General features: G+C 56.1%; 53 protein-coding genes, 2 tRNA genes and 1 other RNA gene (1 of these 56 running past the window's edge). 35 read left to right on the forward strand and 21 right to left on the reverse strand.

The genetic code is table 11. The features are described from left to right. The 8 genes from RO22_RS22085 to RO22_RS22120 form a co-directional block, all read right to left on the reverse strand. Window positions 1–1,176 (reverse strand): HAD-IC family P-type ATPase (locus RO22_RS22085; protein ID WP_041159449.1); only part of this gene is annotated, 1,176 nt, incomplete at its 3' end. A gap of 186 nt (window positions 1,177–1,362) precedes the next feature. Then, a complete protein-coding gene (locus RO22_RS22090) occupies window positions 1,363–2,127 on the reverse strand; it encodes a copper resistance protein B (protein WP_041159412.1) in 765 nt (254 codons plus the stop codon). Between the two features lie 9 nt (window positions 2,128–2,136). Next, window positions 2,137–4,011 carry a copper resistance system multicopper oxidase gene (locus RO22_RS22095; protein ID WP_041159413.1) on the reverse strand — a complete coding sequence of 625 codons (1,875 nt, stop codon included), beginning with the start codon at window positions 4,009–4,011 and terminating at the stop codon, window positions 2,137–2,139. A gap of 68 nt (window positions 4,012–4,079) precedes the next feature. Further along, window positions 4,080–5,414: an ATP-binding protein gene (locus RO22_RS22100; protein WP_027958227.1), complete on the reverse strand. Its 1,335-nt coding sequence runs from the start codon at window positions 5,412–5,414 to the stop codon at window positions 4,080–4,082. Beyond that, entirely contained in the window at window positions 5,401–6,066 is a 666-nt protein-coding gene (locus RO22_RS22105) for a response regulator transcription factor (RefSeq protein ID WP_041159414.1), read from the reverse strand. The genes RO22_RS22100 and RO22_RS22105 overlap by 14 nt, the downstream gene beginning before the upstream one ends. A 14-nt stretch (window positions 6,067–6,080) precedes the next feature. Then, window positions 6,081–6,578: a plastocyanin/azurin family copper-binding protein gene (locus RO22_RS22110; protein ID WP_027958229.1), complete on the reverse strand. Its 498-nt coding sequence runs from the start codon at window positions 6,576–6,578 to the stop codon at window positions 6,081–6,083. Window positions 6,579–6,838: 260 nt separating this feature from the next. Then, entirely contained in the window at window positions 6,839–7,696 is an 858-nt protein-coding gene (locus RO22_RS22115) for a copper resistance D family protein (protein ID WP_235270542.1), read from the reverse strand. A gap of 51 nt (window positions 7,697–7,747) precedes the next feature. After that, window positions 7,748–8,119 carry a copper resistance protein CopC gene (locus RO22_RS22120; RefSeq protein ID WP_041159416.1) on the reverse strand — a complete coding sequence of 124 codons (372 nt, stop codon included), beginning with the start codon at window positions 8,117–8,119 and terminating at the stop codon, window positions 7,748–7,750. A gap of 445 nt (window positions 8,120–8,564) precedes the next feature. Between RO22_RS22120 and RO22_RS22125 the strand changes: the two genes are divergently transcribed. Both RO22_RS22125 and RO22_RS22130 read left to right on the forward strand, forming a co-directional pair. Then, the gene (locus tag RO22_RS22125; RefSeq protein ID WP_052475747.1) at window positions 8,565–9,116 is read left to right on the forward strand and encodes a Spy/CpxP family protein refolding chaperone; all 552 of its coding nucleotides are present in this window, start codon (window positions 8,565–8,567) and stop codon (window positions 9,114–9,116) included. A gap of 61 nt (window positions 9,117–9,177) precedes the next feature. Further along, on the forward strand, window positions 9,178–9,429 hold the full coding sequence (locus RO22_RS22130; protein ID WP_052475748.1) for a hypothetical protein: 252 nt from the start codon (window positions 9,178–9,180) through the stop codon (window positions 9,427–9,429). 389 nt (window positions 9,430–9,818) lie between these two features. Here RO22_RS22130 and ssrA read toward each other — a convergent pair. Together ssrA and smpB are read right to left on the reverse strand one after the other, a co-directional pair. Continuing rightward, window positions 9,819–10,198: a transfer-messenger RNA gene (gene ssrA, locus RO22_RS24350) on the reverse strand. Between the two features lie 45 nt (window positions 10,199–10,243). Further along, entirely contained in the window at window positions 10,244–10,735 is a 492-nt protein-coding gene (smpB, locus tag RO22_RS22135) for an SsrA-binding protein SmpB (protein WP_008958772.1), read from the reverse strand. A gap of 125 nt (window positions 10,736–10,860) precedes the next feature. Here smpB and RO22_RS22140 point away from each other — a divergent pair, with 125 nt between their 5' ends. Further along, entirely contained in the window at window positions 10,861–11,295 is a 435-nt protein-coding gene (locus tag RO22_RS22140) for a type II toxin-antitoxin system RatA family toxin (protein WP_022520728.1), read from the forward strand. Further along, complete coding sequence (locus RO22_RS22145; RefSeq protein ID WP_022520727.1) at window positions 11,285–11,602, forward strand: RnfH family protein; 318 nt, start codon at window positions 11,285–11,287, stop codon at window positions 11,600–11,602. Before RO22_RS22140 ends, RO22_RS22145 begins: the two co-directional genes overlap by 11 nt. Window positions 11,603–11,608: 6 nt before the next feature. On the opposite strand, the gene bamE is transcribed toward RO22_RS22145, so the two are convergent. Beyond that, on the reverse strand, window positions 11,609–12,067 hold the full coding sequence (bamE, locus tag RO22_RS22150) for an outer membrane protein assembly factor BamE (protein ID WP_027958232.1): 459 nt from the start codon (window positions 12,065–12,067) through the stop codon (window positions 11,609–11,611). Between the two features lie 72 nt (window positions 12,068–12,139). On the opposite strand from bamE, the gene fur reads away from it, so the two are divergent. Next, window positions 12,140–12,592 carry a ferric iron uptake transcriptional regulator gene (gene fur / locus RO22_RS22155; protein WP_007111850.1) on the forward strand — a complete coding sequence of 151 codons (453 nt, stop codon included), beginning with the start codon at window positions 12,140–12,142 and terminating at the stop codon, window positions 12,590–12,592. 206 nt (window positions 12,593–12,798) lie between these two features. Here fur and recN read toward each other — a convergent pair whose 3' ends face one another. After that, window positions 12,799–14,472 carry a DNA repair protein RecN gene (gene recN / locus RO22_RS22160; protein WP_041159417.1) on the reverse strand — a complete coding sequence of 558 codons (1,674 nt, stop codon included), beginning with the start codon at window positions 14,470–14,472 and terminating at the stop codon, window positions 12,799–12,801. 210 nt (window positions 14,473–14,682) lie between these two features. On the opposite strand from recN, the gene grpE reads away from it, so the two are divergent. The 4 genes from grpE (at window position 14,683) to RO22_RS22180 (ending at window position 19,709) form a co-directional block, all read left to right on the forward strand. Then, window positions 14,683–15,324 carry a nucleotide exchange factor GrpE gene (gene grpE, locus RO22_RS22165; protein WP_041159418.1) on the forward strand — a complete coding sequence of 214 codons (642 nt, stop codon included), beginning with the start codon at window positions 14,683–14,685 and terminating at the stop codon, window positions 15,322–15,324. Between the two features lie 158 nt (window positions 15,325–15,482). Continuing rightward, a complete protein-coding gene (gene dnaK / locus RO22_RS22170) occupies window positions 15,483–17,417 on the forward strand; it encodes a molecular chaperone DnaK (RefSeq protein WP_041159419.1) in 1,935 nt (644 codons plus the stop codon). A gap of 164 nt (window positions 17,418–17,581) precedes the next feature. Next, on the forward strand, window positions 17,582–18,724 hold the full coding sequence (gene dnaJ / locus RO22_RS22175; protein WP_039859995.1) for a molecular chaperone DnaJ: 1,143 nt from the start codon (window positions 17,582–17,584) through the stop codon (window positions 18,722–18,724). 88 nt (window positions 18,725–18,812) lie between these two features. Continuing rightward, complete coding sequence (locus tag RO22_RS22180; protein WP_041159420.1) at window positions 18,813–19,709, forward strand: DMT family transporter; 897 nt, start codon at window positions 18,813–18,815, stop codon at window positions 19,707–19,709. Here the strand turns inward: RO22_RS22180 and RO22_RS22185 are convergent. The 3 genes from RO22_RS22185 to RO22_RS22195 are packed head-to-tail and all read right to left on the reverse strand — an operon-like array spanning window position 19,702 to window position 22,653. Further along, window positions 19,702–20,451, reverse strand: coding sequence for an ABC transporter ATP-binding protein (locus tag RO22_RS22185; protein WP_041159421.1), 750 nt, complete (start codon window positions 20,449–20,451; stop codon window positions 19,702–19,704). The genes RO22_RS22180 and RO22_RS22185 overlap by 8 nt on opposite strands. Then, complete coding sequence (locus RO22_RS22190; protein WP_041159422.1) at window positions 20,445–21,530, reverse strand: FecCD family ABC transporter permease; 1,086 nt, start codon at window positions 21,528–21,530, stop codon at window positions 20,445–20,447. The genes RO22_RS22185 and RO22_RS22190 overlap by 7 nt, the downstream gene beginning before the upstream one ends. Further along, the gene (locus RO22_RS22195) at window positions 21,520–22,653 is read right to left on the reverse strand and encodes an ABC transporter substrate-binding protein (RefSeq protein ID WP_041159423.1); all 1,134 of its coding nucleotides are present in this window, start codon (window positions 22,651–22,653) and stop codon (window positions 21,520–21,522) included. Before RO22_RS22195 ends, RO22_RS22190 begins: the two co-directional genes overlap by 11 nt. Before the next feature lie 260 nt (window positions 22,654–22,913). Here RO22_RS22195 and RO22_RS22200 point away from each other — a divergent pair, with 260 nt between their 5' ends. The 5 genes from RO22_RS22200 (at window position 22,914) to greA (ending at window position 29,455) form a co-directional block, all read left to right on the forward strand. Next, window positions 22,914–23,195, forward strand: coding sequence for a DUF2218 domain-containing protein (locus RO22_RS22200; RefSeq protein WP_022520719.1), 282 nt, complete (start codon window positions 22,914–22,916; stop codon window positions 23,193–23,195). Between the two features lie 116 nt (window positions 23,196–23,311). Next, window positions 23,312–24,118, forward strand: coding sequence for a 4-hydroxy-tetrahydrodipicolinate reductase (gene dapB / locus RO22_RS22205; protein ID WP_041159424.1), 807 nt, complete (start codon window positions 23,312–23,314; stop codon window positions 24,116–24,118). A gap of 419 nt (window positions 24,119–24,537) precedes the next feature. Beyond that, complete coding sequence (carA, locus tag RO22_RS22210) at window positions 24,538–25,683, forward strand: glutamine-hydrolyzing carbamoyl-phosphate synthase small subunit (RefSeq protein ID WP_190374854.1); 1,146 nt, start codon at window positions 24,538–24,540, stop codon at window positions 25,681–25,683. 68 nt (window positions 25,684–25,751) lie between these two features. After that, window positions 25,752–28,982: a carbamoyl-phosphate synthase large subunit gene (carB, locus tag RO22_RS22215; protein ID WP_009287919.1), complete on the forward strand. Its 3,231-nt coding sequence runs from the start codon at window positions 25,752–25,754 to the stop codon at window positions 28,980–28,982. Next, on the forward strand, window positions 28,979–29,455 hold the full coding sequence (gene greA / locus RO22_RS22220; RefSeq protein ID WP_009287920.1) for a transcription elongation factor GreA: 477 nt from the start codon (window positions 28,979–28,981) through the stop codon (window positions 29,453–29,455). Before carB ends, greA begins: the two co-directional genes overlap by 4 nt. An 88-nt stretch (window positions 29,456–29,543) precedes the next feature. Here greA and yhbY read toward each other — a convergent pair whose 3' ends face one another. Beyond that, window positions 29,544–29,870, reverse strand: coding sequence for a ribosome assembly RNA-binding protein YhbY (yhbY, locus tag RO22_RS22225; RefSeq protein WP_022520713.1), 327 nt, complete (start codon window positions 29,868–29,870; stop codon window positions 29,544–29,546). Between the two features lie 114 nt (window positions 29,871–29,984). Here yhbY and rlmE point away from each other — a divergent pair, with 114 nt between their 5' ends. The 16 genes from rlmE (at window position 29,985) to RO22_RS22305 (ending at window position 47,376) form a co-directional block, all read left to right on the forward strand. Then, window positions 29,985–30,632, forward strand: coding sequence for a 23S rRNA (uridine(2552)-2'-O)-methyltransferase RlmE (gene rlmE / locus RO22_RS22230; protein WP_027958245.1), 648 nt, complete (start codon window positions 29,985–29,987; stop codon window positions 30,630–30,632). Between the two features lie 255 nt (window positions 30,633–30,887). After that, the gene (ftsH, locus tag RO22_RS22235) at window positions 30,888–32,903 is read left to right on the forward strand and encodes an ATP-dependent zinc metalloprotease FtsH (protein ID WP_009287922.1); all 2,016 of its coding nucleotides are present in this window, start codon (window positions 30,888–30,890) and stop codon (window positions 32,901–32,903) included. 102 nt (window positions 32,904–33,005) lie between these two features. Further along, window positions 33,006–33,920, forward strand: coding sequence for a dihydropteroate synthase (gene folP / locus RO22_RS22240; RefSeq protein ID WP_041159426.1), 915 nt, complete (start codon window positions 33,006–33,008; stop codon window positions 33,918–33,920). After that, the gene (glmM, locus tag RO22_RS22245) at window positions 33,917–35,266 is read left to right on the forward strand and encodes a phosphoglucosamine mutase (protein ID WP_041159427.1); all 1,350 of its coding nucleotides are present in this window, start codon (window positions 33,917–33,919) and stop codon (window positions 35,264–35,266) included. The genes folP and glmM overlap by 4 nt, the downstream gene beginning before the upstream one ends. 121 nt (window positions 35,267–35,387) lie before the next feature. Then, window positions 35,388–36,137, forward strand: coding sequence for a triose-phosphate isomerase (tpiA, locus tag RO22_RS22250; RefSeq protein WP_009287925.1), 750 nt, complete (start codon window positions 35,388–35,390; stop codon window positions 36,135–36,137). A gap of 4 nt (window positions 36,138–36,141) precedes the next feature. Continuing rightward, window positions 36,142–36,501, forward strand: coding sequence for a preprotein translocase subunit SecG (gene secG, locus RO22_RS22255; protein ID WP_022520708.1), 360 nt, complete (start codon window positions 36,142–36,144; stop codon window positions 36,499–36,501). Between the two features lie 29 nt (window positions 36,502–36,530). Further along, window positions 36,531–36,617, forward strand: a tRNA-Leu gene (locus RO22_RS22260). Between the two features lie 160 nt (window positions 36,618–36,777). Further along, window positions 36,778–36,854: transfer RNA gene (locus tag RO22_RS22265), tRNA-Met, on the forward strand. Between the two features lie 376 nt (window positions 36,855–37,230). Continuing rightward, window positions 37,231–37,692, forward strand: a complete 462-nt coding sequence (rimP, locus tag RO22_RS22270) for a ribosome maturation factor RimP (protein WP_022520707.1) — start codon at window positions 37,231–37,233, stop codon at window positions 37,690–37,692. A gap of 72 nt (window positions 37,693–37,764) precedes the next feature. After that, the gene (nusA, locus tag RO22_RS22275; RefSeq protein WP_009287927.1) at window positions 37,765–39,279 is read left to right on the forward strand and encodes a transcription termination factor NusA; all 1,515 of its coding nucleotides are present in this window, start codon (window positions 37,765–37,767) and stop codon (window positions 39,277–39,279) included. A 27-nt stretch (window positions 39,280–39,306) separates the two neighbouring features. Next, window positions 39,307–41,925, forward strand: coding sequence for a translation initiation factor IF-2 (infB, locus tag RO22_RS22280; protein WP_041159428.1), 2,619 nt, complete (start codon window positions 39,307–39,309; stop codon window positions 41,923–41,925). 18 nt (window positions 41,926–41,943) lie between these two features. Continuing rightward, window positions 41,944–42,375: a 30S ribosome-binding factor RbfA gene (gene rbfA, locus RO22_RS22285; protein WP_041159429.1), complete on the forward strand. Its 432-nt coding sequence runs from the start codon at window positions 41,944–41,946 to the stop codon at window positions 42,373–42,375. Further along, a complete protein-coding gene (gene truB / locus RO22_RS22290; RefSeq protein ID WP_041159430.1) occupies window positions 42,375–43,295 on the forward strand; it encodes a tRNA pseudouridine(55) synthase TruB in 921 nt (306 codons plus the stop codon). Before rbfA ends, truB begins: the two co-directional genes overlap by 1 nt. A gap of 150 nt (window positions 43,296–43,445) precedes the next feature. Beyond that, on the forward strand, window positions 43,446–43,715 hold the full coding sequence (gene rpsO / locus RO22_RS22295) for a 30S ribosomal protein S15 (protein ID WP_007111823.1): 270 nt from the start codon (window positions 43,446–43,448) through the stop codon (window positions 43,713–43,715). Between the two features lie 164 nt (window positions 43,716–43,879). Further along, complete coding sequence (pnp, locus tag RO22_RS22300; RefSeq protein WP_041159431.1) at window positions 43,880–46,048, forward strand: polyribonucleotide nucleotidyltransferase; 2,169 nt, start codon at window positions 43,880–43,882, stop codon at window positions 46,046–46,048. A gap of 158 nt (window positions 46,049–46,206) precedes the next feature. Then, complete coding sequence (locus RO22_RS22305; RefSeq protein ID WP_041159432.1) at window positions 46,207–47,376, forward strand: MFS transporter; 1,170 nt, start codon at window positions 46,207–46,209, stop codon at window positions 47,374–47,376. A 30-nt stretch (window positions 47,377–47,406) separates the two neighbouring features. On the opposite strand, the gene RO22_RS22310 is transcribed toward RO22_RS22305, so the two are convergent. After that, window positions 47,407–48,282: a LysR substrate-binding domain-containing protein gene (locus RO22_RS22310; protein WP_084625520.1), complete on the reverse strand. Its 876-nt coding sequence runs from the start codon at window positions 48,280–48,282 to the stop codon at window positions 47,407–47,409. A 173-nt stretch (window positions 48,283–48,455) separates the two neighbouring features. Here RO22_RS22310 and RO22_RS22315 point away from each other — a divergent pair, with 173 nt between their 5' ends. The 5 genes from RO22_RS22315 to RO22_RS22335 are packed head-to-tail and all read left to right on the forward strand — an operon-like array spanning window position 48,456 to window position 52,835. Further along, on the forward strand, window positions 48,456–49,379 hold the full coding sequence (locus RO22_RS22315; protein WP_041159433.1) for an aminotransferase class IV: 924 nt from the start codon (window positions 48,456–48,458) through the stop codon (window positions 49,377–49,379). Continuing rightward, complete coding sequence (locus RO22_RS22320) at window positions 49,372–50,328, forward strand: alpha/beta fold hydrolase (RefSeq protein WP_041159434.1); 957 nt, start codon at window positions 49,372–49,374, stop codon at window positions 50,326–50,328. Before RO22_RS22315 ends, RO22_RS22320 begins: the two co-directional genes overlap by 8 nt. Further along, a complete protein-coding gene (locus tag RO22_RS22325; RefSeq protein WP_027958253.1) occupies window positions 50,318–50,887 on the forward strand; it encodes an RBBP9/YdeN family alpha/beta hydrolase in 570 nt (189 codons plus the stop codon). The genes RO22_RS22320 and RO22_RS22325 overlap by 11 nt, the downstream gene beginning before the upstream one ends. Next, a complete protein-coding gene (locus RO22_RS22330; protein WP_041159435.1) occupies window positions 50,884–52,287 on the forward strand; it encodes a CoA transferase in 1,404 nt (467 codons plus the stop codon). The genes RO22_RS22325 and RO22_RS22330 overlap by 4 nt, the downstream gene beginning before the upstream one ends. Next, the gene (locus RO22_RS22335) at window positions 52,284–52,835 is read left to right on the forward strand and encodes a 2'-5' RNA ligase family protein (protein WP_041159436.1); all 552 of its coding nucleotides are present in this window, start codon (window positions 52,284–52,286) and stop codon (window positions 52,833–52,835) included. The genes RO22_RS22330 and RO22_RS22335 overlap by 4 nt, the downstream gene beginning before the upstream one ends. Before the next feature lie 132 nt (window positions 52,836–52,967). On the opposite strand, the gene RO22_RS22340 is transcribed toward RO22_RS22335, so the two are convergent. From RO22_RS22340 to panB, 4 genes are all read right to left on the reverse strand, one after another. Continuing rightward, on the reverse strand, window positions 52,968–54,146 hold the full coding sequence (locus RO22_RS22340) for an acetyl-CoA C-acetyltransferase (protein ID WP_022520696.1): 1,179 nt from the start codon (window positions 54,144–54,146) through the stop codon (window positions 52,968–52,970). A 219-nt stretch (window positions 54,147–54,365) separates the two neighbouring features. After that, the gene (gene panD / locus RO22_RS22345) at window positions 54,366–54,746 is read right to left on the reverse strand and encodes an aspartate 1-decarboxylase (RefSeq protein ID WP_007111819.1); all 381 of its coding nucleotides are present in this window, start codon (window positions 54,744–54,746) and stop codon (window positions 54,366–54,368) included. 29 nt (window positions 54,747–54,775) lie between these two features. After that, window positions 54,776–55,648, reverse strand: a complete 873-nt coding sequence (gene panC / locus RO22_RS22350) for a pantoate--beta-alanine ligase (RefSeq protein ID WP_041159437.1) — start codon at window positions 55,646–55,648, stop codon at window positions 54,776–54,778. A 46-nt stretch (window positions 55,649–55,694) separates the two neighbouring features. After that, on the reverse strand, window positions 55,695–56,240 hold the 3' portion of the coding sequence (gene panB / locus RO22_RS22355; protein ID WP_041159438.1) for a 3-methyl-2-oxobutanoate hydroxymethyltransferase. Its footprint extends 246 nt past the window's final position; only the last 546 of its 792 coding nucleotides appear in the window; its start codon lies beyond the right edge, outside the window; its stop codon occupies window positions 55,695–55,697.

Consider the following 56,240-nt stretch of genomic DNA (forward strand, 5'->3'; position numbering starts at 1 on the left):
CAATGACCAGGCGATGAAAGCCACAACGGCAATGAGAATAACGACGGGTACAAAGATGCTGGCGACTTTGTCGGCAAGCCCTTGAATGGGTGCGCGGCTGCGCTGGGCGCTGGCGACCATTTGCACAATCTGCGACAGCATGGTGTCCTGGCCCACCTTGTCAGCGCGCATGACAAAGGATCCTTGACCATTGATACTGCCGCCAATGACGCCATCGCCGACTTCCTTTTTCACCGCTAGTGGTTCGCCGGTAACCATGGATTCGTCAACGTTGGAGCGACCTTCCATCACTTCGCCATCTAATGGCACCTTATCGCCGGGGCGCACCCGGAGACGGTCCCCTACCTGAACCTGGTCAAGGGAGATATCTTCCTCATTGCCCTGATCATCAAGGCGTCGAGCGGTAGCGGGCGCTAGGTCGAGCAGAGCGCGAATAGCGCCAGAGGTTTTTTCACGAGCGCGTAGCTCTAATACTTGTCCTAGTAAAACTAAAACGACAATCACTGCTGCCGCTTCAAAATAAACGGCCACCGAGCCATCGGCTTGACGAAAGGCATCGGGAAAGATGCCCGGAGTGAGGGTGGCCAGCAAACTGTAGATCAATGCGGTGCCGGTACCTATCGCGATTAGCGTGAACATATTAAGGCTGCGATGCACTAGCGAACGCCATCCGCGTACAAAGAATGGCCAACCTGCCCAGACGACTACCGGCGTTGCCAGCAGCAGTTGAATCCAGTTAGAGGTTTGCTGGGAAATAAAATGCATAAGGCCAAACACGTGGCCACCCATTTCTAGGGCAAACACGGGCAGGGTCAATACTAGGCCGATCCAGAAGCGCCTGGTCATGTCCTTGAGTTCGTCTGAAGGGCCGGTGTCAGCAGAGACGGTCTCAGGTTCCAACGCCATGCCGCAGATTGGGCAGTCGCCTGGCCCTTCTCGTCGAACTTCTGGGTGCATCGGGCAAGTATAAATAGAACCCGAGGGTACTGACGCTTGTGACTGTTTGCTTGGCTCAAGATACGCATCAGGCTTGGCAACAAACTTTTCCTGACACTTTTCTGAGCAGAAGTACCATGTTTTACCCGCGTGATTGGCACGGTGGTGAGTAGCATGGGGATCAACGTCCATGCCACAAACAGGGTCTTTCACTTTTGTCTCGGCATGGTCTTCAGACATCGTTCATTCCCCCGGTTTGGCGAACAAGGCGCACGACCTCGTGCTCTTTTAAGTTCTAATAGCTCTAATAGTCTAGAACTCATGTGCAGCCTTTAAGTCAAATATGTGGCATGGCAGGTGTTTGTATCAGCCTACCAAGAGGTGTTGTGTCTGGCGATTACACGGTGGATGTAGCAAAAATCCCACCTAAAACATTACCCTGACACCCGCAACCACGCCGGTGTCTTCGCTACTAACCCCACTAGCTCGAGTAAGGTCGGCGGTATCGCCATACTCTTTTACCCAGTAAGCGCCCACGTACGGAGCGAAGCGGCGGGTGACCTCGTAGCCGAGACGCATCCCCACACGCACTGAGTTGAGCCCCTCGCCCACACCAAACTCCTCGACTTCACTGGCAGCAACGGCAATTTCAGTACGTGGTTGAAGATAAAGGCGTTGTGTCAGGCGCAGGTCGTATTCGCCCTCAAAGCTGGCGGCTAGATCGCCGTCATCGCTCAGCTGTAGGGCGACATCGGTTTCGATGCCGTAGGGCATCACGCCTTGCAGGCCCACCACAGCATAGGTTCGCTCGGCGTGGTCATCGGAAAATACGCCACCCTGATAACCCACGCCGCCCTGTAACTCCCAAAAGTCGGCAACCAGGCGGCTGTAGAGCAGTTCAAGGGATTCGAACTCGGCATCCTCGCCGTCGCCCTGGACGTTCTCGCCTTCCGACTTAAGGTATACACGATTAATATCACCGCCGTACCAGCCTTGAAAGTCCCAAACAACGGCCTCTTCGCCGTTGTCGGGCACGCTATATTCAAGGCGATCAAAGAGCGCCATCCCCATATTGTGTTCCATCATCGGGGCTGGCCAATCATTCGGCGCGTCGTAACCATCTTCCGCCTGGGCAGCGGTGGTCATGGCAAACGCTAAGCTAATGCCAGTGAAGTAGAACTTGGCTTTCATACTGCCTCCTTAAGAAACCTGAACAACGCGGAACATGCCAGCATCCATGTGATAAAGCAGATGGCAATGGAAGGCCCAACTGCCTTCGGCATCTGCCGTGATCAGCGCCGAAACCCGCTCGCCGGGCTTAACATTCAGGGTGTGTTTACGCGGAATCAGCTCACCCTGACCGTTTTCCAGCTCCATCCACATGCCGTGTAGGTGAATGGGGTGTTCCATCATGGTGTCGTTGATCAGTATTAGGCGCAGCCGCTCGTCTTTCTCGAAGTGAATTGGCCCAGTTACTTCGCTAAACTTCTTGCCGTCGAACGACCACATGTAGCGTTCCATGTTGCCGGTGAGGTGCAGTTCAAGCTCGCGTCTGGGCTCGCGGCGGTCGGGCCATGGCGTGAAGGCCTTCAAGTCTCGGTAAACCAGAACACGACGCTCATCGGGGTCAATGCCTATGCCCACTTGACCATAGCGTGAGCCCGGCTGGGCGTCGCCAGCTGCCAACATACCGCTTGCGAGCATGTTGCGCTGCTCTCCGGCCATGCCATTGGAGTGATCCATGTTGTTCATACCCGACATATCCGAATGGTCTATTCCCTCCATGTTGGAATGATCCATACCCTCCATATTTGACATAGCCGAGTGATCCATTTCTTCCATGCTGGCGTGGTCCATCCCCTGCATGTTCGACATGCCCGAATGGTCCATTCCTTCCATAGTGGAATGATCCATGCTGGTCATGCCGTGGGCACCCATGGCTTCCATACCGCGGTCAGCAATTTGGCGACGGTCCGGAATCTCCGCCTGCATGCCTTCGCGCGGGGCTAAAGTGGCGCGAGCGTAGCCGCTGCGATCCATGGATTCGGCGAAGATGGTGTAGGCCTGATCGTCTTCGGGTGACACCAAAACGTCGTAGGTTTCGGCAACGCCGATTCGGAACTCATCGACAGGTACGGGCTGAACCGGTTGGCCGTCGGCGGCCACTACGGTCATTTTGAGGCCGGGTATACGTACATCAAAGTAGGACATCGCCGAGCCGTTGATCACTCGCAGTCGTACACGTTCGCCCGGCTTGAACAGCGCGCTCCAGTTTTCCTCAGGGGAATGGCCGTTGAGTAGGTAGGTGTAGGTGCTGCCAGTGACATCCGCGATGTCCCGCGAACTCATACGCATTTTGGCCCACATGCCGCGCATCTCGGCGGTGGGGGCCAAGCCGTTTTGCCGTACATCGGCGAAGAAATCGGCAACCGTGCGTTCCTGGAAGTTGTAGTAGCCCTCCATGGTTTTCAGGTTGCGAAACATCGACATGGGGTCTTCAAAGGTCCAGTCGGTGAGCAGTATCACGTGCTCGCGGTCATAGCGGAAGGTTTCGCGCTCGGCGGCGTCGATAATCAGCGGCCCCACGTGGCCTAGCTGCTCCTGCATGCCGGAGTGGCTGTGATACCAGTAGGTGCCATTCTGGCGCACAGGGAAACGGTAGGTGAAGGTTTCACCGGGCGCAATGCCAGCAAAGCTTACCCCTGGTACCCCATCCATTTCCGGGGGCAGAATTAAGCCGTGCCAGTGAATGGAGGTGGACTCATCGAGCAGATTGGTGACGCGCAGCACTGCGTCCTGGCCTTCCTTCAGGCGAATCAACGGGCCGGGGCTGGTGCCGTTGATACTAAAAGTGCTCGCTTCCTGGCCATCAATCGGAATGGATTCACGCCGGATGGCCAGCGATACCACCGGGCCTTCTTCCACGCCTTTGGAATAGACGTTTGTACGCCCCCAGGGGTTGGCCCAGGCGGGGCTTAAGCCTATTGCTGCGGCGGAACCTAACCCTAGCGCCGCGCCGCCTTTCAACACCTGGCGACGTGAGAGTGGGTGGGTGATGATGTTCGAACGCGTCATATAAAGCTCCCATCGCTGATGAATATCATCATCTTGGGGGAGCAAGCTGAATCAACGCTGAAAAACAGTTAAGCGGATGTCACTGCCGTTAATGGGAGCGTGGTGATAACCCGCAGACCACCCAGTGGGCTGCGCTCAAACTGGCAGTGACCGTGATAGCGTTCTACCAGCTGCGTCAAAATAGCAAGCCCCAGGCCGTAACCGGGATGGCGTTCATCCAGCCGAGTGCCACGCTCACCTAAACGAGGTATGTCGCTTTCCGCGACGCCGGGACCGTCATCATCAACAGTTAGCATGAGCGTTTGTGGCGTAACGTTGATATGGCAACAAATCTCTTGTTTGGCCCATTTGCCAGCGTTATCCAGCACAATGCCCAATATTTCGGAGTAATCGTGGGCATCAATAGGGACCTGGTCACGCTGATTAATTGCCTGCGTTAGTTCGAACGCCTGCTGAGGGTAGAGACTACGGAACATGCTCATTAGGCGTTGACTGTCGCGGATGAGGTGGGTCAAACGCCCCGCATGAGGGCCTGCGATACGCGCACGGCGAAGCTCGGCATCCAATTGTACGTTGATATCTTCTAGCCGCATCAGAAGCTTATGGCGGCGGCTGTCGTCAATTGGCCGGCTGCCCCTGAGCACTTGGGTGATCGCCGCCAACGGTGTTTTAAGCGCATGAGAAAGGTTGGCAACTGACTCCCGTGAGCGTTGCAAACGTAGGTCGATGTCATCCATAAAGCGATTGAGCTGCGCGACCAAGCCATCTAGCTCGGCGGGCGCGTTCAGAGAGAGTCGCTGACGCTCGCCTGCTTGCAGGGCTTCAAGCTGATCACGCAACTGCCACAGGGGCTGCAAACCACGGTTAACGGCCAACATGTTGAGCGCGACCAGAACCGAAAGTAAGCCTGCAGCAATACCGCCTACCCACCAGTGCAACGTGGCTAGCCCATTTTCTACCTGAGAAAAATCCTCACCAATCAGCAATACGCCGGTGCTGTCCTGCCACTCGAAATGCTGGCGATACACCAGCAAATGGCGCTTGCCACGCTTGACCTCGATGAGCGCATTACCTTCTTCGTTCAGTAACATTGCGAGCTGTCTCTGCCACTCTGGGTCTGAGGCGCTGGTCTCACCATTGAGACGTAGTACGTAAAGGTGATGAAATACTTGGTAAGTTTTGCTAGTCGAGACGAGCGATATGGGCATTGCCAACCGGTCATTTTCTAACTGTGATACAGCATGTACGGCTTCACGCTTGAGGCGTTCACCAAGAAAATCCTTAGCAAGCTTTTGCAGAAACACGCCGTGCAGCAACCATGTCAAGCCAACAACCAGCAACGCGACGCCGCCCAGCCAAGCTAGTAGACGAAACCGTAAGCTGCGTTTATCAACGTGAAACAAAAATATACCCCTGGCCGCGGCGCGTCTGGATGATCGACTTGCCAAGGTAACGGCGCAGACGCGCCACGTATACCTCAACAAGGTTAGGTGCGGCGGCGTCTTGCTCCAACGCGTAAAGCTGTTCTAGCAGTCGCTCCTTGGAGTGAATGCGATCGGGGTGAAGCATCAGGTAACGCAGTAGCCGAAACTCGGTGGCAGTAAGCGAACGCCATGCTGATTCTTCGCTGCAAACACGTTGGCTCGCTTCATCCAAGGAGACACCGTTGAGAGTGATGACTTGGGATAGCTGGCCAGACCGCCTGCGCAGTAGTGCCTTTAGGCGTGCCATCAGTTCGGCTTCGTGAAAGGGTTTAGTGAGGTAGTCGTCGGCCCCGGTTTCCAAGCCAACTACCTTGTCTTCCCACGTATCGCGCGCGGTGAGTATCAAAACAGGAGTAGTACGTTTTTGTTTACGCCACTGGGTGAGTAGTTCAAGCCCCGAGCCATCGGGTAACCCAATATCTAGGATGACAAGCTCGTACTCTTCGGTTGCCATAAACGACGCAGCCGCCTTGACAGAGGCGGCTACATCGACGAGGTAACCGTTGTCTTTCAGACTTTCAGCTAGGCTCTCGGCTAACAGGTCATCATCTTCCAGAAACAACAGTTTCATAAGCTGATATCGCGTTAAAAGTTAATATCACCATACATTCCTGATTCATAATGACCAGGGATATTGCAGGCGTACTCCAGACTGTCAACATCTGAGGAAGCCGTCCATACCAGCGTTTTGGTTTCACCTCCCCCGATGGTGATAGACGGCATTTGCCCGCCATGCGCACCTTCCGCCATGTCGTGTCCGCCATGACCTTCACCATGACCACCACTCATTTCTTGCATCATCTTACGGTGCTCTTCCTGGGCGGCTTTATCACCTATCACGAACTCATGCTCAAGATTACCGGTGTTGGAAATTTCAAATTTAATGGTCTCACCGGCGGTAACTTGGATATCTTCAGGATCAAACCACATATCGCCTGCTTCAAAGCTAATAGTGCGATCAACATCGGCAGAGCTCGCGTCATTGAGAGAACCATCATGTTCGCCCGCTGCCCAAGAGGTGGACCCCATAACACAGAGTGATATTGTCAGTAGACTGTAGGTCAGGTAGGTCTTGCGCATCATGTTTACCTCTTAGTGGTGTACCTAAGCGTTATAGCGTACCAACCTGAAATGAGCCTGAACCTCATGTCATTGAGTGTTAGTTGCCTTAGGACACCTTCACTACAGCGGTGAGCTCGCTGCGGATTAGTGTCACGTCCATCGCCTCAATGACCTGTCGTGCATCGCTTGCAGCGCGCGGATGGTATCGGCCTTGCCTTCCGGAGAGCGTTGCTTATAGCTATTAAGCTGGACGCTTAACTAACCAGGGGGATGTCCTTTCCTTAACCATTCGGTGATGTGACCCTTGTCAGCACCGCAGTGATCAGCAGTATAACTGCGACCAGTACCATCTCCAGAGCAATACTGCGCTGTAAACGTCGTGGGGCTGTAGCGTCGCCGCTCTCAAAGGCCGGTACAAGTCGGCACTTGTTCGCGGCAGCAAATAACAGTAGCACCGCGACAATCAATACCTTGCCGATCAAGAGCTGTCCATATGCCGTGGTGAGCAGCGGCGTGAGACCGCCCGTAAGCAGCGTGGCCAAAGTGACGCCCGTCAGCACCAACAAGCCAACCCCGCCCATGGCGATTTGCCCGAAACGAGTCAGAATGCGGGCGCTATTGCCCTGGTTGTGACGTCGCCCCACTAAGTGGAACAGCGGCCACAGTGAGGCCACCCAGAATGCCGCTGCCATCAAGTGAAAGATCAGCAAACCAGACAGGACGAGGCGTGGGGTGTTCACTGTATGTCCCACCTGCACGAACGCTAACATCACCAGTAACACGCCTACTAGGCTCAAGCTATTGGCTGTTTTCGAGAGTAGTAAGTTATTGAGCTGAATCGCCTGGACCAGCAGCAAGCCAGTAACGGCCAGTATCAGCCGCGTCCCGGGCGCACCCTCGAACACGATCCCGAGCAGCATCGGGTTGGTTGCAGCAGCCACATTGCCGCCCCCAAGGTATCCGGCTTGCAAAGGCCACTGGAACAGAACCAGGGTAACCCCCGACCAAGCAGCGAAGACACCCATGCGGACAACGCGCCTCCGGTCGTGATCAGGGAGTTGCGGAAACGCTAGGCGAAACAGCACGGCTCCCGTTGCGACTAGGGCGCTAAGATAAACCCCGGCCGCCACGAGGATCATCGTGACGATCCAGACGTCGAGGCTATTTACGGAGAGCCACCAGGCCACGGGTCAGGGCTCGATCGAGAAGTTAAAACCGTCGGACATCATGTGCCCGTCATCCGATAGGCCTCGCCAATGCACCTGATAGTTCCCAGCCGAAAGAACTTCACCGGGCTTTACGAAGTAGCGTTCGACCTGTTCACTACCTGGCTGACCATCAAGGGGAACTGAGCCATTCGGGCCTGTCACCTCAAACTGGGTGATGCGCATCACGTCACCAAACTCAATGCCAATTTTCGCAGGGGAGTCCTGAACGGTGTCACCATCCTTAGGCGAAGTGCTTGTGCGGCCTTCATGGGCGAGTGCCGGGATTGCTAGCGAAATCAACAGTGTTGCTAAGGTAGCGTGAACGATCGGGAGAGATCTCGTCTTCTTTTGCATGCCGATTCCTTATATGTTTTTTCAGGGTTGAATGGATGCCGTTTCTTCATCGCGGAGGCGCTAAAACTGATTCGGTTGAGCCTTCAGAGGCCGTTCATTCGTCCTGTTTGGCGAACAAGGCACATAGCTTCGTGCCCTTTGGGAGCTAAGAGAGCGTCCAGGAACACTTTGGCTTCAGGGGTTTCCGCCTCTTGGGCGGTGAGGTATTTGAGCAGGCATTTGGACGCGCTCTTCTTCATGGAAGTGGCTCAGTTTTATAACGTGCCAACCTGAAACAGGGCTGAAAACGGCGGGAAAAATGACTTGTGACAACATTTAGGTATTGGGATTGGTTTCCCCTTTACCTTTGGGCTACCTATAGGTTGTAGGCTTATAACGTAAGCTAACTCCGCCTTCTTCTGTAGGAAAAGGCGATGTCTCGACCAGCAACATGAGAGGAAATATCATGGTTAAGCACAAGGTGATTTTTGCCCTTGGTCTGGCTGCAAGCCTCAGTGTCACAAGCAGCGTCATCTTCGCTCAAGGTATGAACCAAGGCGCCCAAGGTCAAGGCAATATGATGGGCGGCCAAGGCGGTATGGGTTCGGGCATGATGATGGGCAGTCAAGAAGGCATGTACCCAGGAATGATGATGGGAGGGCAAAGTGGGATGATGCCTTGTCCAATGATGGGAGGTATAGGGACTATGTCCGGCATGGTCGGTATGCTCGACGAGCAGCAGATGAGTACCATGCGTGAGATGCGTCAGGAACACCGCGCGGCCCAATTTGAGCGGATGGGCGAAATGATGAACCTTCGCGACGACATGGTGCAAATCATGCAGGCTGAGCGACCAGAGCCAGAGGAAGTAAAGGCGCTGCATGCCCAAATGGCCAACCTTCATGGCGATATGATGGCTGATAATGTGCGCATGCATAATCAGATGCAGGACTTACTAACCGATGAGCAGCGTGAACAGATGAGGGGAAGCATGCGCAGCTACCATGGCCCGCAATAAGCCTTGGTGATGAAGTGAACTTCACCTCACGCCGGGTGAGGGCACCGAGTACAAACTGACAATGGAAGAAGGCGCTGTCGCGACATTCGCTTGGACCTCCGTTGGTGGGCCACTTAATTTCGACACCCACTGTGACGGAAATGGCAACTCGATCAGCGATGAGAAAGGGCGTGGTTTGCCCAAAGACGAAGGCGCACGTGAAGCTGACTTCACCGGTAACCAAGGTTGGTTCTTTCATAATCGCAATGATAACGACGTGACCGTGGTGTTGCGTGTTAGAGGGGACTATGGGGAGCTGAATAAGGTTTTCTAAAGCAGTGGCCTCTAGCGCTCTCCTGAGGGCTAGAGGTTTTCCTCCCATCAGCGTTGTTAAAATGATGGGTAAGCGTTTACAAAATTAGGTGAGATAGTAATTAATGGGTTATCTGAATTAATAATATTTAGGCTTATATGCGAAAAAACTGAAAGTCTTCTTTTGGCCGAAGCGGGTGCAGCCAGGGCTTAAGCGAATTGGCTTTGGCAGTCTTCCTTCCGAGGACCAACGCCAAACAGTGGGTCGTGACACCCCGTAACGCTACGCATCCGTATTTTTCGTACTGAGATAATAGGAATCCAGCAGGAAGGCACCGGTTTTACTTTGGATGGTATTTGGGATGGGAAAACAAAAAAAGCACCCGTAGGTGCTTGATTTGCATAGTAAGGTGGTGGAGGCGGCGGGAATTGAACCCGCGTCCGCCAGCACGCGCCTATTGGCTCTACATGCTTAGATTTCGTCATTTGATTTAACGCAACTGACTCCGACGATCAGGATTCAGCCACGCGAGTCTTCTAAAGTTTAGCGCTTGGCGAGAAGACACCACCAAACGCGATCCTATCAGCTTTAGCTCGTATCCCCTCAGCGATGAATAGGCACATCACCTTGGGGCCAGACAAGAAGCTAACAGTGTTTAAGCTGCTAGCGCGCCTTGAGCGTAGTTTTCGTCATTTGCGACTATTTTTCGTGATGTGGGATTTACGAGATACATCACGCTCTCGGCATGCACCGCAAGGGTTGTCACCGGCGTCGAAACCATGTCGCCCCCTTATTTCAGTTGAGCATTCTAACGTGCTCACACCTGATTGACCAGTTATGCCTTGTTATGTTCCCGCATAATTCGACCTTTTTGGCGGCTCCAGTCGCGATCTTTTTCTGTTGCGCGTTTGTCATGCAGCTGTTTACCGGTCACTAGCGCCAGCTCGCACTTCACTTTATTGCGTTTCCAGTAAAGCTTGAGGGGCACACAGGTGTGGCCTTTGTCCTGGGTGATCGAAAAGATTTTGGCGATCTCTTTGCGATGCAGCAGCAGTTTGCGGGTGCGCGTCGGGTCAGCAATCTCGTGTGTGCTCGCAGTATTCAGCGGCATGATATGACTACCCAGCAGAAACGCTTCGCCGTTACGAACCAAAATATAGGTATCGGTGAGCTGAGCCTTACCGGCGCGCAGACTCTTCACTTCCCAGCCAGCGAGCGATAGCCCCGCCTCGAAGGTCTCATCGATATGGTACTCAAACCGTGCCTTCTTGTTTTGGGCAATAACGCTGCTACCGGGGCCCTTACTGTTACCTTTCTTAGTGGCCATGGAACCTCATAATTAATCTGTCAGTGGCTTCCCCTTCGTTATTTGGGGAGGCGTGATACCATTTAGGGTCTGAAAAATGTTTCCCATGATACGCTTTGGGCACTGTGAAGTCAGCGGAGAGGTCAATGCCAACCGTCAATCGTTCCGCCTTAGTGCGGCACACCCCCCAGAAAATGTTCGATCTGGTTAACGACTTCGAACGCTACCCGGAGTTTTTGCCAGGCTGCCGCCAGGCGCGTTTGCTCGAACATGATGATGTGCATCTGATCGGCGAAATGACCCTGGGTCGCGCCGGTGTTGAGCAAACCATCACCACGCGCAACGAACTTTTTGCGCCCGAGCGTATTGAACTATCGCTGGTAAAAGGGCCGTTCAAGCGGCTTAAAGGTCGCTGGCTGTTTATCCCCATGGGGGAGGATGCCTGCAAGGTGAGCCTTGAGATGGAGTTTGAGTTCGCCAACCGGCTGCTCAGTATGGCGTTCGGCAAACTCTTTCAGCAAATCGCTGGCCAGCTAGTCGATGCCTTTACCAAGCGCGCAAACGAGCTGTATGGGCGCTGAAGCGCTTGCGGTTGAGGTAGCCTTCGCGTTGCCTTCCAAACAGCGCATAGTGGCTCTGCGCGTGCCTGAGGGCACTACGGCACGTCAGGCCGTTGCCTTGGCCGATTTGCCCACGCTCTTTCCTGATGTGCCCGGCGAAACCTTTGCTCAGGCGCCGCTGGGCATTTTCGGTAAAGCGCTACGTGAACCCGATACCCATCTATTACGCGACGGGGATCGGGTCGAAGTTTACCGGCCGTTGGCGATCGACCCCAAGGCCGCTCGCCTAGAGCGCGCTAAGCGTCAAGCGAGCGACCCGAAGCGTTAACCGCTTTTAAGGCTGTTGAACAGGCTGTGTGCCCTCAGGTGGCCGCGTCTGGGTGCTCTCTGTAGGGAGGGCATCCATTGGATCAACGCCTTCCGTTGCAGGCCCCATGCTGCTATCGCCTTCAAGCGGTAGCTCTTTGGATAGATCCCCTTCTTGCTCAATGTTCACCAGGCGGCCCTGGGGATCGAAGGTGAGCGTTACGCGACGTTGCTCTACATCGCCATACGCTTTATCTAAACGAAACACATAATCCCACTGGCTGGCGTCAAAGGGCGCTTCCAGCAATGGCCTGCCCATTACGTAAGTCACCTGCTCTTGGGTCATGCCTGGCTGAAGCTGGCTGACCATTTCCTGAGTGACTAGGTTGCCTTGGGGAATATCGCGCTTGTACACGCCTACGTAGCTGCAGCCGCTAATGACAGTAAGGGCAACGGAGAGCGTGATGATTTGAGTCAATTTTTGCATTTGGGCCTATTCTTCACTATCGTGGTTTCGGTTGATCATACCCGACCTAACCAGTTACTGCGAAGAGCGACCATGGCCGATCAGAACCATGAATTGCGCAAAGCCGGTCTAAAAGTGACCCTGCCGCGCGTCAAGATACTTCAAATTCTCGAAAATGTTTCGGGTCAGCACCACCTTAGCGCGGAAGAAGTGTACAAAACACTGATTGATGCGGGCGAAGATGTTGGCTTGGCAACCGTATACCGCGTATTGACTCAGTTCGAGTCAGCGGGCTTGGTAATTCGTCATAATTTCGACGGAGGCCATGCGGTATTCGAGATGACCCAAGAGGATCACCATGACCACATGGTGTGCCTTGAAAGCGGCGAAATCATTGAGTTCGTTGATGAAATCATTGAACGCCGTCAGCAAGAAATCGCTGAAGAGCACGGCTACGAACTAGTGGATCATGCTCTGGTGCTCTATGTACGTCCGCGCGGTTCCGACGTGACGCGCCAGGACAGCGGGCCGACGAACAAGAAATAGTGTTCGTAGGTCGCTGTTAGTCGCAGACCGTTAATCGCGGTTCGAAATATAAGCGCCCCTGAGCCATTTGGCCGAATTCCTGGTTAGCAGAAGCTGTTAACTGAATTCGCCAAGTGGATCAGGGGCGTTTGTTTTGCTGTGTGCAGATGTGCTGTATAGCTGTGCGCTATAGAAATGCACAGAAACGGCGCAGGGCGCCCGCTCAATCAGTGCGGCGGGCGTTGGCTGGCGTGCAGCATCTCCCGAGCGTGGGCGAGGGTTTGGTCAGAAAGCGTGACACCGCCCAGCATGCGCGCCAGTTCGCTGATGCGGCCCTGTTCGTCGAGTAGCGCCATCTGGGTCAGCGTTGTATCGCGCTTCGCCTGTTTCTCGATATGCAGGTGCTGGTGCGCCTGTGCTGCCACCTGGGGTAGGTGGGTCACGGTCATGACCTGGCCGTTTTCGCCCAGTTTGCGCAGTAGTTGGCCAACGATCTCTGCGGTGGCCCCCGAGATACCCACATCCACTTCGTCAAACACCAGACTGGGCACGGTTGAGTGCGTCGCCGCGACCACTTGAATCGCCAGGCTAATCCGCGACAATTCACCGCCGGAGGCGACTTTGGTCAATGGGCGAGCGGGCTGGCCAGGGTTGGCGCTAATCAAAAACTGCACGCGATCAAGGCCTTCAGGGGAGGGCGCGTCTTTAGCGGTGACCTCCACTTCAAAACGGGCTTTGCCCATGGCCAAAAAGCCCAGTTGCTGCTGCACCTCTTTACCCAAGCGAAGTGCGGCTTTTTGACGGCTCTCGCTGAGTTTTTTCGCCTCTTGGCGATAGTCTTCGCGTAGCTCGACGACCCGCGCACTGAGTGCCTCCAGGTCATTGCCACCCTCTTCTAACTGCGCGACTTCCCGCTGTAGGTCAGCATGCAGGGCGCATAGCTCATCAGGAGCAACGTGGTGCTTGCGGGCAATCCGATGGACGTCGGTCATACGCTCTTCAACCCAGGCGAGCCGCTCAGGGTCTAATTCGGTGGTGCTGGCGAGGCGATTGAGTTCGCTGGAGGCCTCTTCCACTTGAATGCGCGCATCGCTCAGCATGGCAAGCGTGTTCGCCAGGGTGCCTTTGTCGCTACCTGGCAGGGCGCTTAAGTGGGTGAACGCTTGGTTGAGCAAAGAGAGTGCGCCGCCCTCGTCACTGGCGCAGCAGTCGGCGGCAAACTGGGTTTCGCGCAGGGTCTCTTCCGCGTGAGCCAGGGTGTGCTGCTCTTCCTCTAACGTGGCTAATTCACCTTCCGCTAAACCGAGCTGATCCAGCTCTTCTACTTGGTAACGCAGCAACTGCCGTTTGGCCTCAACTTCACTGCCTTCTTCGCTTAGCTTCTTCAGCTGCCGACGCGCACTGCGCCACTCGCGGAACGTTTCAGCTAATTGAGTGGTGGCATCGTTTAGGCCTGCGTAATCGTCCAGCAGGGCAAGGTGGGTCTCTTCGCGCATCAGCGCATGGTGAGCATGCTGTCCATGAATTTGAATCAGCTGCTCGCCGAGGGATTTTAGATCCGAGATAGTCGCGGGTTGGCCGTTAATCCAGGCTTTGGAACGGCCGTTGGCGGTGACCACACGGCGCAGCAAGCATTCCTCAGCGGGGAGCTCCCGCGCCGTTAGCCACTCGATGGCGGCGGGCAGGTGTTGAATGTCGAAGCGTGCGGAGAGGTCCGTACGCTCGCGGCCGTGACGCACGCTTCCGGCGTCGGCACGCTCGCCCAGGCAGAGCCCAAGGGCGCCTAACAGGATCGATTTGCCCGCGCCGGTTTCCCCGGTAATCGCGGTCATACCGCCGGTCAAGTCGAGTTCTAAGTGATCGACAATGGCGAAATCTTGAATAGCTAGCTGAGTAAGCATGGCGCCTCCTGAGGCGGTACAGCATAGAAGCTGGATACTTATCCAATAGTTGTTGATTTATACAGTAGTTAATAACTCACTTCAATGCACCTCTTGAGATGGAATTTATGGCCCCCATATAGCGTGCATGATCAGTCAAAGCTAGTGACTTAAAGCTTACTTCTTTGCGCGCCGCCCGCGTGGCCGCGCTCTACTTTTTAGGAGCACAACATGGCGAAAGAACCGCAAACACCAATGGACGATGAGCTGGCCCGCCACGAGCAAGACGCCGATGGCGCCGAGCAAGCAGCTGAGAAGGTTGCTGAAGAGCGCTTGATGGAGGGCGAACTGGAAGGATTGATCAATGACGAAGAGGCGCTAGAGGACAGCGTCGACAACCCGGAAGCGGAAATGCTGGCAGCCCAAGTAGGTGAGTTAGAGCAGAGCTTGGCCGAAGCCAAGGATCAAGCCCTTCGCGCCGCCGCTGAAGCGCAAAACGTGCGCCGTCGTGCGGAGCAGGAAGCGGAAAAAGCCCGCAAGTTTGCCCTGGAGAAGTTCGTTAAAGAGCTGCTGCCAGTGGTAGATAGCCTGGAAAAAGCGCTTGAGACCATGGAAGAGGGTGCATCGGAAGTTCATCGTGAAGGTGTTTCCATGACCTTGAAAATGCAGCTGGATGTACTCAACAAGTTCGGCGTTGAAAGCATTGAACCCCATGGTGAACCCTTCGACCCGCAAGTGCACGAAGCCATGACCATGGTGCCTAACTCGGATCTCGAACCGAACACCGTGATGGACGTTATGCAGAAAGGCTATTTACTCAATGGACGCTTGGTGCGCCCAGCGATGGTTGTAGTGAGTAAAAAAGCCGATTAAGCCACTGGCGGCACAGAGTTTGAAAAAAGTGTGTGAAAAAAAGCCCTTGAAATGTCAGCGGCGGCCCCCAAATAAAGGGCAACCCCGCGGGGAAACCCGCAGACAAGCTTTAAAAACTAAATTTTCAGTTTTGTAACAACCGAATTCGAGGTATTGCTATGGGACGTATAATTGGTATCGACCTGGGCACCACTAACTCTTGTGTGGCCGTGCTCGATGGTGACAGCGCTAAAGTTATCGAAAACGCCGAAGGCGGTCGTACGACGCCTTCTATTATCGCCTACACCGATGATGGTGAAACGCTGGTAGGTCAGGCGGCTAAACGTCAGGCCGTTACTAACCCAGAAAACACCCTGTACGCCATCAAGCGTCTCATTGGCCGTCGCTTTAAAGACGACGTCGTCCAGAAAGACATTAAGATGGTGCCGTACAAAATCAGCGAAGCTGATAACGGTGACGCTTGGGTTGAAGTAAAAGGCAAAAAAATGGCACCGCCGCAGGTAAGCGCGGAAGTGCTGAAGAAAATGAAGAAGACTGCCGAAGACTACCTGGGCGAAGCAGTCACCGAAGCGGTCATTACCGTACCGGCCTATTTCAACGACAGCCAGCGTCAGGCGACCAAAGACGCCGGCCGCATTGCCGGTCTGGACGTTAAGCGCATTATTAACGAGCCGACCGCTGCCGCACTGGCCTACGGTATGGACAAATCCCGCGGCGACAAAACCATCGCGGTCTACGACCTGGGTGGCGGCACCTTCGATATCTCGATCATCGAAATTGCCGATGTCGACGGCGAAACCCAGTTTGAAGTGTTGGCCACCAACGGTGACACCTTCCTGGGCGGCGAAGACTTTGACTTGGCGATGATCAACTACCTGGTAGACCAGTTCAAGTCTGACAGCGGCATTGATCTGTCTGGCGACAACCTGGCCATGCAGCGCCTGAAAGAAGCTGCCGAAAAAGCCAAAATTGAGCTGTCTAGCGCTCAGCAGACCGATGTGAACCTGCCTTACATCACCGCCGACAACACTGGCCCGAAACACCTTAACGTTAAGGTGACTCGTGCCAAGCTGGAGTCACTGGTGGAAGAGCTGGTTCAGCGCTCGCTCGAGCCGTGCAAAATGGCCCTGAAAGATGCAGGCCTATCTGCCTCTGAAATCGACGAAGTGATCCTGGTCGGTGGCCAGACACGTATGCCGATGGTGCAGAAGAAAGCCGCTGACTTCTTCGGCAAAGAAGCACGTAAAGACGTTAACCCGGACGAAGCGGTTGCCGTTGGTGCCGCGATTCAGGGCGGCGTACTGGGTGGCGACGTTAAAGACGTTCTGCTGCTCGACGTTACCCCGCTGACCCTGGGTATCGAAACCCTGGGTGGCGTGATGACGCCGCTGATTGAAAAGAACACCACCATCCCGACCAAGAAGACACAAACCTTCTCTACGGCGGATGACAACCAAACGGCGGTGACCATTCACGCCGTGCAGGGTGAGCGCAAGCAAGTGTCGCAGAATAAGTCGCTGGGTCGTTTTGATCTTGCTGACATTCCGCCTGCACCACGCGGCGTGCCGCAGATCGAAGTCGCCTTCGACTTGGATGCCAACGGTATTCTGAACGTATCGGCAAAAGACAAGGCCACTGGCAAAGAGCAGTCGATTGTCATCAAGGCGTCTAGCGGTCTGTCCGAGGAAGAAGTCGAGCAGATGGTACGTGATGCTGAAGCTCACGCCGAAGAGGACAAAAAGTTCGAAGAGCTGGTGCAGCTGCGTAACCAAGCTGACGGTATGATTCACGCTACGCGCAAAACGTTGGAAGAAGCTGGCGACAAAGCAACTGACGACGAGAAGCAGGCGATTGAAACGGCCATCAGCGAGCTGGAAGAAGCGGTTAAAGGTGACGACGTCGATAACATTCAGAAGAAACTGGATGCACTGACCGAAGCCTCTGGCCAGCTAGCCCAGAAGATGTACGCCGAGCAGGCCGAAGCGGCGCAGCAAGAGGGCGGTGAAGGTGCCGAAAACGCGGGCACCAAGCCGGAAGAAGACGTGGTTGACGCCGAGTACGAAGAAGTCAACGACGATCAGAAAAAGCAGTAACATCCTCTTTCTGCCAAGGAAAGCGGTGACGCGGGAGCTTACTCCCGCGTTGCTGTTTCCGCGGCCAAGACGCACGTAGTTAAGTATCACGTAGTTAAATATACAGTTGAATACATAGCTAAATGTGCAGTTGAGTGCGTAGCTAACCAGGAGGCGTAGGGCCTATGTCCAAACGCGATTATTACGAAGTCCTGGGTGTCGAAAAAGGGGCCGATCAGAAAGAGATCAAGAAGGCCTATCGCCGTCTGGCGCAAAAATTCCACCCTGATCGAAACCCGGACGATACCACCTCCGCGGAAAAATTCCGCGAAGTGTCCGAAGCGTATGAAGTGCTTAGCGACGGTGAAAAACGCGCTGCCTATGACCAGTTCGGCCATGCGGGCGTTGATGGCCAAGGTGGCGGCGGTTTCGGCGGTGCTGGCGCTGGTGATTTCAGCGACATTTTCGGCGATGTGTTTGGCGATATTTTTGGCGGAGGTGGCGGTCGCCGCCGTGGCCCCAATGCCCCGGCACGCGGTTCCGACCTGCGTTATAACCTAGAACTGGATCTGGAAAACGCCGTTTCAGGCACCACGGTGGATATTCGTGTGCCGCGGCATATCGAGTGTGACCGTTGTGATGGTGGTGGCGCTGAGCCCGGCTCTTCTAAAGAGACGTGCCCTACCTGTCATGGCCACGGCCAAGTGCGTATGCAGCAAGGCTTCTTTGCCGTGCAGCAGACTTGCCCGACCTGTCATGGCTCTGGCCAGCACATTAAAGTGCCGTGCCATAAGTGTAATGGCGAAGGCCGTGTACGTGAGACACGCACGCTGTCCGTTAAGATTCCGCCCGGTGTGGATACCGGCGACCGTATTCGCTTGAACGGCGAAGGCGAAAGCGGCGTGAACGGTGGCCCGCCAGGGGATCTGTATGTGCAGGTGGCGATCAAGCCGCACCACATCTTCCAGCGTGACGGCAAGCACCTGCAGTGCGATGTGCCGATCAACTTTGTTGATGCAGCGCTAGGTGGCGAGCTTGAAGTGCCGACGCTAGATGGCCGTGTGAAGCTGAAGATTCCGCCGGAAACCCAAACAGGCAAGCTGTTCCGCCTGCGCGGTAAAGGCGTGAAGCCCGTGCGCGGTGGTATGCCCGGCGACCTGCTGTGCAAGGTGGTCGTGGAAACACCGGTGAAGCTTAACGACGAGCAGCGCGATCTGTTGCGCCAGCTGCAACAGAGCTTCGACGACAGCAATAGCCACAACCACTCGCCGAAGAAAACCGGCTTCTTTGATAGCGTGAAAAGCTTCTTTGAAGATATGAAGCCGTAAGTCTGAGATAATAGTAAGCAGTTAGGTGTTTAGTCCAAAAACCCTCGGTTCACCGGGGGTTTTTGCTGTTTAGGAAATACTGCACGCAATGGATCACCTTGAAGAAAGGCCCACCATGGGTATTTTGCTGCGGATACTGTCAGGCGCCCTGTTTACCGGGATGCTGGTGTGTATTAAGGCAGTCAGTGACGAAGTGCCTGTGGGGCAGTCGGTGTTTTTTCGCTCGCTGTTTGCGCTGCTGCCTATTGTTGTTTTCCTTCTGCTGCGGCGTGAGTTTCCCCAGGGGTTGGCTACGCGCCGCCCGCTGGGGCATGCGCTGCGTTCTGGGCTGGGGGCGGCGGCGATGTTTGCCTCTTTTGCGGCGGTGGCGCTGTTGCCAGTGGCCGAGGCAACATTGCTCGCTCAGCTTACCCCGGTCTTTATGGCGATTGGTGGTGTTCTGCTGCTGGGGGAGCGCTGCTCGCTTAATCGCGCGGGTGGTGTGGTGCTGGCGCTTGCCGGGGTGGCCGTGCTGATTTTGCCTGGGCTGAATGCCAGTTCCAGTAATGGCCAAGTGGCCGGGTATGCGCTAGGGGCGTTGGGTGCGCTGCTAACGGCAGGTGCTTTATTAACCGTCAGGCGTATTTCACGCACCGAGACAGCGGCTTCAATCGCCTTCTACTTTATTTTAGTGGCCGCGCTAGCCGGGCTGGCAACGCTTCCACTGGGCTGGGCGGCACTCAATCAGGTAGAGTTTTCGCTGTTGGTGCTCTCGGGCCTGTTTGGCGGTGCTGCGCATATCGCGATGACATTAGCTCTACGCTACGCCGAGGCGTCACGTTTGGCACCTTTTGAATATATTGCCCTGGTGTGGCCCGTCCTCGCCGATTGGGTGCTGTTTGGAATACCGGTCTCCAGCGGCTTCCTGCTAGCGCTACCGCTGATGTTAAGTGGGGTAGCGCTAGCGGCGATGGAAGGGCGGCGGCTTAGGCAAAGGGCTAGATAGCGGCTTCGACGATAAGCTGCGGCTGACCTTTCGAGCAGGGCTCGATACGCGTAGATACCCGATAAACCTGGCGTAGCAACGCAGGGGTAATCACTTCGGCAGTGGAGCCGCAGGCAATCAAGCGGCCATTTTCGAGCATCATGGCGGCATCGGCGAAACGTAGCGCATGCCCCAGGTCATGGAGCGCCACCAGAATCAGCATCTGGCGCTCGTCGGCTAACCGGCGCAGCACCGTCAGCAGGCTGATCTGGCGGTTCAAATCGAGTGCCGAAGTGGGCTCGTCCAGCATCAGAATCTCGGGTTCTTGCACCAGAGCCTGGGCAGCGCTGACCAACTGGCGCTGGCCGCCGCTAAGGTCGCCAATATCCCGTTCGCCAAGGGCCGTAATGCTGAGTTCTTCCAGCGCGCGATCAACCTGCGCTAAATCCTCAGGCTGCACTTTTAATCCACGCCCCTGCATACGTGCCAAAAGCACTGATTCATATACCGTCAGTACGGCCTTGGCACCGGTGTCCTGGGGCATATAGCCCACGGGGCGTTCGGCGCTGGTGCCGCTGATAATCACTTCGCCTTCGCCTTTCAATAGTCCTAACACGCGGCGAAAAAGCGTCGATTTACCTGCTGCGTTGGGCCCTAGCAGAGCGACGACTTGCCCCCCTTGAAAGCAGGGCGTGGTGATCTCTTCCAGAATAGGGCGACGCCCATAGCGGGCGGATACACGGTTCAGTTGTAGGGTTACCATGAGGCCTTCTTGTGGTTAAGCACCAGAAACAGAAAGAAGGGAATGCCCACCAGCGAGGTGATAATGCCAATGGGAATAATGGTGCCAGGAATAATAATCTTGGAGATGACCGAGCCAACGGAGAGGATCAGTGCGCCGCACAGGGCCGAGCCTGGTAGGAAGAAACGCTGATCCTCGCCCAGTAAAATGCGCGCGATATGCGGCCCCACCAAGCCAATAAACCCAATGGTGCCCACGAACGCCACCGCGATGGCGGCAAGTAGTGACACCAGCACCAGCACTTCCAAACGCAGCGCGCGGGGATTGACGCCCATGCTCTCGGCTTTGGCGTCGCCCAGGCGCATGGCCGTCAGCGCCCAACCATGCCGGGCAAGCAGCGGCATGGATAAGGCAAGAATGCTAAGGGCGATCCAGAACTTGGGCCAGGTGGCTTTGGTTAAGCTGCCCATCGTCCAAAACACCACCGCGGAGACCGCTTCCTGGCTGGCAAAGAACTGAATCAGCGCCATCAGCGAGTTGAAGATAAACACCATGGCGATGCCGAGCAGCACAATCGTCTCTACCGTCACGCCGCGCTTAAGGCTTAAAGCATGAATTAAGAACGCGGTGAACATGGCCATCACGAAGGCATTGATGGGCACCACAAACTCAATGGCTGCGGGAACAATGGCGACACCAAAAGCAAGCCCCAACGCGGCGCCAAAACTGGCCCCGGCGGAGATCCCCAGGGTGAATGGGCTGGCTAGCGGGTTGCTCAGAATGGTTTGCATCTGTGCCCCGGCCACCGACAAGCTGGCGCCCACCACTAGCGCCATCAGCGCTACCGGCATGCGGATTTCCCAAAGAATAACCCGGGCCTGCTGGCTGACGCTGTCTGGTGTGAATAGCGCTGCGACCACTTCACCCAGACTATAGCGGGCAGGCCCCAGCGCCAGATCGACGCAGAGGCTAAAAAACAGCGCTAAAACCAGTGCCGCCAGTATCATTTGGCGGCGGAAAACCTGGCTATGGTAGAAGGCGCGCCCCTGTGAAAGGCGTTCTGTTACCGCCGTTTCCGTTATCCTCGTATCAGTCGTCATGGAGTGATATCCAGTAGCCGGTTTCATAGTCGATGGGTAAGAAGCGCTCGTGTAGCTCTTCCATCGTGGCGTTGGGATCCAGGTCTTCAAACAGCTCTGGGTGTAGCCATTTGGCTAGCTGTTGCACGGCCACGAAGTAGTAGGGGCTATTGTAAAACTGGTGCCAAATGGCGTGGAAGTTACCTGATTCCACCGCCTTGATGCCGGTCATCGCGGTGCGCTCGGTCAGTGCTTCAAGCTTAGCGCGAGCGCTTTGCATATCAGACCCAGGGCCTACGCCGACCCAGTTGCCACCCGGCACGTAGGCGTCCCAGTTGCCGCCGGTGACAACCACATGATCAGGGTTGGCAGCAATAATCTGTTCAGGGTTCAGGTTGCCGAAACTGTTAGGAATGATGCCCTCGGCAATATTGCTACCGCCAGCCAGGGTGACATAGTCGCCAAAGTTGGCAGGGCCAAAGCTCATGCAGCACTCGTCGGAGTAGCCACCGGCCCGGTCAATAAACACGCTGGGGCGCTCTGGGTTGGCTTCGGCGATGACATCGGTTACCCGTGCCAACTGTGTCTCGGCAAACTCGATGAACTCTTCCGCCGCTTCTTCATCGTCCATGATCTGGCCGATGATGCGCATGGAGGGAATGGTGTGTTCAATCGGGTCTTCGCGAAAATCCACATAGACGATGGGAATGCCGAGTTGTGCCAGCTTGTCGTCGTAGGCGGCGTCTTCTGTGGCGGCTTTGGCCTCGATATTCATCAGCACTACGTCAGGATTAAGCGAAGCGGCCTGCTCTACGTCAAAAGTGCCGTCTTTAAAGCCGCCAAAGGTGGGGATCGCTTCAATCTCTGGGAAGCGTTCGGCGTAACGGGCATAGTTGTCGGGATCCGCTTGAGAAAAGTCTTCGCGCCAACCGACCACGTGGGCAAAAGGAGCTTCAGGTTCGAGTAAACCGAGCAGATAAATTTGCCGCCCTTCGCCTAAAATAACCCGCTCGGCAGGGCCATCCAGAGTGATTTCGCGGCCAGCGACATCGGTGACGGTGATAGCGTCAGCCATAGCAGTGGCGCCGCAAGCAAACGTGATAAGCGTACCAAGCAGGATTTTTAAGCGCGGAGAATTGAGCATTTTTTAACTCGTTGGTCGATATTGGTTAACAGGGCGGCATCGCTGATGCGCATTAACGGTGATAGCACAGAGATGCAATTGCTATTGTAACTGATTAGCGTTTGGGCGGCATTATTAGGGTGCCGCGCTTAATGGTCAACATGCTACGCTTTACACTGAGCATTTATCCTACGGTGATGGCTTCACATATTTGGCTCTAACGGCTCATTGTTGAAGGATTACTTAGTTTGTAAGTACTTACATTTTTTGGAGAGGCCGCTATGCCTTTATCTCGTGTCGAAGTTGCCACGCCTTCCGCCGAGCGTTTAATTAATCGGCTCTGTAAACACTGGGCGCATAAGCTGGAGGTCGAGCAAAGCGATCAGCAGGCCACCATTACGTTTGCCACTGGCACCTGCTTAATGGTTGCTGAGGCCGATAAATTGGTGGTGGCCCTCGAAACCCTGGAAGAGGAGCATCTGGATGAGTTGGAGGGGGTCGTCGAGCGCCACCTGATGCGTATGGCCGGTGATGAAGAGTTGGCGATTGTGTGGGAGAACTAGATACCGGCTGGTCAGCTATAAACGGAGAGCGTCGAAGGCATCGATGGGTCTGCTATAATCGCGCTGATTTTGAAACATAAGTCTTACGCACTGAAACCTAGAGCTCAGGAGTTCGCATGACCCGAATTGCCATTGTAGGCGTGGCTGGCCGCATGGGCCGTACGTTGGTAAATGCTGTAGAGCAAGATGCTGAGGCGACGCTAGCTGGCGGGATCGTGGAGCCAGGTAGCTCCTTGGCGGGCGCTGATATTGGCGAGCTTGCGGGTGTCGGGAAGCGCGGTGTTGTCGCGGTCGATTCGCTCACGTCGATTGTCGATGAATTTGATGTGCTGATCGACTTCACGGCCCCTCAGGTCACGCTTGGTAATCTGGCGTTCTGCGCAGAGCACGGCAAACGTATCGTGATTGGTACTACTGGCATGAGCGATGATGAGTTGGCTCAGCTCGATAGCTACCGCGACAAGGTAGCCATGGTGTTCGCACCCAATATGAGCGTCGGGGTTAATCTGACCCTGAAACTGCTCGAAACCGCTGCCAAAGCGCTGGGTGATGAAGGCTACGATATTGAAGTGATCGAGTCTCACCACCGTCACAAGGTTGATGCGCCTTCCGGCACCGCGATCAAAATGGGCGAAGTAATTGCCGACAGCCTGGGGCGTAACCTTAAAGAGCACGGCGTGTTTGAGCGAGTCGGGCAGTGCGGTCCGCGCACCGACAAAGAGATCGGCTTTGCCACCGTGCGCGCGGGCGATATCGTGGGTGAGCACACGGTAATGTTTGCCACCGAAGGTGAGCGCATTGAAATCACTCACAAGGCCTCCAGCCGGATGACCTTTGCCAAAGGTGCGGTTCGCGCGGCGCGCTGGGTCGCTGGCAAAGAGAGCGGCCGTTACGACATGCAGGATGTATTGGGGCTAGAGTAAGGGATTGCCTGTCACTGCTTGAGCAGGGCGCTAGAACAGTCCTGCCATCAAGGGGTAGTCTTCGATCAAGAATTCCTGTAACATTTCAAAAATTTTGGCCGGGTGGCCTGGAAATCTTAAACGGCGCGCTTGTTGCGTTGGTCAACCCAAAGCCTGCCTCCTCAGGGTTTGCTGCTATAAAGCGGTGCTGCTGTTAAGCGTAACGCTAGAGGCTAAGCGAATCAGAAAGGCATCGAACAACAAGCGGGATGAAACCGATTCTTTTTATCGGCTTCGTCCCGCTTTTTTACGACCCCAGTTTTACTAGTGATAGTTTTTATTAGCGATAGTGTTACGTCGCGGATAATCAAGAAATTGCTGAGCCTGCGCCCCACAGGCTCCCACCAGCATGGGAGGATCTTGTTTTGAATAACCCCGCATTGAGCAAACCCGCAATATTGGCCCTGGAAGATGGCAGCGTGTTCCACGGCATTGCCGTTGGCGCGGACGGATTAACAAGCGGTGAGGTGGTGTTCAATACGGCCATGACCGGCTATCAAGAAATCCTCACCGACCCTTCCTACACCCGCCAAATCGTTACCCTCACCTATCCCCATATCGGCAATACAGGCATTAACGCTGAAGACATTGAGTCAGCTTCTATTGCCGCAGCAGGTTTGGTGATTCGCGATTTACCGCTAATGGCCAGCAGCTTCCGCTCTGAGCAGTCGCTGTCGGACTACCTGAAAAGCCAGAACGTGCTGGGTATTGCCGATATCGATACCCGCCGTCTAACGCGCATTTTGCGAGATAAAGGTGCGCAGAACGGGGCGATTTTGGCAGGCGTTGATGCGGAAGGCGACGGGGCGGTCACACGGGCGCTGGAAGCCGCCAAGGCTTTCCCAGGCCTGAAGGGGATGGATCTGGCCAAAGAGGTGTCGTGTAAACAAGCCTACGAGTGGTCGGAAGGTGAGTGGACGCTGGGTGAAGGCTACGCTGATGCTTCCAAAAGCGAGCGCCCCTACCATGTGGTGGCGTACGACTACGGTGTGAAATTCAACATCCTGCGCATGCTGGCCGCTCGCGGCTGCCGCCTGACAGTTGTGCCCGCGCAAACGCCTGCTGCTGAGGTGCTGGCGATGAATCCGGATGGCGTGTTTTTAGCCAACGGCCCTGGTGACCCGGAGCCCTGCGATTACGCCATCAAGGCAATTCAGGACGTGCTGGAAACCAATATTCCGGTGTTTGGTATCTGCCTGGGCCACCAACTGCTGGCGCTCGCCGCCGGGGCGAAGACGGTCAAAATGAGCCACGGCCACCACGGTGCCAACCACCCGGTGCAGGATCTGGATAGTGGTACGGTAATGATCACCAGCCAGAATCACGGCTTTGCGGCGGATGAAGCGACCCTGCCCGCTAACGTGCGCGCAACGCACCGTTCGCTGTTCGACGGCACCTTGCAGGGAATCGAACTTACCGACCGACCGGCGTTCAGCTTTCAAGGCCACCCGGAAGCGAGTCCCGGCCCGCGTGATGTGGCGCCGCTGTTTGATCGCTTCGTGGCTATGATGCAGGCACGCCGTTAACGCGTCCCTAGCATCACCGTATCGCCGTCTTTTGTCGCTCATCGTCACCATTTTTTGCGGGAACCGTTATGCCTAAGCGTACCGACATCAACAGTATCTTGATCATTGGCGCTGGCCCGATTGTGATCGGCCAGGCCTGCGAATTCGACTACTCCGGCGCCCAGGCGTGTAAAGCGCTGCGCGAGGAGGGTTACCGGGTTATTTTGGTTAACTCCAACCCCGCCACCATCATGACTGACCCGGCCATGGCCGATGCCACCTACATCGAGCCGATTACCTGGCAGGCGGTGGAGAAGATCATCGAAGCCGAGCGCCCTGATGCCATTCTGCCGACCATGGGTGGTCAGACGGCGCTGAATTGCGCCCTCGAGCTTGAAAAGCATGGCGTGCTGGAGAAGTTCGGCGTGGAGATGATCGGTGCCAACGCCGATGCGATTAACATGGCCGAAGACCGTGATCTGTTCGATCAGGCCATGAAGCGCATTGGCTTGGAGTGCCCGAAAGCGAAAGTCGCCCACACTATGGATGAAGCCTGGGAGATTCAGGCTGAGCTGGGTTTCCCGACCATTATTCGCCCTTCCTACACCATGGGCGGCTCCGGCGGCGGCGTGGCGTACAACAAGGAAGAGTTCGAAGAGATCTGTACCCGTGGTTTTGAGCTTTCCAACAACCACGAGCTGCTCATCGATGAGTCGCTGCTGGGGTGGAAAGAGTACGAGATGGAGGTTGTGCGTGACAAAAACGACAACTGCATCATCGTCTGCGCGATTGAGAACTTTGATCCGATGGGTGTGCACACCGGCGACTCCATCACCGTGGCACCGGCGCAAACGCTGACCGATAAAGAGTATCAGATCATGCGTGACGCCAGCCTCGCGGTATTGCGCGAGATTGGCGTAGAGACCGGTGGGTCTAACGTCCAGTTTGGTATGGATCCCAAAACCGGCCGTTTGGTAGTTATCGAGATGAACCCGCGGGTGTCGCGCTCTTCGGCGCTGGCCTCAAAGGCGACCGGTTTCCCGATTGCTAAAATCGCCGCGAAATTGGCGATTGGCTATACCCTGGACGAGCTGCAGAACGATATTACCGGTGGTCAAACGCCGGCATCGTTCGAGCCGTCTATCGATTACGTGGTCACCAAAATTCCGCGCTTCACCTTCGAGAAATTCCCCCAGGCCAACGATCGCCTAACGACGCAGATGAAGTCGGTGGGTGAGGTGATGGCGATTGGCCGCACCTTCCAAGAGTCGCTGCAGAAAGCCCTGCGTGGCCTGGAAACCGGTAACGATGGTCTTGATCCGATCATTACCGATTTCACGCCGGACAACATGGCGATTATCCAGGGCGAACTGCAGGCCGCCGGTGCCGAGCGTATTTTCTACGTGGCGGACGCCATGCGTTCCGGCATGAGCGTCGATGACGTCTTTGCCCTGACCAATATCGACCCTTGGTTCCTGGTGCAGCTGGAAGATTTGGTGCTGACTGAAAACGCCGTTGCCAAGCGCTCGCTGGCTGACTTCTCGGCTCGTGAGCTCTATCAGCTCAAGCGCAAAGGCTTCGGCGATGCGCGCCTGGCCAAGCTACTGAATGTCAGCGAAAAAGAGTTCCGTCAAACCCGCCAGGCCGCCGGCATTCGCCCGGTTTATAAGCGTGTCGATACCTGTGCCGCGGAGTTTGCCTCTGATACCGCCTATATGTACTCCACTTACGAAGAGGAGTGCGAGGCGGATGTTTCTGACCGTCAGAAGATCATGGTATTGGGCGGTGGCCCTAACCGGATCGGCCAGGGCATCGAGTTTGACTACTGCTGCGTTCACGCCGCCTTCGCCATGCGCGATGATGGTTATGAAACCATCATGGTCAACTGCAACCCAGAAACCGTCTCGACCGATTACGATACCTCTGATCGTCTCTACTTCGAGCCGGTAACGCTGGAAGACGTGCTGGAGATCGCCGACAAAGAGAAGCCGGTGGGTGTGATCGTTCAGTTCGGTGGTCAAACGCCGCTGAAACTGGCCCGTGAGCTAGAAGCTGCCGGTGTGCCGATCATTGGTACCACGCCGGATGCTATCGACCGCGCAGAAGACCGTGAACGCTTCCAGGTGATGATTGATAAGCTGGGCCTGAAGCAGCCGCCCAATGCCACGGCTCGCAGCTTTGCGGAAGCCTTCGATAAAGCCGAAGCGATTGGCTACCCGCTGGTAGTGCGCCCCAGCTACGTGCTGGGTGGTCGGGCCATGGAGATCGTCTACGACGCCTCCGAACTTGAAAATTACATGACCCATGCGGTGAAAGTCTCCAACGACTCACCGGTGCTGCTGGATCACTTTTTGAGTGCCGCGATCGAGATCGATATCGATGCGGTGTCGGATGGTCAACAGGTGGTGATCGGCGGCATCATGCAGCACGTAGAGCAAGCGGGCGTTCACTCCGGTGACTCCGCCTGCGCGCTGCCGCCTTACTCGCTGCCTGCGGATGTGCAGGACGAGATGCGCCATCAGGTGAAGCAGATGGCGGTTGAGCTGGGCGTTAAAGGCTTAATGAACGTGCAGCTGGCCTGGCAGGATGGTGAGATCTATGTGATCGAGGTGAATCCCCGCGCTTCGCGTACGGTGCCCTTTGTGTCCAAGTGCATTGGCACCTCGCTGGCGCAGATCGCAGCGCGCTGCATGGCCGGTAAAACCCTGGCTGAGCAGGGCTTTGAGCAGGAAATCGTACCGCACTTCTATAGTGTTAAAGAGGCGGTCTTCCCGTTCAATAAATTCCCCGGTGTCGACCCGATTCTGTCGCCGGAAATGAAGTCCACCGGCGAAGTGATGGGCTCTGGCGACACCTTTGCAGAAGCCTTCTTCAAGGCGCAACTGGGGGCAGGTGAGGCCATTCCTGGGCTTACCGGTGAGCGCAAGGCATTCCTTTCCGTGCGCGAACCGGACAAGGCGGGGATTATCGAAGTGGGGCGTTCTCTGTTAGCATTAGGCTTTACGCTATGTGCTACACGGGGAACAGCGGCTGCTTTGGAAGCTGCCGGGCTTGCCGTGGAACACGTCAATAAAGTCTACGAAGGCCGTCCCCATATCGTCGATCTGCTTAAGAACGACGAAATCGCCTACATTGTGAACACTACTGAAGGTCGTCAGGCTATTAACGACTCTTCGGTCATTCGCCGTACTGCTCTCTCGCGCAAGGTGCCCTATGCGACCACCTTGGCGGGCGCTAATGCTGTTTGCATGGCGCTTGAGTACGGTAGGGAGATTACGGTGCGGCGCCTTCAGGATCTGCATGCAGGAGCAAGTCAATGAACAAGGTCCCGATGACAGTTGCGGGAGAAAGAAGCCTTCGTGAAGAGCTCGACCACCTTAAAAGCGAAGCTCGTCCGCAGGTGATCGCGGCCATCGCCGAAGCGCGTGAACACGGTGATCTTAAAGAGAATGCCGAGTATCACGCCGCTCGCGAGCAGCAGGGGTTTATCGAAGGGCGGATTCAGGAGATCGAAAGTAAGCTCTCTGTCGCTCAAGTGATTGACGTCACCAAGCTGCCGAAAACTGGCAAAGTGATTTTCGGCGTAACCGTATCGCTAATGAATCTGGATACTGATGCGGAAGTCACTTACCGTATCGTCGGCGAAGATGAGGCGGATATTAAGTCTGGCCGTATCTCGGTTACCTCACCGATTGCCCGTGCCCTGATCGGCAAAGAAGAGGGTGATGTCGTGGTGGTCAAAACACCCGGCGGTGACGTGGAGTACGAAGTAGGTAGCGTCGAACACGTATGACAAAAAACGCCCCTTCGATTGACTCTGGAGTCAGTTGAAGGGGCGCTTTCGTACGGCGACTCTCTATTGCACGCGTTGAATTTAACGCTTAATGGCGGCCGTGGTGGTTCTCAAAGCGGGTAACGTTAGAAAGCTTCGGGTTCACCTGCGGATTTCTGCGATAGAGCAGCGCCATTTTGCCAATGGTTTGCACCAAGTCGGCACGGCTGTTGGCGATCAGTTCGGCTATCATGGCAGCACGATCATCCCGCTCAGGAAGGGCAAGTTTCACTTTGATCAGTTCGTGATCAGTGAGTGCGCGGTTGAGTTCTGCGAGCAAATTTTCGGAGACGCCGTTCTCAGAAACGGTGACCACTGGGTTAAGATGGTGGCCAATGCTACGAAATGCTTTCTTTTGTGCCTGTGACAAGCTCATGGTATCTTGCGGTATCCCGGTTAGCGCTTAACGCTCCATCTTACGGTGAAACGTCACCGAGTGAAAGCGATCGCGTGAATGCGCCCATCTCTTATTCCAGTGTTAGACTCCCACATGCAGCAAAAGCCCCCGAACCGAAAACATTCCGTTAGCAAGACCAGCAATAACTGGAAGAAGGAGCATTTTGACGACCAGTACGTGAAGCAGAGCTGGCAAGATGGCTACCGTTCCCGTGCCAGCTATAAGCTGATTGAGTTGGATGAAAAAGATAAACTGCTGCGTCCCGGTATGACGGTGATTGATCTGGGCGCCGCCCCCGGTGGGTGGAGTCAAATTGCAGCGGAAAGGGTAGGGCCTGAAGGTGTGGTGATTGCCTCTGATATTCTGGAGATGGATGCACTGGCCGGGGTGGATTTTATCCAAGGTGATTTCACTGAAGAGGCGGTGCTGGAGGCGATACTAAAATGCCTGGATAATCGCCGTGTAGACCTTGTGATGTCGGATATGGCCCCCAATATGAGTGGTATGGCGGCGATTGATCAGCCCCAGGCGATGTATTTAGTGGAGCTAGCGTTAGAACTTGCCCGCGAAACGTTGTCACCTGGTGGCCGGTTTTTAGCTAAAGTATTCCAGGGGGAAGGGTTTGACGCCTATTTGAAAGAATTGCGCGGCAGCTTTAACAAGGTAGTAACCCGTAAGCCAGACGCCTCCCGGGCGCGTTCCCGTGAAGTCTATTTTCTGGCCGAAGGGTTTCGCGGGTGACTCTCCTTAACATGAGAGGCTGCCCGTGTGGTTCATAGCCAAGATTTATCAGCGCGATTGCCAGACAGGCAAGCGCAACGTGTGTCACATTAGTCGCCATAAGTGCGCGTGACACAGATGGCCCGAGGCATAAGACGCTTTGGCAATGGTTGAACGCTTGATGCTGATGTAATGTCGTATTACTAAGCTTATTGGTAAAAGACTTTATGAAGCACCAGGGTTTAACTGACGGATTCTTGTAATGAGGGTAGCCCCTTGAATGATATGGCGAAGAACCTGATTCTGTGGTTGGTCATCGCGGCCGTCCTACTGACAGTGTTCAACAATTTCAGTACGGAAAGCGCACCGCAAAACACAAACTATTCCCAGTTTGTGCAGCAGGTGCAAAATCAGCAGGTACGTAGCGTAACGATTGATGGTTACACCATCAGCGGTGAGCGCACGGACGGCACTCAGTTCCAGACCATCCGCCCAGCGGCGGAAGATCCGAAGCTGATGGACGACCTGTTGAGCAACAATGTGACGGTGGTGGGCAAAGAGCCAGAGCAGCAAAGTATCTGGACGCGGCTACTGATCGCCAGCTTCCCGATTCTGTTGATTTTGGGCATCTTTATGTTCTTCATGCGCCAAATGCAGGGCGGAGCCGGTGGTGGTAAAGGCGGCCCGATGAGCTTTGGTAAATCGAAGGCCAAGCTGCTCTCACAAGATCAGATCAAGACAACCTTTGCCGACGTGGCAGGTTGTGATGAAGCCAAGGAGGAAGTAGAAGAGCTGGTCGACTTCCTGCGTGACCCAACCAAATTCCAGCGCCTGGGCGGCACGATTCCCCGCGGCGTATTGATGGTAGGCCCTCCGGGTACCGGTAAAACGCTGCTGGCAAAGTCCATTGCGGGCGAAGCCAAAGTGCCGTTCTTCTCTATTTCGGGTTCTGACTTCGTTGAAATGTTTGTTGGTGTCGGTGCATCCCGTGTGCGTGACATGTTCGAGCAGGCCAAGAAGCAAGCGCCGTGCATTATCTTTATCGACGAAATCGATGCGGTAGGCCGTTCACGTGGCACCGGTATGGGTGGCGGTAACGACGAGCGTGAGCAGACGTTGAACCAACTGCTAGTTGAAATGGATGGCTTTGAAGCCAACGAAGGCGTCATTGTTATCGCCGCGACCAACCGTCCTGACGTACTTGACCCTGCGCTAATGCGCCCAGGCCGCTTTGACCGCCAGGTAACGGTCGGTTTGCCGGACATCCGTGGCCGTGAGCACATTCTGGGCGTTCACCTGCGTAAAGTGCCGCTGGGCGATGACGTAAAACCGCAGCTGATCGCACGTGGTACGCCTGGTTTCTCTGGTGCGGATTTGGCCAACTTGGTCAACGAAGCCGCTCTGTTTGCCGCGCGCCGCAATAAGCGCCTGGTCAGCATGGAAGAGCTTGAGCTCGCGAAGGATAAGATCATGATGGGCGCTGAGCGCAAATCGATGGTTATGACCGACAAAGAGAAGCTCAATACCGCTTACCATGAATCGGGTCACGCCATTATCGGTCTGGTCGTGCCTTCCCATGATCCGGTCTATAAGGTAACGATTATTCCCCGTGGCCGTGCGCTGGGTGTCACCATGTTCCTGCCGGAAGAGGATCGCTATAGCCTCTCCCGTCAGCAAATTCTGGGGCAGATCTGCTCGCTGTTTGGTGGCCGTATTGCCGAAGAGATGACGTTAGGCCCGAATGGTGTAACGACCGGCGCCTCAAACGACATCAAGCGTGCTACTGAGCTGGCCCATAACATGGTTGCCAAGTGGGGCTTGTCGGACGAAATGGGCCCGATCATGTACGACGAGGATGAGTCGCATCAGTTCCTCGGTGGCCCGGGTCAGGGTGGTGGCAAGATGAAGTCTGGTGACACCACCACGCGCCTTGATAAGGAAGTCCGCAAAATCATCGACGGTTGCTACGAGCAGGCACGCCAAATCCTGACCGATAATCGCGATAAGCTGGACGCCATGGCCGAGGCCTTGATGAAGTACGAGACCATTGATGCCACGCAGTTGAAGGACATCATGGAAGGTCGTGAGCCGCGCCCGCCGGAAGGTTGGGATGACGGTGACTCATCCGGTGGCGGTACGCCTGTCAACGATGACAAGCCGCAAGCGAAGGCTGAAGACGATGCTTCTTCAAACGCTTCTGGAGGCGATGCGTCCGGTGGTGACAGCGAAGAAGATGACGACGGGCCGCGTCGCCGTCCCTCAGACCCGCTAGGTGGCCCTGCAGGCTCATAAGCCAGCACTGCCGTATGAGCCAAAGGCGCCCCGTCATGGGGCGCCTTTTTTGATATGCTGTATACATAACAGCAATGTTTCATTTCTTGATCAGGCTGCAGCATGAAATCAATTCTGGACACGTCCTCTTCACGAAACGCAGAAAATGCTCTCCAACTGCGTTGCGGGCGCCATCTGTTGGATCTCTCCTTTCCCAGGGTAATGGGTATTCTTAATGTGACCCCGGACTCTTTTTCTGACGGTGGCCAGCACGTGGCATTGGATGACGCTTTGCGCCACGCTGAGCGGATGCTGGCCGAAGGGGCAGCGATGATAGATGTGGGCGGCGAATCGACCCGCCCTGGGGCTACCCCTGTCAGCCCCCAGGCGGAGCTAGACCGGGTGGCGCCGGTGGTGGAGGTCCTGGTGCGCGAGCTGGATGCGTTGGTGTCGGTGGATACCAGTTGCCCGACGGTTATACGCGAGGCGAGCGAACTGGGCGCTGGTATGATTAATGATGTGCGCGCCTTAGAGCGTGAAGGAGCCCTGCTGGCCGCGGTGGGGAGCGGGTTGCCCGTCTGCTTGATGCATCGTCAGGGCGAGCCGCAGGATATGCAGCAGTCGCCCGCGTATCAGCGCCCGGTCGAGGAAGAGGTGGCGGATTATTTGGCCCGTCGGATTGCTGAATGCGAGGCTGCAGGGCTACGCCGCAACCGTCTACTGATCGACCCTGGTTTTGGCTTCGGCAAAACCGTCGAACACAATCTACGCTTACTCAAATACATGGAGTCTCTGCAATCGCTGGAGCTTCCAGTGCTGGTGGGTATGTCGCGCAAGAGCATGATTGGTAAAGTGTTGGGTCGACCAGTGGAGGAGCGTCTCTCCGGTGGTCTGGCGCTTGCTGCCATGGCGGTTGAGCGTGGGGCAAATATTTTGCGCGTGCATGACGTAGCTGCAACGGTCGATGCAGTCAATATGGCGTGGGCGGTACTACAAGAAGGCTGCGAGCCGCCGCTAAATAAGGAGTTTGACGCATGACAAGGCGCTATTTTGGGACGGATGGTATTCGCGGCACGGTGGGTAAATCACCGATTACCGCTGATTTTATGCTCAAGTTGGGCTGGGCGGCGGGTCAGGTGCTGCGCCGTGATAAAGGTCGAACGCGGGTACTGATCGGCAAAGATACCCGGATCTCCGGCTATATGTTCGAATCCGCCCTAGAGGCGGGGCTCTCTGCAGCGGGTGTCGATGTATCCCTGCTGGGGCCAATGCCCACGCCGGGTATTGCCTATTTAACGCGCACATTTCGTGCCGATGCAGGCATCGTCATTTCGGCATCGCATAATCCGTTTGATGATAACGGCATCAAGTTCTTCTCCGCTGAGGGCAAGAAGCTTCCCGATGACACGGAAGATCGTATCGAAGCGATGCTGGAAGCGCCGCTGACCACGGCCGAGGCCGCGCAGTTGGGTAAGGCAACGCGCATCGACGACGCTGCAGGCCGTTATATCGAGTTTTGTAAATCGACCTTGCCTGACCGGCTTAGCCTGCACGGCCTTAAAATCGTCTTGGATTGCGCTCACGGTGCCACTTACCATATCGCGCCTAATGTGTTCCGCGAGCTGGGAGCTGATGTCACCACTATTGGCTCTGCACCTGACGGGTTAAACATTAATCAGCAGGTGGGCTCAACGCACCCCGCGGCTCTGCGTGCTTCCGTGATTCAGCAAAGTGCTGATTTGGGGATCGCCTTTGATGGCGATGGCGACCGCGTGCTGCTGGTAGATGGCGACGGGCGCGAAGTCGACGGCGACGATATTCTCTATCTGATTGCCCGAGATCGCCACGAGCGTGGCTTGCTTCAAGGCGGCGTGGTGGGCACCCTGATGTCCAACTTTGGCCTGTCGATGGCGCTGGATAAGCTGGGAATCCCCTTTGAGCGCGCAAAGGTGGGTGACCGCTTTGTGATGGAACGTATGGCCGCCAATGGTTGGGAGCTGGGCGGTGAGTCGTCGGGGCATATTGTGTGCGCCCACGTGCAGACCACCGGCGACGGCATTGTCTCCGCGTTGCAGGTATTGGCGCTGATGATGCGCGAGCAAAAAAGCCTCCCGACACTGTTAAAAGAGTTGGAGAAAGTGCCCCAGGCGCTGGTTAATGTGCGTTTGCCCGCTCATGCCAGCGCCAAAGAGGTGATGGCATCTGCGCCGCTTCAGCAGGCAGTGGCTGCGTTAGAGCATGAGTTAGGCGATGAGGGGCGAGTGTTGCTACGTCCCTCAGGTACTGAGCCGCTTATTCGAGTAATGGTGGAAGGACGCGCCCATTTAGATGTCGATCAATTGGCGCATAGCTTGGCCGATCAGGTTCAGGCGCTACTTAATTAAATGTGTTCAGCTAACCGGTTCAGTAAACTGGTTTGGTAAACCCAGCTTGTGGCTATAACAGCGGTTGTCTTGACAAGGCCGCTCCTATACCATTTCGCTCCACCTTGAGTGAGGAGAGTCGATGCGTACGCCTTTAATCGCCGGTAACTGGAAAATGAACGGTTCCGTGGCGTTAATCAATGAATTCGGCCAGGCCTTCTCCGCCGCCGTATCGCCAACGAGCGTGGATGTCGTTATCATTCCGCCGTTCCCCTATTTGGATGCGGCGCGCCACGCGTTTGAAGGTACGGTGCTTTCATTGGGCGCGCAAACGTTGAACCCTATTCACTCTGGGGCGCATACCGGCGAAGTAAGTGGCCGCATGCTAAAAGAGTTTGCGGTCTCTTACGTATTGGTGGGGCACTCTGAACGACGTCAGCTCTACAAAGAGAGCGATGAACAGATCTTTGCACGCCTGCTAGCAGCATTGAGCGTGGATATCACGCCGATCCTCTGTGTGGGTGAGTCCCTGGAGGAGCGCGACGCAGGGCGCACGATGGATGTGGTGCTTCGTCAAGTGGGCTATGTAATGTCCCGCTTAGAGCCCGACCAGCGTAAGCAGGTCGTGATTGCCTATGAGCCTGTTTGGGCCATTGGCACTGGGCGCACGGCAACGCCTGAGCAAGCCCAGGACGTTATGGCAGGCATCCGTGCCTACCAGGCGGGTTTCGATAAGGGCCTCGCCGAGCAACTGCGTTTGCTTTACGGCGGCAGTATGAACGCAAGCAATGCGGCTGAGCTGCTTGCTCAGCCAGATATCGACGGCGGTCTAGTGGGCGGAGCCTCACTCAAGATCGATGATTTTTATGCCATTTGTCAGTCAGCAGGATAACGCCATGCAAGTTGCAATTCTTATGATTCATGTGGTGATTGCGGTCGCCCTGGTGGTACTCATTCTGCTTCAGCAGGGTAAAGGTGCCGAAGCCGGTGCAGCTTTCGGGGGCGGTGCATCACAAACGGTATTCGGTTCGCGGGGTAGTGGTAACTTCCTGTCGCGCACAACGGCTATTTTGGCGGCGGGTTTCTTCGTCACCTCAATGGCGCTAGCTTACTTTGCCACCCAGGCGGGCCAGGCACCGGAAGCAGGTATTCCCGATTCGCGCTTGATCGAGCAGCAGCAAAGCGTCCCGACGCTTGACGACAGGCCTGCGGACGTGGATAATACCGCGCCAGTGCTAGAGGAAAGCAGCGAGTAAGCAGCTGCTGTTTTTTAGCCTCCCCTGATGCCGAAGTGGTGGAATTGGTAGACACGCTATCTTGAGGGGGTAGTGACCGTATGGTCGTGCGGGTTCAAGTCCCGCCTTCGGCACCATCTGTTTTGCTGGCACGCCAGCTTCCCAGAACGTTTCTTTTGTTACCAGAATGCCCATTGGCACCTGAGGCGAAAAAGACAGCTTTAAGTAAGTGGTTCTTGAAGCAAGTAGTTCTTGACGTAAGTGGCTTTAGTGTCTATTATCGTCGACCTAGATTGATGCGGGGTGGAGCAGTCTGGTAGCTCGTCGGGCTCATAACCCGAAGGTCATCGGTTCAAATCCGGTCCCCGCTACCATTTTCTAGTAGCATGTTCTAGATTGTTATTTTTAAGACGTATTGGAAATAACGGTCATTTCAGGTACAGCCTGTTACATGTTGCTAAGACGGTACTGGAAGTAGTACTTAAGAAATGGTACACAAGGTTTCTTTCAAAAAGCCCCTTCCAGTGAAGGGGCTTTTTGTTAGCAGCTTTTGGCTAGCAAGCGCGCCTGGTCGCTGTTTTATTGGCGCCCCCCGCTTTGTTAGCCAGAATATCGTTAGCACGAATATCTTAATAGCGGATGTCGTCCGGAAAACCGGAGACACATTCCCGAGTAACGCCAATCAGCCACCTAGCTTTTCTAATAACTCCTGGCCAGGTGCCTGATGCAACGGCTATAGGAGCTTTGTCTGTGGCCACTAAACACGCTGCGCTTCACGCGCTGATCGAACCTGTTGTTGCTGCCATGGGCTTTGAGCTATGGGGCATCGACCATCTTTCCCAGGGCAAAAATTCGCGGCTGGTGATCTATATCGAGCGCGAGAGTGGTGTCAGCGTGGAAGACTGCGCAGATATTAGCCGCCAAGTCAGTGCCGTTATGGATGTAGAAGACCCCATTCCCGGTGAGTACCGGTTGGAAGTCTCCTCGCCAGGCATGGCACGTCCCTTGTATTCCCTGGATCAGTTTACCCGCTTTCAAGGTCATCACGTCGCGCTGAAATTGCGCACTGCCTTTGACGGGCGGCGCAAGTATCAAGGGCTTTTGGTCGGTGTTGAGGGGGATGAAGTACTGCTACAACTGGATGGCGAAGAGTACTGCTTTCCAATTGAGAGTATTGATTCTGCTCACATTGTACCGCAGTTCGACGATTGACCGGGTGGCGGCGCTGCCGGCAGGCTGCCGGGGTGATGCACATAAGGATAGGTTTTCTGGCGAGGCATACGCATGAGTAAAGAAATTTTAATGGTCGTTGACGCGATCTCCAATGAGAAGGGCGTCCCACGTGATGTCATCTTCGAGGCGGTAGAAGCCGCTCTTGCGAGTGCGTCACGCAAGCGTTTTGAAAGAGAAGAAGCCAATGTGCGCGTGCATATTGACCGCCGCACTGGTGAATACGAAACCTTCCGCACCTGGACCGTTGTGGAAGATGACGAATTCGAAACGCCAGATTATGAAATTAAAGAGAGCATCGCCGAGCAGCGCGATCCGCCGCTGAAATTAGGCGATGTGGTCGAAAAAAGCATCGAAAATGCGTCGTTTGGCCGTATTGCTGCACAAACCGCCAAACAGGTGATCGTACAGAAAGTACGCGAAGCCGAGCGGGCTGAAGTCGTGCGCCAATATGCCGATCGCGAAGGTGAACTGGTTGCGGGCATCGTTAAAAAGACCACACGTGATGGCCTGATCATTGATTTGGGCGAAAACGCTGAGGCGTTTTTGCCGCGCAATGAAATGATTCACGGCGAGCGTTACCGCATGAACGAGCGGGTGCGCGCCCTGTTGGTCAAAGTGGATCCCGATGCACGCGGTGCCCAGCTTCAGCTATCGCGGACGTGTCCCGAGCTGATCATTGAGCTGTTCAAAATTGAAGTGCCAGAGATCGCAGAGCAGTTGATTGAGATCAAAGGTGCTGCGCGTGACCCCGGTTCACGGGCCAAAATTGCGGTAAAAACCAATGATCGCCGCATCGACCCGGTCGGTGCCTGTGTGGGTATGCGCGGTTCGCGCGTTCAGGCGGTCTCTTCGGAGCTGCAAAACGAACGCGTTGATATCGTGCTGTGGGATGACAATCCCGCCCAATTGGTGATTAACGCCATGGCACCTGCCGATGTTGGGTCTATCCTTGTGGACGAGGACGCCCACGCAATGGACGTGGCCGTGGCGCAGGATAACCTTGCTCAGGCGATTGGCCGGAGCGGTCAGAACGTGCGTTTGGCTTCTGAACTTACCGGCTGGCGCATTAATGTCATGACCGAAGAGGAAGCGGAGTCTAAGCGCGATCAAGAGATTGATAGCCTGGTGGACTCTTTTATCCAGCACCTCGATGTGGATGAAGATGTCGCTCGCCTGTTGGTGGATGAGGGGTTCACTACCCTGGAAGAAGTCGCCTACGTGCCGATGGAAGAGATGCTCGAAATCGAAGAGTTCGATGAAGATTTAGTCGAAGCGCTTCGTGCACGTGCGAAAGACGAGCTGCTGACGATGGCAATTGCCACGGAAGAAGCGCTAGACGGTGCCCAGCCTGCAGCAGATCTGCTGGAGATGGATGGCATGGAGCGCCACCTGGCCTTCATTCTGGCCAGTCGCGGCATCGTTACCATGGAAGATCTCGCCGAGCAGTCTGTCGACGATCTGGTCGATATCGAGGAGTTGGACGAAGCGCGCGCAGCGGCACTGATCATGACTGCCCGTGCGCCCTGGTTTGAAGTCGATGACGCATCGGATTCGAACACACAGTAAACAGGTCACGGGCTGAGGAGGGTCAATATGTCAGATATGACAGTTAAAGATTTCGCAGGAAAGGTGGGCCGTGATGTGCCTCGCCTACTAGAGCAAATGAAAGAAGCGGGTTTAAAGCACGCTTCTGAAAGCGATGCTGTGTCTGAAGAAGACAAGCAGAAGCTACTGAGTTTCTTGAAGAAGAGCCACGGCGGTAGCGACACCCCTGAAGCGGGCAAAAACCGCATCACGCTGACACGCAAAACCCGTAGCCGTATCAATACCGGCGAGCGCGGCAAAACCATTGAAGTGCAGGTACGTAAGAAAAAGACCTACGTCAAAAGCGCTGAAGATGAGAAGCCGAAAGCGCCGGAGCCTAGCTATACCGGCCCGCGCCAGCTAGTGGGCGATATGGCGGAAGCCGAAGCTGAGCGCAAAGTGTCTGATGCGCGTGAAGCCGAAGAAAAAGCCGCTGCTAAGAAAGCCCGCGCTGCACAGGTAGCGGAAGCCACCGCGCGTAGCAATAAAGAAGCTGAAGCGACGGCGCAAAGTAACACGGCGCGTAGCAATAAAGAGTCTGAAGCCAAGCCGAAAGCGCCTGCAGCAGCCAAAGCACCGGCTACGCCAGACATTCCGGTGCCGAATCTTGAAATCGACGATACGCCGTCCGGTGACGATATGCCGCCAGCGCCGCCGAAAGAGGGCCGCACTGACCGTCGTACCGCTCCGCCCAAGAAGACGGCGGCGAAGAACAAAGGTCGCCGTGACGATGAAGATCGTGGTGATCGCGAAGAGCGCAAGCGCGGTGGCGGCGGTAAGAAGGTAAAACGTGCCGAACAGCGTCGTGGTGGTCGCCGTGGTGGCAACCAGACCGGCAATGGCAAGCACGCTTTCCAGAAGCCGACTCAGCCGATCGTGCGTGAAGTATCGATCCCTGAATCGATCAGCGTGGCGGAATTGGCCGACAAGATGTCGATCAAGGCCAATGAAGTGATCAAGGCCATGTTTAACATGGGCGCGGCGGTTACCATCAACCAAACCATCGATCAGGATACGGCTGCGATCGTGGTGGAAGAGATGGGCCATACACCGAAGCTGGTTAAAGATGACGCGCTGGAAACGGAAATGCTAGAAGGCATCTCCTATGAAGGCGAAGAGATCACGCGTTCACCCGTTGTTACGGTGATGGGCCACGTTGACCACGGTAAAACCTCGCTGCTGGACTACATCCGTAAAGCGAAAGTGGCGACCGGTGAAGCCGGTGGTATTACCCAGCATATCGGTGCCTACCACGTGGAAGATAACCACGGTGGCGTGACCTTCCTGGATACCCCAGGCCACGCGGCGTTTACCGCCATGCGTGCCCGTGGTGCCAAGGCGACAGACGTGGTTATTCTGGTTGTGGCTGCCGACGATGGCGTGATGCCTCAGACGATTGAGGCGATTGAACACTCCAAAGCCGCTGAAGTGCCGATGGTGGTAGCGGTCAACAAGATCGATAAAGATGGTATCGATCTTGATCGCATCAAGAATGAGCTTTCGCAGCACGGCGTGATCTCCGAAGAATGGGGCGGTGATACTCAGTTTGTTCACGTTTCCGCCAAGACCGGTGAAGGTATTGAAGAACTGTTGGAAGCAATCCAACTGGTCTCTGAAGTGCTTGAGCTTAAAGCCGTTCCTTCTGCGCCGGGTAAAGGCGTGGTGGTTGAATCGCGCCTTGATAAAGGTCGTGGTCCAGTCGCCACCGTACTGGTTCAGAACGGTACGCTGAAAAAGGGCGATATCGTCCTGGCTGGCCTGCACTACGGTCGTGTGCGTGCGCTGACCAACGAACTTGCCCAGCAAGTCGATGCGGTTGGCCCGGCCATGCCGGTAGAGATTCAGGGCTTGGGCGGTACGCCGGATGCCGGTGATGACTTCATGGTCGTTGCAGACGAGAAGAAAGCCCGCGAAGTGGCTAACTTCCGTCAAGGCAAATACCGCGAAGTGCGCCTGGCGCGTCAGCAGAAGGCCAAGCTGGAGAACATGTTCAGCCAGATGGGCCAAGACGAAGTGGCCAAGGTCAACATCGTCCTCAAAGCCGACGTTCAAGGTTCTCTGGAAGCGATCAAAGGCGCCCTGGAAGAGCTCTCCACCGGTGAAGTTGAAGTCGCCGTGGTCTCTTCGGGCGTCGGTGGTATCACCGGTACCGATGCCAACCTGGCGCTTGCGTCGGAAGCCATCGTCGTCGGCTTTAACGTCCGTGCTGACGCCGCTGCCCGTGAGATCGTTGAGCGCGAAGGTCTGGATCTGCGTTACTACAGCGTTATTTACCAGCTGATCGACGAGGTCAAACAGGCGATGAGCGGTATGCTCGCACCTGAGTGGAAAGAAGAGATCGTCGGTATTGCCGAAGTGCGCGATGTCTTCCGTGCGCCGAAGATTGGTGCCATCGCTGGTTGTATGGTGATTGAGGGCAGCGTACATCGTAATAAGAAGATCCGCGTGTTGCGTGATGACGTGGTGATCTACGAAGGCGAGCTCGAATCGCTGCGCCGCTTCAAAGACGATGTGCAGGAAGTGCGCAACGGCATGGAGTGTGGCATCGGCGTGAAGAACTACAACGATGTCCAAGTCGGCGATAAGATCGAAGTCTTCGACCAAGTGAAGGTCGAGCGTAGCCTGTAAGGCTGCGAGGAGCTAAACATGCGCGAATTTAAGCGTACCGACCGGGTAGCAGACCAGCTCCAAAAGGAGCTGGCGGTGCTGATCCAACGAGAAGTGAAAGACCCGCGTTTGGGCATGGTCACGGTCAGCGGTGTCACCGTTAGCCGTGACCTTGGCTACTCCGACGTCTACGTCACTCTGTTGGGTGAGCAAGAGCCCGAGCGTATTAAAGAGAATCTGCAGGTGCTTAAGCGTGCTGCCGGTTTTCTAAGAAGCCAGATTGCCAAGCGCATCAAGCTACGTCACGTACCGGAGCTGCGTTTTCATTTCGATGAAAGCGTGGTGCGCGGTCAGCAGCTTTCTTCATTGATTGATGAAGCGGTGACGACGGATCGTGCACGCTATCAAGGCGATGATGATCAGGGCAGTGACCAAGATGCCGATGCCCAGGATAGTGAGGAAACTCGCTAGTGGCGCGTCAACGTCGCGGTTTACCGGTTAATGGCGTACTGCTGCTGGATAAGCCCAAGGGCGTTTCCAGCAACCATGCGCTGCAGCGTGTACGTCGGCTGTTCCAGGCTCAAAAAGCCGGGCACACCGGCACGCTAGACCCGATGGCAACCGGCTTATTGCCGATTTGCCTAGGCGAAGCGACCAAGTTTTCATCGCACTTGCTGGAAGCCGACAAGGTGTATCGCACCCGGGTAGAGCTAGGGGTGATCACCGATACCGGCGATGCGGAAGGTACGATTATTGAGCAGCATGAGGTTCCCAGCCTAAGCGTCGATGACGTGGAAGCTGTGCTCACCCGTTTTCGCGGTGAGATTGACCAAGTGCCGCCGATGTATTCGGCTCTCAAGCATCAGGGCAAAAAACTTTACGAGTTGGCCCGTGAAGGCAAGCAGGTAGAGCGTGCAGCCCGGCGCGTAAGCGTGTATGATGCGCGCCTGCTATCGTTTGAAGGCACTGCTTTTGAGCTGGAAGTAAGCTGCAGTAAAGGCACTTACATCCGCACGTTAGCCGAAGATATTGGCCAAGCGCTTGGCTGTGGTGCGCACATCAGTCAACTAAGAAGGCTCAAAACGGGGCCTTTTTTAGCCGACGCGATGTGGACGCTAGAGGCCTTGGAAGCATTGGCCGGCCAAGCGGCACTGGAAGCTGAGCTGATGCCCGTGGATGTGTTGGTGGATCATTTACCGTTACTGACGGTAGACGACACCGCCCATTCTCGTTTGGCCCATGGTCAGCCCGCTGCTCTCGAAACCGGCGCATTAGCCCCGGACGAAGTAGCCCGACTTTATTACGCCGAGACGTTTATCGGCCTTGGCGTAGTGAAAGGTGCTCAGGAAGTGGCACCTAAGCGACTGTTAAGCACTGTCGCTATCTCGTAAACAGCGTTGCAAGGAGGCGACCGTCTACGTGAAAATTGCAAGATCCGACGTGCACGTCGAAACGTGTACGTAGAAAACAGTAGCTTGAGACTGCAAATATGCGTGGTCTCACCCATTCATTTTTAGGCATATTGCTTACTGGAGAGACAGATGGCTTTAACCGCTGAGAAGAAGGCCGAGATCGTCACTGAATACGGCCGCGGCGATAACGATACCGGTTCCCCTGAAGTGCAAGTTGCACTGCTGAGCGCCAACATTAATGGCCTGCAGGATCACTTCAAGACCAACAAACAGGATCACCACTCTCGTCGTGGCCTGATCCGCATGGTTAACCAGCGTCGTAAGCTGCTGGACTACCTAAAGCGTAAAGATTTCGAACGCTATCAGTCCCTGATTCAGCGTCTGGGTCTGCGTCGTTAAGCGTTAACGGCAACGATTAGAAACGGGCAGCTCCTTGTGAGCTGCCCGTTTTTTTATGTTTCGTGTTTACGGCAAGTAGGGAACTGGTAGCCCTATCGCGCTCCAGCGCCTAGAATGGTAACGAGTCAAAACGACCTAAACGAATAGACAAGTAGATATTGATAATGCTGAAGGAAGTCGCTGTGAATCCGGTAAAGAAAACGTTCCAGTACGGTCGTAGCACCGTCACGCTCGAAACCGGGCGTATTGCTCGCCAAGCTACCGGCGCTGTCATGGTTACCATGGATGACACCGTCGTGCTGTGTACCGTTGTCGCTCGTAAAGAGGCAAACCCGAGCCAACCCTTTTTCCCTCTCTCGGTACACTACCAAGAGAAGACCTACGCAGTGGGCAAGATTCCTGGCGGCTTCTTCAAGCGCGAAGGGCGTCCCACTGAAAAAGAGACGCTGACCTCGCGTCTGATTGATCGCCCGATCCGTCCGCTGTTCCCCAAGGGCTTCATGAACGAAGTGCAGGTCGTCTGTACCGTTCTCTCCACCGACCGTAACCACGATCCGGATATCGCCGCACTGCTTGGCACCTCCGCGGCGCTGAGTATCTCTGGCGTGCCGTTTAGTGGCCCGATTGGCGCAGCCCGGGTTGGTTTTAACGAAGAGAAAGGCTACTTCCTCAACCCAACGGTTGAAGAACTGGCCACCTCTGAGCTCGACATGGTCGTCGCCGGTACTGAAAAAGCCGTGCTGATGGTTGAGTCTGAAGCCAAAGAGCTGCTCGAAGACGAAATGCTGGGAGCCGTTCTGTTCGGTCACCAGGAAATGCAGGTCGCGATCAGTGCCATTAACGAACTGGTTGCTGAAGCGGGCAAGCCGCGCTGGGAGTGGCAGGCCGCCGAAGAGAACCAGGCGCTCAAAGCCGCCATGGCCGATGCATTTGAAGCTAAAGTGGGCGATGCTTACCGCATCACCGACAAAATGCAGCGCCAGGATGCACTGGCTGAGTTGAAAGACCAGGCGATTGAACAGCTGGCAGCCGATGAAGGCGAACCGGTTAACGACAAGTTCAGTAAAGATGACGTCAAAGGTGCCTTTGCTAGCCTGGAAAAACGCGTTGTGCGTTCACGGGTGGTAAAAGGCGAGCCGCGTATTGACGGTCGTGACAATCAAACCGTTCGTCCGCTGGCTATCGAAGTCGGTGTGCTGCCGAAGGCTCACGGTTCTGCCATCTTTACGCGTGGTGAGACCCAGGCGATTGCCGTAGCAACACTGGGCACGCTGCGTGATTCACAGCTAATCGAATCACTGGAAGGTGAGCGTAAAGACCGCTTTATGCTGCACTACAACTTCCCTCCCTACTCGGTGGGTGAAGCTGGCTTTATGGGTGGCCCGAAGCGTCGCGAAATCGGCCATGGCCGCTTAGCGCGTCGTGGTGTGCAGGCAATGCTGCCGTCAGAAGACGTCTTCCCCTACACCATTCGTGTGGTGTCTGAAATTACCGAGTCTAACGGTTCCAGCTCCATGGCCTCTGTGTGTGGCTCTTCGCTGGCCCTGATGGACGCAGGCGTGCCGTTGAAAGCACCGGTCGCCGGTATTGCCATGGGCTTGGTAAAAGACCCGGACGGTTTTGCGGTATTGACCGATATTCTGGGTGACGAAGATCACCTTGGCGATATGGACTTTAAAGTTGCCGGTTCCGAAGAGGGCGTCACCGCCCTGCAGATGGACATCAAGATCGAAGGCATCAACGAAGAGATTATGGAGCTCGCGCTGCAGCAAGCACTGACCGCGCGACTGAGTATTCTCGAGCAAATGAATGTCGTGATCAGCCAGAGCCGTAGCGATGTCTCCGACAACGCGCCGTCCATGGCAACGATCAAAATCGATCCGGACAAGATCCGTGACGTTATCGGTAAAGGTGGCGCAACCATTCGCAAAATCTGCGAAGACACCGGCGCCTCTATTGATCTCGACGACGATGGCACCGTGCGTATTTACGCGGAAGATAAAGCCGCCGCCAAGCGCGCCATCGACACCGTACTGGCGATTACCGCTGAAGCGGAAATCGGCAAGCTGTATCACGGCAAGGTCGTGCGTATTGCTGACTTCGGTGCGTTCGTTAACATCATGCCCGGCACCGATGGCCTGGTTCACATCTCGCAAATCGTTGCCGAGCGGGTTAACAACGTGCGCGACTTCTTGAACGAAGGCGATGACGTGGTCGTTAAGGTGCTGGATATCGACAACCGCAACCGCGTGAAGCTGTCGATGAAAGAGATCAGCGACGAAGAGAAAGCCGCTTTTACCGCGGAAGCAGCGGAAACTGAAGCGGCGATTTAAATCGCTCGCTAGGTTTCTGAGACCGCCCTCGTAGCCTCTGGCTGCGGGGGCGTTGTTTTTGCTAGGTACTGTTTTTGCTAAGTACTTTTTGGCTAGATAGGGTTTTGTGGTTAGGTATCGCTTTGTTCGCCGGGATTTAGACAGTCAGGGAGCAGCAGATGGAGCAGCAACAAACGCCGCGCTGGTGGGCGGTGGTGGCCGTGATGATCGGCATTTTTTTACTGGTGACCGCAGAGCAGCTGCCGATTGGGTTGCTTTCCCAGGTGGCATCTAGCATGGGCGTTACCCCCGGCATGGCGGGCTTAATGGTCACCGTGCCCGGCGTGGTCGCTGCCTTTTCAGCCCCGCTGCTGCCGGTAGCGGTGGGGCGCTTGGACAGGCGCATTATGCTCACGGCATTGATGGCCGTAATGGTGGCCGGGAGTGTGCTATCGGCATTGGCCAGCAGCTTTATCCTGTTGCTTGCCGCCCGCGTGCTTGTGGGGCTTAGTATTGGTGGCTTTTGGGCGGTGGCGGGCAGCATTGCCCCACGCCTAGTGCCAGAGGCTCAGGTGCCAAAAGCGATGACGATGATTTTTGGTGGTGTCGCGGCGGCCTCGGTGCTGGGTGTGCCACTGGGAACGCTGCTGGGGGATCTAAGCAACTGGCGGGTCGCCTTTGGGACGCTGGGAGGGCTAAGCCTGTTAACGGCAGCTGCGCTGTGGTTTTGGCTACCGCCGCTACCACCGCGAGAACCTGTGCGTTTGCGGGTATTGGCGCAGCAGTTTAGCAATCGCGGTGTGCGAGTCGCGGTGTTAACCACCGCCTTTGTAGTGGTTGGCCACTTTGCCGCCTACACCTTTATTAGCCCCATCCTGCAAGAGATCAGCGGTATTTCCCAGCGCCATGTGAGCAGTCTGCTGCTGCTTTACGGGGCGGCAGGCATTGTGGGCAATATTGCGGCAGGCATGTTTGCCGGGCGCCACCCTTACCGCGCGGTGCTGGCGATTCCCAGCCTGCTGCTCATTGTGGTGGCTGTTTTCCCTCTTCTGGGTGTTCAGCCGAGCAGCGGTGTCATGTTGCTCATGATGTGGGGCGCGGTGTTTGGCAGCGTATCAGTCAGCATTCAAACCTGGATTATACGCACTGCACCCAATACCGAAGCCGCCACGGCGTTGATGGCGTTTACCTTCAATATGTCCATTGGCCTGGGCGCCATGCTAGGCGGGCGTATCGTCGATGGCACTAGCCTGCCCATTGCCATGTGGGCCGCATCGGGGTTATTTCTGTTGGGGGCGCTGTTGGTCTGGCGAACACCGTCACGCATTGTGGGGGAGAAGCGTCGTTAAGTAAGCGATAAATAATGCGCAAGTATCTGGCTATGTTGGCTGTTCGCGCAGCCAACTACGCAAATTATCCAAACGGCGATCCTCGCGCAGTGCATCTGGGTAGACTAACCAGAAACCAACGTCTGCGTTGACTGGATGTTCGAATACCGACGTTAGCCGCCCCAATCGCACGGCGCTATCGGCCAGCTCGCAGACCACTATCGATACACCCACCCCATCGGCGGCGGCCTGCAGGGTTAATCCGCCGGAATCCACCTGCGTGACCACGGCGGGTTTGAAGGGGCCGCCGGGAAGGCTCTCCATCCAGCGTTGCCATGTCAGGCAGTGGCGGGAGACAAACAGATTGGCCTGGCTGACACGGTCAAGGCGATCGCAATGGGAGCCGGTAGCAAAGCCTGGACGGGCATAAAGGTCGATGGTTGCTTCAAAGAGGAGATCGGCCTGTAATTCCGGCCAATGCCCGTTGCCGTACCAGATGCCCACATCGGCCACCCCCGCGGCAAGGTCTACCTCATCCTGCGTAGTGGATATCTCAAGCGAGAATCCACGCCGCTCGAAGGGATACAGGCTTAACCGTGGCGACAGCCAGTTGGTTGCAAAAGTAGGCAACATGTTGAGACGTAGCGGCCCGTCACGGCGTTTTTGGCGAAGTGAGTCAACCCCCTTGGCAATCTGCGTAAAGCCTTGTTGCAGGTAAGGTGTTAGCTTGTGTCCCGCGTCGGTAAGCTCAAGACGCGTTCCTGCTCGGCGCAGAAGCACGACGCCAAACAACTCCTCCAGTATGCGCAGTTGGTGACTGACGGCCGAAGGAGTGACCGAAAGCTCCATGGCCGCTTCCTTGATTGAAAGATGCCGCGCCGTCGCCTCAAAAGCGCGTAGAGCATTTAATGGCACAGGAATCCGCATAATCGCTACCCCCACCCTCGAAGGTTGATAAACAGATCATACAAGAAGCCGCGCTGACCACGCTGTAAAAATCGCTGAGCAAAACTCAGCCCAGTTTGAGGTTTACTCACTCGTTTTTAAAACATATAGAGGACAGACTGACGATATCGATAATCTGCTACTGGGTGGGTGCCATGCTAAACGCTCTTGATGACCGAGATGGGTTGATCTGGCTCGATGGTGAGCTGCTTCCTTGGCGTGAGGCGCGCCTGCACGTGCTTAGCCATGCGTTACACATGGGGGGAGCGGTATTCGAAGGCATGCGTGCCTACGGGCGGCGTGTTTTTCTGGGTGACGCGCATTTGGAGCGTTTAGAGCGTTCCGCCGCACTACTGGACTATCGGCTGCCCTGGTCGCACCGCGAGCTCAGCCAAGCGATTGACGCGGTGCTATGGGCCAATCAGCTAACCGATGCGTATATCCGCCCTATCGCCTGGCGTGGCGCGGATAGTGTGTCTATCGCGGCGCCTCAAGCACGTGTCCATGTGGCGATTGCCGCTTGGGATTGGCCTACGGCGGCGTCCCAGGGGCGGGCAGAGGTAGGTATTCGGCTGCAGTTGGCCAACTGGCGACGCCCGCTCCCTAATACGGCGCCTACTGCCTCTAAGTGTTCTGGACTGTATATGATCGGCACGCTAGCCCGCCATGCGGCCTTGGCAGTAGGCTGTGATGATGCGTTACTGCTCGATAGCGACGGCTTAGTCGCTGAAACGACGGCCACTAATCTGCTTTTGGTCAGTGATGGCGTACTGGTAACCCCACTGCCGACCTGTTTTCTTGATGGCATCACCAAGCGCCATGTGTTGGGTTTGGCACGTCAGAGAGGCCTGTCGGTAGAGGAGCGAGCGGTTACACTCGAGGAGCTGCGTGCTGCAACCGAAGTGTTGACTGCCGGCACCTCGGTCGAGCTTCAGCCGGTGGTGGCATTGGTGGAAGATAAGGCGAAGACCGAATGGCCCGTGGGCCCTGTCACCCAGCAACTGATTGCGGACTTTCATGCTACGGTCACTGGGGCTAAGAACGGTATAGCTGCAAGGCGACAGAACATTGATGCCTGAGCCCATCTATATCAGCGCGGCGGATAGTTATGCGCTGCGCGGGTGGGTATGGCGCCGACCTTGTGTTTCGTCGTCTCACCCTGGCCCCGTGGTGATCATTAACACCGCCACCTCGGTGCGCTGCCGCTATTACATGCCCTTTGCTGATTATTTGTATCAGCAAGGGTGGGACGTAGTGACCTACGACTACCGGGGAATCGGCGATTCGCGCCACCATTCGCTGCGCAAACTCAAGGCCGACTGGATCGACTGGGGGCAGCATGATTTTGAAGGCGTTCTACGCTACGTCGCCAGACGTTTTCCTGGTCAGCCTGTCGATGTGGTGGGTCACTCTGCGGGCGGTTTCGTGATTGGCTTTGCCCAGTCCGCCCATCGCGTGCGTCGCATCTTCACCATGGGTGCACAGTATGCCTACTGGCGGGACTACGCACCCGAGGCTCGGCGATCTATGTTCTTGCGTTGGCATCTAGCGATGCCACTGTTGGCACTTTTGGTCGGCTACGTACCCGCCAAGCGTCTGGGGTGGATGGAAGATACACCCAAAGGCGTAGCACTGGATTGGGCGCGAATGGGGCCGCGCTTTGAGCACAACGTGCGGCGTAAACGTGAAACACCTGAGGGTGAGCCCGAAGCTGAGATGCTGGTGCGGGGCTTCACGCGTGTGCAGGCACCGATTTTGGCGCTGGGCATCGATGATGACCCTTTCGGCACTCGTCCCGCGCTTGATCGCCTTCTAGAGTATTACAGTAGTAGCGAACGCTATCACCTGCGGCTAGCGCCAACTGCGGTGGGCCAGCCAAGCATCGGTCATTTCGCTTTTTTCCATAAGCGCTTTCGCGACGTGCTCTGGCCACTTGCCATGGAGTGGCTGCGCACCGGTAATCCGCCCACGACTTTTCCTGGCGAGCTGCGCTATCGGCCGCGTAAGGAGACCTGCAATGACAACTAACAAGCCAGCGACCCAGCTGCTATTTCTGCCCGGTCTCGGCAATTCTGATGCCGACCACTGGCAGTCACTATGGGGGCTAAAGCGGCCTAATAGCCTCCGTTTTCAGCCTGGCTCCTGGGATGAGCCGAATCTCAACGATTGGCTGCAGGCATTGGATACCGCCATTGATGAAGCTGAGGCACCGGTGTTGCTCGTTGCTCACAGTCTTGCGTGCCTGCTGGTGGCGCACTGGGTACAGGAGGCCAATAGCAGCGATGAAAGAGCTCATCGATTGGCGCAGGTAAGCGGCGCGTTGCTGGTGGCAGTACCTGACCCTGGCGCAAAGGCTTTCCCACCCGAAGCGAGCGATTTCCGCAACGCTCCTGCTCGGCCTCTGCCATTTCCAGCGCTGGTTGTAGCCAGCAGTGACGACCCCTATGCGACGACGGACTATGCCCGGCAGCAGGCTGCGACATGGCAAGCCGACTTTGTTGACGTGGGCGCCTGCGGGCATATCAACGCCGCAAGTCAGTTGGGGGAGTGGCCTCAGGGGTGGGCGTTGTTGGAGGCATTAGCATGAGTTTTCATACGATGACAGCACGCGATGCACTGACTGCGCTCTGGTCACTGGGTGGTTTGCCGGCGGAGGCTTTGGACAAGATCACGTTGACCGGCCATGATCCCGTTTTCCCATCGTCGTTTGCCGTTGGCGCCGCCGCGCAAACGACGATCGCTGCCGCGGCGCTTGCCGCCTGCGAGCTGGGGCATTCACGCGGGGCTTCCCGCCAGCCAGTCGCGGTGGAGATGGCGCACGCTGCCGCTGAGTGCTTGGGGTGGTTCAGCCTGGATGGCCAGGAACCCAACCTCTGGGATCCGTTCTCCGGCTTATATCGCTGCGCCGACGGGCACGTTCGTGTACACACCAACTTTCGTCACCATCGCGATGGCGCGCTCCGATTACTGGGCTTGGATAAGAGATCAGCGACACGCGAAGATGCCGCGCAAGCACTGTTGCGCTGGCAGGCGCTGGCGTTCGAGCAGGCGAGCGCTGAGCGTGGCCTAGTGGCCACGGCGCTGCGTCGCTTCGATGAGTGGGATGTAACGCCCCAGGGCCAGGCCATCGCATCGCAGCCCCTGATGACGATCACCCGCATCGGCGATGCGCCGCCTCGCGCGCTGCCAACTCTGGCAAATAACGCCCGTCCGCTCACAGGAGTGCGGGTGCTCGACCTCACTCGCATCCTGGCTGGGCCGGTGGGAGGGCGGGCGTTAGCTTCATTGGGTGCGGATGTGATGCTGGTGAACTCACCTAACCTTCCCAATATCGCTGCCATCGCCGAGACCAGCCGGGGCAAACGCTCGGCGCATATCGATTTACGCACCGCTGCCGGGCGAAAGTTACTATGGCGGCTCATTGAGGATGCCCAGGTATTCTCTCAGGGCTATCGCCCTGGCGGGCTGGCCGCACTCGGTTTTTCTCCTGAGGCCCTGGCTGCTCGTAGGCCCGGCATTGTCAGCGTGTCGCTCACCGCCTACGGTACTCAGGGCCCCTGGGCCAATCGCCGCGGTTTTGACTCGCTGGTGCAGACGGCGATGGGATTCAATCATGCTGAGGGTGAAGCGGCCGATGACGGCAAGCCACGCGCGTTGCCGATGCAGATTCTCGACCAGGCCAGTGGCTTCCTGATGGCCTTCGGGGTAGCTGCCGCCCTGTGGCATCAGCAGCACGAAGGGGGGAGCTGGCATGTGCAGGTTTCGTTGGCGCAGACTGGTCACTGGCTGCGCGGGTTGGGGCGCGTCGAGGGAGGTCTTGACTCTGCTAGGCCCGACTTTGCGCCCTGGCTGACAAGTGATATTTCTGGCTTCGGCCTGTTACGCGCGGTGCGTCCCAGCGCGCAACTGCTGCGCACGCCAGCAGGCTACGCACGGCCCTCGATGCCACCTGGCACGGATGCGCCGAACTGGACGATGCCGTCATGACCCGAGTGGCACCGCAAGCGGCCTTGATCGTTCCTGTTCGCGAAGCCGAACCCGTGGTTGACGAGCTTCGTCAGCGCTATGACGCCACAGCGGCTATAGGCGTGCCCGCGCACATAACACTACTTTATCCCTTTGTATCACCTAACGAGATTGTCGAGAAAGATCTTCGCAAGCTTAAAGCGATTGCTAAACAAGCCACTGCTTTTGAGTTTTGGCTATCGGGTGTGGGCCGATTCACGGACACGGTGTATCTTCAGCCAAGCCCTAGCGCTCCTTTTATCTCGCTGATTAAAGCATTCGTCGATGCCTTCCCAGACTACCCACCCTACGGTGGTCTCCATACGGGCAGCATACCTCACCTCACCGTCGCCAGAGAGAGTGAGCCAGAGGCACTCGAACGAATAGAAGATGAGGTGCGTTTGTTGATGGCGAAACAGAGGGCGATTCAGTGTTACTGCAAAAATTTTGCGTTGATCGTGAATACTGAGGGGAGATGGGTGACTCAACAACGATTTTCTCTTGTCGCGTCAGAGGCCAATGGCGACTAGTGCCATTTAGCTCGGTAATGATGATGTTAGTAGAACAAGATAAAGAGGTTTGTGCATCCCGAACGGAAAAAGCCCTCGTCAATTGACAAGGGCTTATATTAGTTCTTAGTTAAGCGAGCGAAGGGTAGGTTTTTAAGGCCGCTCGATAGCCAAGGCTACGCCCTGACCGCCGCCGATGCACAGCGTCGCGAGGCCTTTCTTGGCGTCGCGGGCGATCATTTCGTGGAGCAGCGTGACCAGTACGCGGCAGCCGGAGGCACCGATGGGGTGGCCTAGAGCGATCGCGCCGCCGTTGACGTTCACTTTAGACGTATCCCAGCCGAGCTCTTTGTTGACAGATAGCGCCTGGGCGGCAAACGCTTCGTTGGCTTCGACCAAGTCCAGGTCGTCCAGGCTCCAGCCGGCTTTTTCCAGGCAGCGGCGAGTGGCCGGTGCGGGGCCGATACCCATAATGGCAGGGTCAACGCCTGCGTTGGAGTAAGCCGCTATGCGTGCCAGTGGCTCTAGCCCCAACTGCTTAGCTTTTTCGGCGGAGCAGAGCATAACCACCGCCGCGCCGTCGTTGAGCGCCGAGGCGTTACCGGCGGTAACGGTGCCGTCTTTCTTAAACGCAGGGCGCATGCCGCCAAGCTTCTCCGCGGTAACTTCCCGTGGGTTCTCGTCGGTATCAAACACCACCGGGTCGCCTTTGCGCTGGGGAATTTCCACCGGCACGATCTGGCCTTTGAACTTACCTTCTTTGATGGCGGCAGCGGCTTTCTGCTGTGACGCTGCGGCGAACTCATCCATCGCTTCGCGGGTGATACCGTACTTCTCGGCTAAATTCTCGGCGGTAATACCCATATGGTAGTTGTTGAACGCATCCCACAGGCCGTCGTGTACCATGGAATCAATTGCCTTCCAATCGCCCATGCGCTGACCGTTGCGGGAGTTGGGCAGTACGTGGGGCGAGGCGGACATATTCTCCTGGCCGCCGGCCAGAATCAGCTCGGCATCGCCGCAGCGAATGGCCTGCGTAGCGAGATGCAGTGCCTTAAGGCCTGAGCCACACACTTTGTTGATGGTCATGGCCGGTACCGAGTCCGGTAGGCCGCCTTTGATAGCCGCTTGGCGCGCTGGGTTTTGACCAACGCCCGCGGTGAGCACCTGGCCCAGCAGTACTTCGTCAACCTGATCGGGAGAAACGCCGGTTGAGGCAAGGATATCCTTGATCACCAAAGCGCCTAGGTCGCTCGCTGGAATACCTGCGAGGGAGCCGCCGAAAGCGCCCACAGCGGTGCGGCGTGCCGCAACAATGACTACTTCTTGCATAAGATGACTCCTGGAGTAATTAACAGACAGTCTGATGCCAGATGCCCGATAGGTGTGCTCTGCAGCCGTACTCTTTTATTCGTGCTGTGTCAGCCGTCTCTTCAGCATAGGGGAAGGTGGTGCGTTGCGGCAATAAACCTTTATGGGCAAATAAAAACGGGCCAACATGTGGCCCGTCAGAAGAAAGCATTAGAGGCGCTAAGATTAGGCCAGTTGTGATCAGGCCAACTGTACTGGAATAATATTGCTGGTGTGGCTGACGTGGTTACCTTCCTGGAGATACACCAGAGCAGGCTGGTGGTTTTCCAGTTCGGCTTCGGAGTAGTGGGCGTAGCTGCAGATAATGATCCGGTGGCCAGGGGCGGCGAGGTGGGCCGCAGCGCCGTTGATCGAAATGAGCTTGGAGCCTTCCTCACCGCGAATGGCGTAAGTGGTGAAGCGTTCGCCATTCTCGACGTTGTAAATCTGGATCTGCTCATTTTCACGAATACCCGCCATATCCAGCAGGTCGCCGTCGATGGCGCAGGAGCCTTCGTAGTTAAGCACCGCGTGAGTGACGCGTGCCATGTGCAGCTTGGCTTTGAGCATGATGGTATGCATGTGAGTTCCTATTTTTACCCGTTGTTTGTTTATTCTCTGCCAGTAGTGGCAGCGCTGGCCGGGAGTTGAACAGTGAGGTTATCGATTAATCGCGCCGGGCCCAGCTTGGCGGCGGCCAGCAGTACCGCATGGCAGGTCGCTAGGTTAATGGGGCCTAGCGTGACATCGCGCAGTTCCAAATAGTCCAGCGTAAAGCCCGCATCATACAGCGCGGTGTTGCCCTGGTGTAGTACCTTTTCGATAGGTTCTCCGCGCTCTAGCGCATCGCGAAGCGTACACAGCGTGCGGTAAAGCGCAGGGGCGATTGCACGCTCCTCGCTACTTAAATAGCCATTGCGTGATGACAGTGCCAGGCCATCTTCTGCGCGCACGATGGGCACGCCGATAATCTCGATGGGCATGTGCAGATCGCGCACTAGCTTACGAATCACCGCAAGCTGCTGGTAATCCTTCTCCCCAAAGCAGGCAATATCTGGCTGCACCAGATTAAACAGCATGCTGACCACGGTGGAGACACCGTCAAAATGGCCGGGTCGTGAGCCGCCACACAGACCCTCACCCACCACGGGCACATGCACGCGGGTCTGGGCGTCCAAGCCGTTGGGGTAGAGCGAGCTCACCGTCGGGGCGAACAGCACATCGCAGCCAGCCTCGATAAGCTGTGCTTGGTCGGCATCAAAGGTACGCGGGTAGCCGTCTAAATCTTCGCCTGGGCCAAACTGCATCGGATTGACAAACAGGCTTGCGACCACGATATCGGCGTGCTGGCGCGCGCAGGCGACCAGCGCTAGGTGCCCGGCATGTAGGTTGCCCATGGTGGGTACCAGGGCAATACGCTGGCCGCGTTGGCGGTAATCTCGCAGCGTGCTGCGTAGCTGATCAATGTCTCGCAAAGTGCGCATAGTCGTTTCGCGTCAATAACAAAAAATGGTCGATAGTCGAGCTGTTTTAAAAACAGTGCTCTTGAGCCGGGAAGGCGCGGGTTTTGACCGCTTCATGGTAGGCCTGGAAAGCTGCTTGAATGCTATCAGCCTCAGCCATGAAGTTTTTTACAAAGCGGGGTGTGCGGCCATGGGTGATGCCGAGCACATCGTGCATTACCAGGATCTGACCATCGGTATCCGGCCCTGCGCCAATGCCAATCACCGGTACATCCAGCGCTTCGGTGACCGCTTTGCCCAGGCTGGCAGGGACGCACTCAAGCAGAATCACCGAGGCGCCCGCCTCGACAAGCACTTTTGCGTCATTAATGATGCGCTCAGCGTGAGCGGCGTCGCGCCCCTGCACTTTATAGCCACCTAGCTGATGCACGGTTTGTGGGGTTAAACCCAGGTGGGCACACACCGGTACACCGCGGCGGGTGAGTTCACGAATGCCATCGGCCATCCACGCTTCGCCTTCCAGTTTGACCAGCTCCGCCCCCGCGCGCATCACGGCACCGGCATCTTCCAGCAGGCGCTCGGTGGTGACGTTGCTCATAAAGGGTAGATCCAC

The organism is Halomonas sp. KHS3, assembly GCF_000830495.1.
GTDB lineage: Bacteria > Pseudomonadota > Gammaproteobacteria > Pseudomonadales > Halomonadaceae > Vreelandella > Vreelandella titanicae.

What these genes read in the sequence shown, in the direction of transcription:
- RO22_RS22115 (WP_235270542.1), bottom strand. Translation starts at nt 7,696, where the DNA reads ATGATCCTCGTGGCGGCCGGGGTTTATCTTAGCGCCCTAGTCGCAACG.
- glmM (WP_041159427.1), top strand. Translation starts at nt 33,917, where the DNA reads ATGACAAGGCGCTATTTTGGGACGGATGGTATTCGCGGCACGGTGGGT.
- grpE (WP_041159418.1), top strand. Translation starts at nt 14,683, where the DNA reads ATGGCGAAAGAACCGCAAACACCAATGGACGATGAGCTGGCCCGCCAC.
- pnp (WP_041159431.1), top strand. Translation starts at nt 43,880, where the DNA reads ATGCTGAAGGAAGTCGCTGTGAATCCGGTAAAGAAAACGTTCCAGTAC.
- RO22_RS22180 (WP_041159420.1), top strand. Translation starts at nt 18,813, where the DNA reads ATGGATCACCTTGAAGAAAGGCCCACCATGGGTATTTTGCTGCGGATA.
- rpsO (WP_007111823.1), top strand. Translation starts at nt 43,446, where the DNA reads ATGGCTTTAACCGCTGAGAAGAAGGCCGAGATCGTCACTGAATACGGC.
- RO22_RS22185 (WP_041159421.1), bottom strand. Translation starts at nt 20,451, where the DNA reads ATGGTAACCCTACAACTGAACCGTGTATCCGCCCGCTATGGGCGTCGC.
- greA (WP_009287920.1), top strand. Translation starts at nt 28,979, where the DNA reads ATGAACAAGGTCCCGATGACAGTTGCGGGAGAAAGAAGCCTTCGTGAA.
- RO22_RS22110 (WP_027958229.1), bottom strand. Translation starts at nt 6,578, where the DNA reads ATGATGCGCAAGACCTACCTGACCTACAGTCTACTGACAATATCACTC.
- RO22_RS22305 (WP_041159432.1), top strand. Translation starts at nt 46,207, where the DNA reads ATGGAGCAGCAACAAACGCCGCGCTGGTGGGCGGTGGTGGCCGTGATG.
- RO22_RS22315 (WP_041159433.1), top strand. Translation starts at nt 48,456, where the DNA reads ATGCTAAACGCTCTTGATGACCGAGATGGGTTGATCTGGCTCGATGGT.
- panD (WP_007111819.1), bottom strand. Translation starts at nt 54,746, where the DNA reads ATGCATACCATCATGCTCAAAGCCAAGCTGCACATGGCACGCGTCACT.
- RO22_RS22120 (WP_041159416.1), bottom strand. Translation starts at nt 8,119, where the DNA reads ATGCAAAAGAAGACGAGATCTCTCCCGATCGTTCACGCTACCTTAGCA.
- RO22_RS22325 (WP_027958253.1), top strand. Translation starts at nt 50,318, where the DNA reads ATGACAACTAACAAGCCAGCGACCCAGCTGCTATTTCTGCCCGGTCTC.
- bamE (WP_027958232.1), bottom strand. Translation starts at nt 12,067, where the DNA reads ATGCAAAAATTGACTCAAATCATCACGCTCTCCGTTGCCCTTACTGTC.
- tpiA (WP_009287925.1), top strand. Translation starts at nt 35,388, where the DNA reads ATGCGTACGCCTTTAATCGCCGGTAACTGGAAAATGAACGGTTCCGTG.
- carB (WP_009287919.1), top strand. Translation starts at nt 25,752, where the DNA reads ATGCCTAAGCGTACCGACATCAACAGTATCTTGATCATTGGCGCTGGC.
- RO22_RS22130 (WP_052475748.1), top strand. Translation starts at nt 9,178, where the DNA reads ATGGAAGAAGGCGCTGTCGCGACATTCGCTTGGACCTCCGTTGGTGGG.
- recN (WP_041159417.1), bottom strand. Translation starts at nt 14,472, where the DNA reads ATGCTTACTCAGCTAGCTATTCAAGATTTCGCCATTGTCGATCACTTA.
- RO22_RS22105 (WP_041159414.1), bottom strand. Translation starts at nt 6,066, where the DNA reads ATGAAACTGTTGTTTCTGGAAGATGATGACCTGTTAGCCGAGAGCCTA.
- secG (WP_022520708.1), top strand. Translation starts at nt 36,142, where the DNA reads ATGCAAGTTGCAATTCTTATGATTCATGTGGTGATTGCGGTCGCCCTG.
- rlmE (WP_027958245.1), top strand. Translation starts at nt 29,985, where the DNA reads ATGCAGCAAAAGCCCCCGAACCGAAAACATTCCGTTAGCAAGACCAGC.
- dnaJ (WP_039859995.1), top strand. Translation starts at nt 17,582, where the DNA reads ATGTCCAAACGCGATTATTACGAAGTCCTGGGTGTCGAAAAAGGGGCC.
- RO22_RS22330 (WP_041159435.1), top strand. Translation starts at nt 50,884, where the DNA reads ATGAGTTTTCATACGATGACAGCACGCGATGCACTGACTGCGCTCTGG.
- RO22_RS22310 (WP_084625520.1), bottom strand. Translation starts at nt 48,282, where the DNA reads ATGCGGATTCCTGTGCCATTAAATGCTCTACGCGCTTTTGAGGCGACG.
- dnaK (WP_041159419.1), top strand. Translation starts at nt 15,483, where the DNA reads ATGGGACGTATAATTGGTATCGACCTGGGCACCACTAACTCTTGTGTG.
- RO22_RS22140 (WP_022520728.1), top strand. Translation starts at nt 10,861, where the DNA reads ATGCCAACCGTCAATCGTTCCGCCTTAGTGCGGCACACCCCCCAGAAA.
- RO22_RS22190 (WP_041159422.1), bottom strand. Translation starts at nt 21,530, where the DNA reads ATGACGACTGATACGAGGATAACGGAAACGGCGGTAACAGAACGCCTT.
- RO22_RS22095 (WP_041159413.1), bottom strand. Translation starts at nt 4,011, where the DNA reads ATGACGCGTTCGAACATCATCACCCACCCACTCTCACGTCGCCAGGTG.
- dapB (WP_041159424.1), top strand. Translation starts at nt 23,312, where the DNA reads ATGACCCGAATTGCCATTGTAGGCGTGGCTGGCCGCATGGGCCGTACG.
- folP (WP_041159426.1), top strand. Translation starts at nt 33,006, where the DNA reads ATGAAATCAATTCTGGACACGTCCTCTTCACGAAACGCAGAAAATGCT.
- rbfA (WP_041159429.1), top strand. Translation starts at nt 41,944, where the DNA reads ATGCGCGAATTTAAGCGTACCGACCGGGTAGCAGACCAGCTCCAAAAG.
- infB (WP_041159428.1), top strand. Translation starts at nt 39,307, where the DNA reads ATGTCAGATATGACAGTTAAAGATTTCGCAGGAAAGGTGGGCCGTGAT.
- RO22_RS22335 (WP_041159436.1), top strand. Translation starts at nt 52,284, where the DNA reads ATGACCCGAGTGGCACCGCAAGCGGCCTTGATCGTTCCTGTTCGCGAA.
- RO22_RS22145 (WP_022520727.1), top strand. Translation starts at nt 11,285, where the DNA reads ATGGGCGCTGAAGCGCTTGCGGTTGAGGTAGCCTTCGCGTTGCCTTCC.
- RO22_RS22090 (WP_041159412.1), bottom strand. Translation starts at nt 2,127, where the DNA reads ATGAAAGCCAAGTTCTACTTCACTGGCATTAGCTTAGCGTTTGCCATG.
- smpB (WP_008958772.1), bottom strand. Translation starts at nt 10,735, where the DNA reads ATGGCCACTAAGAAAGGTAACAGTAAGGGCCCCGGTAGCAGCGTTATT.
- panC (WP_041159437.1), bottom strand. Translation starts at nt 55,648, where the DNA reads ATGCGCACTTTGCGAGACATTGATCAGCTACGCAGCACGCTGCGAGAT.
- RO22_RS22195 (WP_041159423.1), bottom strand. Translation starts at nt 22,653, where the DNA reads ATGCTCAATTCTCCGCGCTTAAAAATCCTGCTTGGTACGCTTATCACG.
- fur (WP_007111850.1), top strand. Translation starts at nt 12,140, where the DNA reads ATGGCCGATCAGAACCATGAATTGCGCAAAGCCGGTCTAAAAGTGACC.
- yhbY (WP_022520713.1), bottom strand. Translation starts at nt 29,870, where the DNA reads ATGAGCTTGTCACAGGCACAAAAGAAAGCATTTCGTAGCATTGGCCAC.
- RO22_RS22125 (WP_052475747.1), top strand. Translation starts at nt 8,565, where the DNA reads ATGGTTAAGCACAAGGTGATTTTTGCCCTTGGTCTGGCTGCAAGCCTC.
- RO22_RS22340 (WP_022520696.1), bottom strand. Translation starts at nt 54,146, where the DNA reads ATGCAAGAAGTAGTCATTGTTGCGGCACGCCGCACCGCTGTGGGCGCT.
- nusA (WP_009287927.1), top strand. Translation starts at nt 37,765, where the DNA reads ATGAGTAAAGAAATTTTAATGGTCGTTGACGCGATCTCCAATGAGAAG.
- RO22_RS22200 (WP_022520719.1), top strand. Translation starts at nt 22,914, where the DNA reads ATGCCTTTATCTCGTGTCGAAGTTGCCACGCCTTCCGCCGAGCGTTTA.
- RO22_RS22320 (WP_041159434.1), top strand. Translation starts at nt 49,372, where the DNA reads ATGCCTGAGCCCATCTATATCAGCGCGGCGGATAGTTATGCGCTGCGC.